The organism is Glycomyces buryatensis (assembly GCF_004912275.1).
Classification (GTDB): Bacteria; Actinomycetota; Actinomycetes; order Mycobacteriales; family Micromonosporaceae; genus Glycomyces; species Glycomyces buryatensis.
Genome location: NZ_STGY01000057.1, coordinates 1 through 56,903 on the forward strand (window position 1 = coordinate 1; position 56,903 = coordinate 56,903).

The following is a 56,903-nucleotide window of genomic DNA, read 5'->3' on the forward strand; positions in this document are numbered from 1 at the left end:
GATAACTTTACGTCACAGACCGATCCACTAACGACAAAGAGGCGTGGGTCACATCCACCTCGTGGAGTGGTTGCGGCACAACACCTCTCGCCACGACCGGCACCACCCCGCACCCCGCGGTCGGGCGTGTCCCCCGCCCCAGTTTCGCGCCCGGCCACGCACGCCGTCCACCCGAACCCCGGGTGCCCCGGAACCTCGGAAGCCTGGCACCGCCAACGGACACCCGCCCCGTCCACGCCTTCGTCGCCGATGCCTTAAGCGCAGCCCGACCATGTACGGAATGGTCCCCGCCAGCGCACCAGTTCCCAATGCAGGCCTCCCCGGGCGCAACAACACCCTCAGACCGACTAGGTCTGACCGACAACGAAGGGGTCAATCATCCTCGTGGATGATGAGCCCCTTCGATCGCGCGCAGGTCGCGGCGTTTCGATCGTGGTGCTGAAGCGGCACAGCCGAAAGAGCGCTTGTAGCAGCGAGCGGCCCGGCGGCAGAATCCGCCGGGCCGCTCGCTTTGACGTCCGCTTCAGCCCGCGGCGTTGAGGACGGCGCTGAAATCCTTGGGGGACAGGTCGAACACGGGTGAGTCTGCTCCGAGCTTCGAATCCCGCAGGTGGAATCCGTCTTCAACGCACAGGGCCACCTCGACGCAGCTGGTGTCGTTGTTCGCACCGCTGCGGGTGCTCTTGCGCCATGCCCGCCGGATCTCGACGCAGTCAGTGTTGTTGTTGGCGCCGCTGCGAGAGCTCTTACGCCATACGGTCACGCCTGTCGTCATCTCGGTAGACCTCGATCCGGATCGCCATTTTCCAAAGCCTCTTGCGAAGCTCATCGTAACGCGCGATTCGGTCGGGATCATCGATGCACCAGCTGGTATCGGCGATCTCGGTGTAGACGAACGGCGGGCAGGCCCGCGGCATGTCCTCGGGCTGGTAGATGCTGAAGCCGCTCATCCGGACGGGCACAGGCTCCCGGAGGATCCGGATGGACACCCCCGGCCGCTTCGCCCACTTCCGGAGGTACGCCATCTGCTTCTGATACAGCTCCTCGGAGAATCGCCGCAGGTGGACGAGTGCGGCTTCGCCGATGAGGAATGACATCATCGGCTGATCCGGGCGGTCCTCCAGAGCAATCCGGCGCGCCTCCTTGAAGACCCAGCCGTCTTTGGACTCGTCGTCGCTGGCCTCCGGGTCTGCCGGACGAACGATAAGATCGTGGTACTCCTTGAGCTGGAGCGGCCCCGGAATGAAGGTGGCGTCGAACTTGAAGAAGCTTCCGAAGAACTCCTCGGCCAGCGACATGAACAGCGCGTTGAAGCGCATGTCGGCCTCGACTGGCTTGCCCTCCCTGCGAGCGATGGCGACCTGCACCATGTAGCCGATGATCTCGTCATTCACTCCGCACGCCTTGGCGTACCTCGCAAGCATCTTGAGCGGGATGGTGGCCCTGCCCAGCTCCCAGGCCCGGATGGTGTCTGGGGAATAGAAGAGCTCGTCTGCGATTGCTTGTTGAGTTGCCCCCGAAGCTATCCGGTGCTTTCGCACCATGGTCTTGAGAAACCATCCGCCCGAGTCTTCGAATGCCATACCTGCCCCCAGATTCGTGGATCGGCGTGCGATGGACCATCCACTATCGCACACTCCCATTGATTGCGAAACCCCAGGTAAATCGGTATGAGAGAAGGGAACCCTGAGAAATACGGTACCGAATTCTCATGGTCCTACAGTCACGGTCCAATATGCCGCATGAAGGAAGTGATAAGGGCTGGAAAGGAATGCGTGATGGCGGAAAGCGCTTCATGCCTGCGTAGTTGCAACAGGTTCCAGATTTGCCGCCACTTGAGTTCCAGTTCTGCCGCTACCTGAGTTCCAGATCTGCCGCAAGGAAGCGCCCGCCGCCCCATGGGGCGGCGGGCGCTTCCTTGCGTCCTTCTACTTGGCCGGGGCCTTGGCGTAGACCTCGATCTCGCTCAGGATGATCCAGCCGGCGATGTCGCCGCTGTCGGCGGTCATTGCGACCCGCACCGCTGAGGTCCTTGCATTCACCGGCACATCGATGACCGGCGGATTGTCGATGTCGGTCCCGACGTCGACGCTTTCACCCGCGTTCACCCACTCGCCGTTCGCATCCAGGTACTGCACCTGGAGGGTGTCCGCGTAGGACGGGCGCCCGCCGTCGGCCCAGAAGTGGGACACCACGCGCGTGACGTCCCGCTCGGTCGGCAGTGTGACCGTGATCGTGTCCTCGGTATTGAACCCGCCCGACTTCCAGTTCGACCAGGCCTTGTCGTCTAGGTCGCCATTGAGCAGCGCCTCGTTCGAGTAGCCGGGCTCGGTGAAGGTCGTCTCCACACTCACCCCGTCACCGGTCGCGACATTGGCCTCGATCGGGTCGGTCACCTCGACGTCGATCTGCGCGTCGAGCTCGGTCCCGTCGATGAGCGTGGCCGTCCCCGCCAGCGTGACGGTGCCAAAGTCGTCGTAGGCGCCCTCGGGGGCCTCCTCCCAGACCACCGGCACCACGGCCTCGGTGCCGTTGTCGCCCAGCGCGATCACCGTGTCCGGCAGGTCGGGCGTGAACCCCGGGTAGGTCTTGGCCGCGGCCGGAGCCGTCGCGGAGAAGGTGTCGACACTGACCTTCGCCTCGGCGGCGAAGGTCTCTCCCAGAGGATCGGTCGCCTCACCTTCCACGATCACCTCTCCCAAAGCGTCCCAAGCGGAATCCTCGGGCATCTCCCACTCCACCGGGATCGCCCCGCGCTCGCCGTCGCGGTAGACGCCGGGCACCGTTTCGGGCATGTCGGGGACGTACCCCGGAACGGTGTACGTCTCCACCGCGGCGGCGTTCAGCACCATCTCGTCCGTGAGGGTCCAGAGCTGGTTGCTCGCTGACGTCGGCGTGTAGGTCTGGACGGGGGAGCCGTCGGCGGTGGCCTCGCCCCAGACGTCCAGGACCCTGCCGGTGCCGACATTGACAGGCACGTAATTGCCATTCCCGGTGGTCGACAGGTACCACTGCGCGGCATCCGGCGACTTCTTGCCATCCGGTTCGAGCACGGCCTGATCCCCGGACACCGCCAGGCGGGTTCCGGTGGCGGCGTTGACGATCTCGTACCGATCGCGGTTCGAGTCACCGTCGGACTTCAGGTCGAGCTTCCACAGCTGCTCGGCGCTGGCGGCGTCGTCCGTCGCCAGCGCGATGCCGGTGCCGTCCTCAGACGGGACGATCGACTTGCCGCTCTGGACGCCGTCGAAGCGGTAGACGTGGTCGTCCTGTATCATGGCGGCGTCGTCGGCGACGCCGGAGACGCCCTCGACCACGAAGGTGGTGACGGACTTGCCCGGCACAGTCAGCGTCGCGGAGTCGCCGGTGACGGCGACCGAGTCACCCTCGACCAGGACGCCGTCGGCGCTGGTGACCACCGGAGTGACCGTGGCGCCGTCGATCGAGGCGAACTTCGACAGGTCGAGCGTGACGTCCAGCGCGCCCTCGCTGTTGTTGGTGTACACCACGTTCGCGCCCTCGCCATCGGCCTCGAGCGCGGCCACGGTGGAGGCGTCGTCGACGCCGAGCATGCGGTCGCCCGGCTCGATGTAATGCGTGAAGTTGCGGATCGTGTCGTACTTGGTGTTGGTCTTGACCGGGCAGGTCTCCAGCGTGTCCTCGGCGTCGCAGTCGAAGGAGACGTGGATCGAACCCCAGTTGTGGCCGAGGTCCGCGTTCTCGATCGGCTGCCACAGCACCCAGGCCGACGGCTCGAGCTCGCGAATGTCGTCGGTGATGCGGGAGGCGATGCCCAGGCCGCTCTCCATCGACTCGTAGTCCTGGCCGGAGGTCCAGCTTCCCTCGACCTCGCTCATCCACAGGGGCTTGTCGCTGCCCTTGGCCAGGTCGCGGGCGCTGGTGCGCTGCCCGGTGCCGTAGGTGTGGACGTTCATCTGGTCGACGGCCGCCCGGACTTCTTCGCTGTAGGCGTTCCAGTCGGCGGTGAACTTGCCCGGGTTGGTCTCGTCCGGCGCGGAGATCACCGCATCGGTGTCGGCGCCTGCCAGCCGCGCGGCCAGGGCCAGGATGACCTCCTGCTGCGACTCGGGCCCGGCGTGCGCGCCCTCCTGCCCGCCGCCGGTCGGCTGGACGCCGTCCTCGCCGAGGGTGGTCTTCCAGTAGTCGGTGTTGGGCTCGTTGAGCGGGTCGACGGTGTCGAACTCGATCCCGTGCGACTCTTCGAGCTGCTCCATGACCTCGGTCAGGTAGAGCGCGAACTCGTCCACCGTCTCGGAGCGGATCTGGTCCGCGTTGGGGTCGAATCCGCCCGAGGTGTAACCGGAGTTCGTCTGGAAGTACGGCGGGGAGTTGGAGAAGGCCTCCCAGTGGCTGACTTCGTCCTTGACCTGGTCGACCCACCAGCGCTGGTTCGCGTCGGCGTCCCAGTTCCAGTGGTCGGGGTTCTCGGGGTCCCACCAGTCCTTGTCCTCGTGGGTGGTGCCCTCGGGAGCGTTCCAGAACCCGGGGACCGCGGAGGCCCCGCCCCGCAGGTACTCATTGTCGATATTGGGGGCGTTGCCGCCGCCGATGTTGTACCGGGCGATATTGAGGTTCAGGCCCTCGTCGCCGAACACCATGTCGGCCAGCTGGTTTCGAATCTCATCGGGATAGCCGCCGGTGGCGTTGGCCATCCACACCAAGCTGGTGCCCCAGCCCTCCCATTCGGCGCCTTGGTAGGACGGGTCGATGCCGACGGTGACGGCGCCCTCGGCAGTGGCCGCGTCATCGGTCTGCGCCTGCGCGGTGATCGTGAGCTGAGTGGCCGCCAAGGCGATTCCGGCGGCTCCCGTGACGGCGAGCAGTCGCTGCCACCTGGGTCTGGGGGAGGACATCGTTGTCTCCTTCGGGGGTGGGAATTTGAATTGAGTTTGATCGATGCTCCCACAAATTCGAACCCTTGTGAACACCCTTCGTATAACGGATTGAGAAAGGGTGTCCAACGGACGCGAACAGGCCCGGCCTGGAGCCGGGCCCATTCCCCTGCGCGCCTTGGATCAGCGCTGGGTGTAGATGACGCCGAGCTTGTCGACCTCGGCGCCAGCCCGGCCGTGGAAGCCCGCGATCTGCCAGCCCGACGGGGCCTCGAAGGCGGTGCAGTCCCCGGTTTCGGTGCCCGTCTCGACGGTGCGGCCGGTGCTGGTGGTGAAGCGGGCGGAGAAGATCCGGGTGCGCCCGTCGCGCTGGCCCTGGCACAGCTCGAGCCCGGTCGGATACTCGCCGGATTCGAGGACGAGGCTCGCGGCGGTCCCGCCGCTGCCGCCGTGCGCCAACGCGGTGCCGTCCGCGAGGGTCAGCCCGATCTGGTCGACCCGTTCATTGCCGCGCAGGAGCAGTTCGCTCGCACCCGCCCCGGCGCTGAGGTCGTCGATATCGTTGAAGAAGTCCCCGTGCGGGCCCCCGAACTGGTCGCTCATGACGAAGTCCTCGCTGGTGGACCAGGCGAAGTCGACGGCGATCGGGTAGTGGTCGGACAGGTTCCCTCCGGCCTCGTCCCGGAACTCCGCGTGCTCATTGCGGTAGGAGCTCGCATCCAACCGGACGTGGTCGCCCGAGCGGTAGAGGACCTTGTCGACCACCTCGCACTGCTCGTCCACGGTCTCGTCCTCGCACACCAGCGCCTCGTCGCCCTTGTTCGGGGCGGTCCCGCCGCGCACCTCCTCGACCCACGCGTCCGTCAGGCCGTTCCCGGCCGCGAACTCGGCGATCGTGTCGCCCTCGCGGGTATAGCGGGTATTGGTGTCGCCGTAGACGATCACGGCATTTCCGGCCGAGTGCGTCGCCATGAAATCGCCGACCTGCTCGAGGTTCTTCGCGCGCGCCCCCAGGTCACCGGATTCGGAGCCCGCGTCGGTGTGGAGGTTGTACACGTCGACCCAGGCGCCCTCGGCGAGGCGGGCGCGCATGAAGGTGAAGCCCTTGGGGGTGAGGCAGTCGCCCGATCCCGACGAGCAGTCGTCCCATTCGACCCGCTCGAAGTCCTCGAACGCGATGTCCGAGAGGGTGTTCAACCCGTCGCCGAACGGCACGCCGCCGCTGGTCGAGGTCCGGTACTCGTGGTCGTCCGCCTCGTACAGCGCCGCGTGGTAGTTGAAGTCCTCCTGGACATTGACCAGGTTGTACGGGCCGAGGCGGGAACCGATGATCGGGGTGTTCGTCTCGGGGTCGCCATCGCCCAGGCCCAGGGGGAGCCCGGCGATGTTGTAGCTGAGGACGGACAGCTCTCCGGCGGCCGTCGTCTCGGTCTGGGCTCCCGCCGGGGCGGCGCTGCCGGCGGCGGTGAGCCCGATTCCGGCCGCGCCGAGAACGGCGGTCGACACGAGGGCGGCCAATCGCGCTGGTGATCGCATGGGATGCTCCATATTCGGATATCCGGGAACGTCGAGCCGGGGGCGGCTGCGACGCGATCATCCAAGATTGCCCGAAATAGGAGAAATGTTCAAGACATGCGGCTTAAAGCCCCATTGCGCTCAGGTGACGAATCGGTCCGGGAGCCGGCGCGCCGGATCGCCAGGAGCGAGACGTCGTCGTCCATGCGGGTGGCGAAGCGCGCCACGTCCTCCCACACGAACTCGACCAGCCGGCGCGGCGAGGGCGGGACGACGAGTCCGCGGAGGCGGTCGGCGAGCGGATAGAAGTGCCCGGCCTTGTCTCGGGCCTCGATCACCCCGTCCGAATAGGCCAGCAGGGTCTCCTCGCGCAGAAACCGCATCGAACTCGAACCGTGCCGCTCCCTCGGCTGCAACCGCAGGCCCAGCACCGGCCCCGGCTTGAGGTCGAGTTCCTCGACCCGGTCGCCGCGCAGCAGCAGCGGCGCGGGGTGCCCGCACGACAGCAGCCGCATCTGCCGCGAGTCGGCGGTGAACTCGACCAGCAGAACCGAGGCGAACAGCTCGGGGATGTATCCCTGTTCGGCGTCGATGAGGATCCGCCGCTCCAGGCGGGCGGCCACCCCCTCCAGATCGGACTCGTCCAGGATCGCCTCGTGGAAGGTGGACAGCAGGACCGCCGCGGTACTCACCGCCGGCAGGCCGTGACCCTGCACGTCGCCGAGGATCATGCGGGCCCCGTACGGGCTGGGGCGCACGTCGAACAGGTCGCCGCCGATGCGCGCGCCGCGCTGCGCCGAATGGTAGAGCCCGGCACAATCCAGGTCGCTGACGCGCTCGGGCAGGTCGGGCAGGACCGCCAGCTGGGCGACCTCCGAGACCGACTGCATGGTCACCAGGCGGGCCTCGAAGCGCTGCCGCAGCCACGCGATGCCGACGCTGGTCACGCACACGACCCCCACGGCGACGATGTCGTCGCCGTCGAACTGCTCGGTCAGCGGGATCGGGGCGGCGACCAACAGGAGCGAGAGCACCGCGATGACGCCCGTCCACACCGGACCCAGGACGAAGGCCGACAGCACCGGCACGATGGCGACCGCGATCCCGGCGTGGACCCGGTCGGGGCTTGAGATCTGGAACAGCTCCGAGCCGATCAGCAGCAGGATCGGCAGCAACCGCACCCAGATCGGCAGCCGCGTGCCCGGGATCAGGCGCGCGTCCTCTGGATCCAGCCGTCGCATGGGCCGAGTGTAGGCCGATCACGGGCGTCTACCAGCGCATTAGCGCAGTCCGGTCGGCCTGGATGGACGGTTCACCGGTTTGCGGGATGCCGCCGGTCGAAATCGTTCTTCGCGGCGGGCTAGATGGCGGGGTGCTTCCGGTCGTAGTCGCTCTGCGCGGTGAGCACGTCGGGCATGAAGGAGTAGAGCTCATCGACCAGTGTCTGGAGCCGGTCGGTGATGGTCGCTCCGAGCTCGGTGAGGTTGTACTCGACGCGCACGGGGAAGCCCTCTTCGGCGTGCCGTTCCACGAAGCCGTCGCGTTCGAGCGCGCGCAGGGACTGGGAGAGGGCCTTCTCGTTGATGCCCTCGATGTGGCGGCGGATCTCGCTGAAGCGCAACGAGTCCTCGCGCAGGGCGAGCAGGACGAGCGTGCCCCAGCGGCCGGTGATGTCCCCCAGGACCGGCCGGGAGACGCAGTCCTTGGCCAGCACCAGGAACTCGAGCGCGGACGGCGACTCGGTCCCTGCGGCTTCGGTGGTCATGATGCGATGTTATCCCAACAACAGTGCTTTCGAAAAGTTTGTACTTTCGATTTGAAAGTGCAATGGTAGTCGCACCAACTGTTGAAGGAGCAAGCCAATGATCGTTGTCACCGGTGCTACCGGCCACCTCGGCCAGCACGTCGTCGCAGGTCTGCTGGAGACCGTCCCCGCCGACCAGCTCGCCGTCGTCGTCCGCGACGCGGCCAAGGCCGCCGACCTCGCCGAGCGCGGCGTCGACGTCCGCGTCGCCGACTACAGCCGGCCCGAGACCCTGAAGGGCGTCTTCGGTTCCGGCGACAAGGTCCTCCTGATCTCCGGCAGCGAGGTCGGCCAGCGCCTTCCCCAGCACACCGCCGTCATCGATGCGGCGAAGGAAGCCGGCGTCGGCCTCCTCGCCTACACCTCCGTCCTCGGCGGCCCGGCCGCCGAGTTCCAGCTGGCCGAGGAGCACATCGCCACCGAGCGGTACCTGATCGACTCCGGACTGCCCTATGCGCTGCTGCGCAACGGCTGGTACCACGAGAACTACACCGAGAATCTCGGCCCCGTCCTCGCCGCGGGAGGCGTCCTCACGAGCGTCGGTGAAGGTCGCGTCGCCTCCGCCTCTCGCCCCGACTTCGCCGCGGCCGCCGTCGCCGTTCTCACCGGCGAGGGACACGAGAACCAGGTCTACGAGCTCTCCGGCGACACCGCGTGGAACTTCGAGGAGTACGCCGCCGAGGTCTCGCGCCAGGCCGGCCGGGAGCTGCCCGTCAACCGGGTTCCCGCCGAGACGTACCTGGAGATCCTGGTCGGCTCCGGCCTGCCCGAGGCGTTCGCCGGGATCCTGGTGGATGTGGACGGTGGGATCGAAAGAGGCCTCCTGGCCACCCGGACCGGCGACCTCGCCCGCCTCATCGGCCGCCCCACCACCCCGATCGCCGACGCCATCGCCGCGGGCCTGAAGGCCGCCTGAGCCTGAGCCGCGCAACGTATTCGGCCCGCGAGACGCTCGTTTCGCGGGCCGTGGGTGTTCCGACGGGGGCCTGGTTGTTCTAGGGCCTGTCCTGTGAATCCGGACGGTCGCTATCCGGCCCATTTGCCCGCTCGCTGCGTTGTCAGGGCCTCTGAATACAACACCGGTATTCAGAGGCCCTTCCGCCTTGCGAGCGAACAAATGGACTCGGATATCGCCTCTCCCGGATTCACAGGACAGGCCCTAGGGATCCGGGGAGCGTCAGCGGAAGTCCGCGGCGTGGGCCTCGGCCCACTGGGCGAAGGCGCGAGCAGGGCGGCCGGTGACCACCTCGACGGCGTCCGAGACGATCCGGAACGCCTCGGGCGGGTCGGACTGCCAGCCCAGGACGTAGTCGACCACCGCATCCTCATGGCCCAGGTCACGCATCCGTTCGCGGGCCTGCGCGTCGGTGAGTGCTTCGAACCGGATCGGCCGCCCGGCCGCCTCGGCAAGGATCGCAACGCGCTCGGCCGGATTCAGTGGCTCTGGCCCGGTAAGCGGGTAGGCCTTGCCCTCATGTCCGTCGCTCGTCAACGCGACCGCCGCGACGGCGGCGATGTCGGCTTCGTGCACCTGGGTTTGCCTGATGTGGGCATTGGCCTCGCGCACGACTCCCGAGTTGCGGACCTCCTCGGCCCAGGTGAGCGCGTTGGACATGAACTCGCCGGGCTGCAGCTCCGTCGGCCGCAGACCGGCCGTCTCGAAAGCCTCCTCGACTGGGCCGCGGTACCCGTTCCACAGGAGCGTCACCCGCCGCACGCCCGCCTGCCGGACCAGTTCGGCCAGCTCGGGACCGTTGGGCAGGGTTTCGTTGGAGGGTCCGTAGGTCGTGATGAGGTGGAGGGCGTCCACTCCCTTCAATGCGGCCTCCAGGCTCGCCAGGTCGGTGAAGTCACCGGCCACAGCTTCGACTCCGTCGGGGAGGTCGGCCGAGTCAGGGTCGCGGGTGAGCGCCCGGACCCGGTGCCCGGAGGAGACGAGTTCGTTCACGAGGTGGCGGCCGACGTTGCCGGTCGCCGCGGTTACCAAGATGTTCATGGCCGCAACGCTACGAGCGCACTCGCCCCGCGGCATCGGGCCCGAGTCCCGGGCCGTCTCAGCCGCAGGTCTTAAGACCGCAGTGGAATGGGTGCTCCGGACTCAGTCGACAGGGTCCGCAGCACCCATTCCACTGCGGCTTACCGGAACGCGGCCGCGTTCCGCTCCGCCCACTCGGCGAAGGTCCGGCCCCGGCGGCCGGTGAGGCGCTCGACCTCGCTGCTCGCGGCCCGCTCGATCTCGTTCGGATTGCCGATCACCTCGAGCGTGGCGTCCGCGACCTCGGCCGTCCAGGCCTTGCTGAGCACGTTGAAGGCCTCGGCGCGGGTCTGCTCGATGAACTCCACCGGCTCGCCCAGCGCCTCGCCGATCAGCTTCGCCTGCTGCCGCGGCGAGATCGGCTCAGGCCCGGCCAGCAGGTATCGCTCGCCGAGGTGCCCGTCCTCGCGGAGCGCCACCGCGGCCACGGCCGCGATGTCGGCCGGTGGGGCGTGTGGGTGCTGATCGCCCTGCGCGACAGGCAGATGCGTTTCTTCGAGCTGCGCGAGTCCATCGAGGGCATCAGCGAGAAGATGCTCTCGCAGACCCTGCGCAACCTTGTCCGCGACGGCCTGGTGTGGCGCGAGGTGGAGCCGACCATCCCGCCGAAGGTCACCTACGGCCTGACTCCGGTCGGCCAGGGCACGAGCGATCGGCTGGCGTCCATGTTCGACTGGATCACCGACAACGCCGGCGACATCCGGTCCACCCAGATGGAGTTCGACACCGCGAACTCCTAAGCCCCGCAACTGCATTGGGCTTCGCTCTCTCAGCTGAACGTCCAGCGCTGGGAGGCCTCCTCGCTGTCGCAATCGGCGGTGGCGATCGCGGTGCCCGCGTTCGAGGAAGCGTCCGAGAGGATGCCCAGGCACAGCCCGGCCGCGCTGTTCTCGATGAGGTACTTGCCGCCGCCGGCCGGCTTCAGCTCGAAGAACTGCGTCTCGGTGAACTCACAGCCATAGCCGGCCACGAGGTAGCCGCTCTGGTCGCCGGGCGCGTCGACGCCCATGCAGGCCTGCCAGTCGTCGTTGGAGAAGTCCATGCTCACCGCGTAGACGCCCTCGTCCCAGGCCGACCACTGCAATGACGACGGGTAGGCCGAGCCGCAGTCGCCCAGGACCACCACGGTCCGGGACTCGTTGCCCGGCTCGGGGCCGGTCGACATGCACAGCCCGCTGGCGTCCTGCACGACCTGGTAGTGGCCGTCGGCTGGCAGGCCCTGCTCCGGTTCTTCCTTGGTCTCTTCGGCTTTGGTCGTGGTCGGTTCCTCGGCGGCCGAGGTCGGTTCGTCCTCAGTGGGCTCGGGAGATTCGGTCTCGCTCGGAGACGCGGAAGGGGACGGGGTGAGGACGGGACTGCGGGGTGCGGAGGGGGAGACGTCCCCGGTCTGCGCCACCGAGGTGGACGGGTCCTGGCCGCCTCCGTCGTCGGCGGCCAGGACCGCCCAGGTGACGGCCACGAGCAGCACCATCGCGGCGGTCGCGGCGGTCCCGGCCAGGATGCGGCTGGTGCCCAGTCGCATTCGGAACGCTTCGATCGACTCGCCCAGGCGGGCAGGCAGATCGCGCTGCTGCCGATGGCGGGGGAGCTGCGGGGGTTGGTCGGTCATGGCGAGACGGGTCCTAGGGGACTAGCAGGCTGAAACGCTGATTCGCGTCCTCGGGGTCGCACGCGGCCGTCGCCAGGGCGGCACCGGCCTCGGCGCTGGCGTCCTCCAACAGGCCCAGGCACAGGCCTGTCGCGGCAACTGCGACGGCGTACACGCCGCTTCCCAAGTCGCTCAGGGTGAACGACTGGAGCTCTGAGCCGTCGCAGTCGTAGCCGGAGGTCAGGTATCCGGCCTCGTCGGCGGGGTTGTCCGCGCCGAGGCACGCCTCCCACTGGTCCTCGGCGAAGTCCAGGCCGACGGTGTACCTCCCCTCGCCTTGACCTGCGAAGGCCAGGCTCACCGGGTAGGTTTCGGCGCAGTCGCCCAGGACCATGACGGTCCGCTCCTCATTGCCCGGCTCGGGCCCGGCGGTCACGCACAGGCCGCCGGCCTCCTGGCGCATGAGGTAGTTGCCGTCGGCGGGCAGGCTCGGCGCGGTCTGGGCGTCGTCGCCCGCGGCGGCCTCCTCGGAAGCGCTCGCCTCGGCGGCGCTGCTCTCATCGGTGGCGACCTGCTCGGTGCCCCCGTCCTCGTCACCGCCGCCGGAGGCGACCACGGCGGCGACGACGGCGATGAGCAGGACTCCGGCCACGACGGCGGCCGTGACGGCCACGGCCCGGTTGGCCCCGAACTTGTCCCGCATGCCCTCCCAAGAGGACTGGATCTTGTCGGGCAGATCGCGCTGTGGGCGCTGATCCTGTTGTGTCACAGTCAAAGGTCCTTGTCAGGGTGAGGGGGCTACCTGGAGTGGTTCTCCCCGTAGTCTTCGCGCTGGTCGTCGAGGGTCGACATGTATTCGTTGTAGCGCGCGGTATTGTGCGGGCCCAGGAACGACCGGTAGTCGCGCAGTGCGTTGTCGGCGGTGTACTGCTCGTCCTTGGGCTTCATGGGGTCGTTGCCGATCAGGACCTCGTCGGCCGGGCGCATGACCCAGTTCCCGTCGGCGTCCTTCTTGGTGAGTTCCGGGGCCAGTTCGCGCAGTTCGGCGACGGTGCGGCCGGAGTTCGGGTCCTGCACCAGCGTTTCGACCACGTTGTGGCCGAACTTGAGTTTCATGTCCTCCAAGCTCACGCCGTCGTCGCCCTTCTTGGGCGCGTCGGGTCCCTGGAAGGCCCAGCCGTCGGTCTCGGCCACGTTCGGTCCGTACTTGCCCATCTCGAGGCTCTGCTTGGCCAGCAGCTCCCAGCCGATCTTGGCGCCCCTGACCGGCGGAATGGAGGTGATGACCTCCTTGGCGATCGCGGATCCGGCCCGCATCCAGGCGGCCTGCGACTTGTTCTCCGCCGCCGAGAGCTTGGCGTCGTCCGTGCCGTCGGCGAGGACGTTGTTGTAGCCGGAGTCGAGGAATCCGAGGAGGCGGCCGGTGCGGTTGGCGTAGGCCTCCGCGCCGTCGCCGTCGGTGACGAGCTTGCCCAGGTCCGCGTGGCCGTCGCCGTCGCTCCACTCGGGCAGGTTCGACCCGTCGAGGTAGACCTTGGCGTAGACCGCCTGGCCGAGGGACTGGGCGCCGGACTTCGAGCCCATGGCCAGTTCGAACATGTTGGCGCGGTCCTGCATGGTGATGTATCCGCCGCGGTCGGCGGGGTCGATGGACCACCTCAGGTCGGTGGGGAACTCGACCTTCTCGCCGCCCACCAGGTGCTCGGCATTGGGGTCGGCGAACCAGTCCAGGTAGGGGACGGTGGCGTCGGCCAGGGATTTGGAGATGACCGGGTTGGCCACGCCGAGCGGGGCGTTCTTGAAGCCGTTGATCTCCCCGAAGCCGTCGGTGAAGAACGTGTACGCCGAGTCCTTCCAGTGGCCGCCGACCTCCTCGTTGGTCATGGTGTCGAGGAGTCCGAAGTAGGCTTCGGCGGCGTCGCGCTGGAGGGCGGGGTCGATGTCCCTCGAGGCGGCGGGGATCCAGTCGATGAGCTTCGAGACGGACTTGCCGTCGTCCTCCCACTGGTGGCCGAACATGCCGCGGAGCAGGTGCTCGGTGCTGTCGTCGCCGTAGTCGGGGTGCTGGATGACGCCGGAGAGCAACTGGGCGTTGAGGTTCCGGTCGCGGGTGACGATATCCATGATGTCGCCGACGACGCTGTCGGGGTTCTTCAAGTCGTTGAGGTGGTTCAGGACCGGGTCGTTCTCATGGTCGAAGGTGTCGGCGATCATCCACATCAGACCGGTGGAGAGTTCCCGGCCGGCCTGGAGCCTTCCGAATATCTGCTTGCCGTCGATGTCTTCGGCGCCGCGAACGGAGCCGAGCATGGGGGCTAGGCCCTCCAGGTACATCGTGTAGTCGTTGTAGTTGAAGCGCTTGTCGTTGTTCCCGAAGGTCAGGTACTCGAGGGGCCTGCGCAGGCTGGCGGGCAGGCGGCCCATGCCGCCGCCGAAGTCGGAGTTCGACAGGGTCATGAGGCCCCCGCCCATGGCGCCCAGGACCAGCGCCTGGTCGGCGTCGGAGAAGTCGAGGTCCTTGAGGTGGTCGGCGACGTTGTAGAGCAGGTAGTTGTCGGGCCCGCCGGTGATGTCGCGGACGTCCATCCCCTTGAAGAACGCCTCCAGGAATCCCAGCTCCCCGGGCGCGAGCTGGGTGTCTTCGAGCCCCTGCATGCTCTGGGCGCGCGCCGCCAGAGCGAGCATGAGGTTCAGCTGCTCGCGCAGCTCCGGGGTCAGCTCGTCGCCGTTCTTGAGCATTGCGGCGATCTTCTCGGCCAGCGCCTTGCCGTCCTGCGCGTCCAGCGGCATGGCGGCGTCGGCGCCGAAGATGTTGTAGAGGGCCCAGCCGGCGGCGCCGCCGTTGCCGAGTTCGCGGAGGTTCGCGGGGGTGGGGCCGCCCTTGAGCCAGCGCCCGGTGTCCTCCGCCGCCTGCTCGTAGGCGGCGCGGACGGGGGCGTAGTCGCCCTCGACCTGGGCGAGCTTTGCCTCGCCCTTGGCCTGGATCTCGTTGTCGAGTATGCGGGACTGGACGTCGGCGGGCATGCCGCCGGTGATGGAGCCCTTGGCCACGAGGCCCTCGAGGGTCACCCCGAAGTCCGATCTGACGGCGGCGTTCCAGTCGTCTTGCAGGTCTTCGACGTCGCGAATGTACGTGGAGACGGCTACGGCCCAGCGGTCGGTCACATCGGCGCCCCAGACAGCGCCGCCCATGGCGTCCATGGAGGCGCGTTCGAACTTGCCGCCCTCCCTGGTGATCGGGTCGGCGACGAGCTCCGAGAACTGGGTCGCGGTGCCGTACATCTTCTCGGACACGTCGCTGCCCTGGCCGATGATGCGGGTGCTGTGGGCGCGCAGGAATCCGACCTGCTCGCCCAGTTTCCCCGGGTCGGCCTCGGTGGGGGTGGGTTTGAAACTGGCTTCGGTGAACGCCATCGGGGTGGGTCCTTCCTGGCGGGTCAGCCGATGCCGGGCGGGGTGACCGGCGGGGCGGTGACGCTCTGGTCGGCGGCGTTGGTGATGTCGGTGCCGGTCCCGTCGGAGACGGTGATCGTGGTGGTGCCGCCGACGCTTTTGCCGTGCGCGGCGGTCTGGTTCACGTCGGTCATCCAGGTCTCGCCGAAGGTGTCGTAGCCGTTCTTCACCTCGGGTTCGCCGGCCACGGCCTTGCAGCTCTCCACTATGGCCTTGAGGCGGTCGGCGAGCGATTCGTAGCTCTCCGCAAGTGTCATCGTCTCGACGCCGCCTTTGCTGGCGGCATTGGGGTTCATGCCCAGGTAATCCATTGGTCCTCCGTGGGGGTGGGGCACTGGGGACTGCGATCAGCGTACCGGCGGTGAGTGAAAAATGGAACAACTCCGGGTGAATCCGCACCGATTTCGAAACGGTTGGTGCGGCGCGGTGTCATTGCGACACAAGTGCTTTGGAATTGCGCATGCGATCGAGGATGGACTTTACTTTCGATTCACCGCCGTGTCACCATGAATCGATACCCTGGCCGCCAGGCCCCTTCTCACCCTTTACTTAGGAGGACCCCATGGCCGGAGCCGAATTCGGGCTCAGCGAAGCACCCGCGCTCGCAGTCAGCGCGGGCAACCACGCCACCACCGTCGATGAGATGTTCGGCGATCTCCGCGCGCTCATCGGGGAGATGGAAGCCGACGCGACCGCCCAGGGCGGCAACGCGCTAACGCAGTTCCGCCTCGCCAAGGCCGACTTCGTCGAGGCCTACAACCAGCTCGCCGACAAGTACGGCGTCAGCGCGATGGCGCAGGACGCCACCAGCACCGACGGCACCACCACCGACGAAAGCAACGAGGGCGAGTACTCCGGCGCGCACGGCGCCCTCACCCCGATCAAGCCGATCAGCATCCAGATCTAGAGGGGACCGTCCACATGGCTACATCTCCGTACGAGCTCTACGGCAATGTCGGCGCCCTCCAGGGTCTGGCCGACGTCCAGCACACCTACCGGGGCCGCTTCGACGGCATCCTCGCCCAGATCCAGGGCCACGTCTCCACGGTCCAGGGCAAGTGGGTCGGCGCCGGTACCGCGGGCTTCGCGAGCTTCAACACTGAGTCCGAGGGCGAGTTCACCGAACTCCAGGCGGCGTTCCAACGGCTCGCCACCGCCACCGAGGACTCCGCGTCGAACTGGAAGGGCGCCATCAGTCGCATCGACGGCCGGTGGGGCGGGTGACCGTACCCGCCGATACGGAGCCGGGCCGCACCGCCGAGCCCGGCTCCGACATCGCGCCGCTGGTCATGCGGCGCACCGGCCAGAGCGAACGCTACGTCCTCCAGGCCGCGGCGCTGCGCAGGCGCCAGCTGCGGGCGGCGATCCTGTACGGCTCGTCGCGCAGCTGGCGGCAGCGCCAGAGCCTGTGGCCGGCCGCGCTCATCGGCGTGATCGCGGTGGCGCTCATCGTCGCCGCCATTGCGGTGACCGGCGCCTTCGAGAAGCAGCAGCAGCAAGACCGCGAGGCCGAGAACGAACGGAACGCCTCCATCACGGCTCCCACCAGCTGAAACCCCGTCCAGAAGGTCTACAGTGCCCGGTCGATACAGCACCGTCACCGTCGTCGGCCCCCAGGCCACCCGCGACCTCGCCCTGCCCGACGACCTGCCGGTCGCCGAGCTCCTGCCCCAGATGCTCCACTCCACCGGAACCACCACCGACGAGCCGGTCAACTGGGCCCTGACCACCGCCGACGGCACCACCTTCGATGCCGCGGACACCCTGGGCGACGTGGCCGTCGAGGACGGGGCCGTCCTCCTCATCCGGGACGCCACCGCCGACGCCCTGCCCCGCACGGTCGAGGACGTCCGCGACAGCGTCGAGGACGCCGTGGACGAGACCGGCACCCGCTGGGAGTCCAGCATCGGGCGCCTGCTGGCCGTCGCCACCGCCGCGATCCTCATCGCCGCGGCCGCGTTCAGCCCCGGCGCCACCGTCGCCGTCGTCTTCACCGGCGCCCTCGTCTGCGTCCTGGCCGTCCTCATGTCCTGGTGGTCGGCCCGCCAGCATCCCGTGCTCACCCACCTCGCCCTCATCGGCGGGATGCTGTGGGCCGGGCGGATCGGCGCCGCCGCGACCGACATGCTCGCCCCCGATGGCCACGCCGCCTCCGCCACCCGCGCGGTCGGGGCCCTGGCCGCGGCGCTGCTCATCTGCGTCCTTGCCCGCGCCGGGGCCCGCCTCGCCGGGGGCTACGTCGTCGCCGTCGGCCTCACTCTCGCGGTGGCGGGCGGCGGCTGGGCGCTGTGGGCCCACGCCGGCCTGACCGCCGCGGCCGCCGCCGTCGTCTGCGCGATCGCCGTGCTGTTCTCCCTGGCGCTGGCCCCGCGCATGTCCATGTTCGCCTCCGGGCTCTTCGGCCTCGACCGGGACGTGCGCGGCGGCGAGAACGTCACCGATGCCGGGCTGCGCGAACGGCTCGCGGTGACCGACGCCCGCCTGACCGGCGCCATCTACGGGCTCGCCGCGGCGGGTGCGGCCGCCAGTGTCCTGCTCGCCGCCGACCCCGACCCGTGGTCCCAGGCGACCGGCGCCGGGGTCGCCCTCGCCCTCCTGACCCGCTCGCGGATCTTCGAACTCGTCCGCCACGTCGCCCCGCTTCGACTGGCGGGCATGGGGTCCGGGGCCTGGGCCGCCTGGGTCTGGATCGGACACTCCGAGCCGCTGCTGGCCTGGTTGCCCGCGCTCGCCGTCCTCGCCGGGCTCGCCTACGTCTCCGTCGCCTCGATCGCCCGTTCCTCGGTGTCGGCCGCATGGTGGCGCCGGGTCATCGCGGTCGTCGAGATCATCCTGGTCGCCGCCGTCTTCGCCGCCGCCGGGCATCTGCTCGGCCTGTACGCCATGGTGTCGGGGGCCTGATGGGCACAGAAGTCGTCCGCAGGCCCGCCCGCCGCCCGATGCCGAAGGTGTCGAGCAAGCCCATCGCGCTCGCCTCGCCGCCCGCGCTCGGCGAGGCCCAGTCGCCCATGATGGGCGCGCCGATGCTCATGATGCCGCTCATGACCGGCTCGGGCGCGATGATCATGGTGCTGTCGAACCTCGAACGCCCGCTGTACGCCATGGCGGGCCTGCTCATGCTCGTCGCCAGCGTCGCGATGGGCATCGTGCTGTTCATCGCCATGCGTTCGGGACCCCGGCGCAAGCTTCGGCAGGAGCGCGAGCGCTACCTCGACTACCTCGAGGACGCCCGGCAGACCATCCGCGAAGCCGTTCGGGCCCAACGCGATTTCGCTGCCACCCGCCATCCGCACCCGCACCTGCTGCTCGATCTGTGCCGCGATCCGGCCCGCCGGTGGGAGCGGCGCGGCACCGACGCCGACCTGCTCACGGTGCGGTGCGGCCTCGCCGAGGTGCCCCTGTCGCGCACCCTCTCGCTCAAACTCGACCAGGACAATCCGCTGGTCGCCTACGACCCGGTGTGCCACTCCGGCGCCGAAGAGCTCGTCGAACGCTATGCGGCCCTGGCCGACCAGCCGCTGACCATCCCGGTCGGCGATACCGGCGACGTCTCACTGGTGGGGGAGTATCCGGAGGTGAGGGCCACGGCCCGGGCCATGCTCGCACAGCTCTGCACCCTCTGCGCGCCAGAGGATCTGCGCGTCGCCGTCGTCGCCGACGGCCGCGTCGCCGATCAATGGAGCGGCCTCTCCTGGCTGCCCCACCTGCTCACCGACGTCGGCACCGAACTGCCCGCTCCGCTCATCTGCCCCACCACGACCGCGCTCGCCGACGCGCTGGCGGGCGATCTCGCCACGCGCGCTGCCGAACTGCGCCGCCGCCGCGGTGCCCCGCCCGGCCCCGGATCCACCCACCTGCTGGTCATTGTGGACGGTGAGCATCAGGTGTCGCTGCCTGGACTGGTCGGGGACGGCGACGCCGCCCTCCTCGGCGTCCACCTGTGGACCCTCGTCGCCGAGCAGCGGCAGGAACCCGAGCACACCGCCGCGCGCGTGAGCGTGGACGGCGCCGAGCTGACCATCACCGACATCGTCCGCGACGACGGCCGCGTCGCCGAGACCAGTCGCACCGGCCGTCCCGACACGCTCGGCGTCGCGGACGCGGCCGCCATCGCCCGCGCGCTCAGCCCTTACCGACTCGCCGCCGACGACTCCTCGCATGCCCTGACCGGCGTCCACGGACTCCCGGAGATCCTCGGCGTCGCCGACCCCGCCAACGTCGATTGGCGATCGACCTGGGCGCCCCGCAGCGAATCCGAGCTGCTGCGCGCCCCCTTCGCGGTCGACGCCGACGGCGCCATTGTGGAACTCGACCTCAAGGAGTCGGCCCTGGGCGGCATGGGCCCCCACGGCCTCATCGTCGGCGCCACCGGCTCGGGCAAGTCCGAGGCGCTGCGGACCCTTGTCGCCGCTCTGGCGGTGCGACACCCACCGGACCGGCTCGCGCTGCTCACTGTGGACTTCAAGGGCGGGGCGACGTTCGCCGACTGCGACGCCCTGCCGCACACCGCCGGCGCCATCACCAACCTCGCCGACGACCTCGGGCTGGTCGACCGCTTCGCCGAGGCCCTGTACGGCGAGATGACCCGCCGCCAGCACCTGCTCAAGGACGCCGGAAACCTCCCCAACGTCCACGCCTACGCCAAGGCCCGCGCCGCCGACCCCACGCTCGAACCGCTCCCGCACCTGTTGGTGATCATCGACGAGTTCTCCGAGCTGCTCACCGCCAAGCCCGACTTCTCGGAGCTGTTCGTCGCCGTCGGCCGCATCGGCCGCTCCATCGGCGTCCACCTGCTCCTGGCGACCCAGCGGCTCGAAGCCGCCCACCTGCGCGGACTCGAATCCCACCTGTCCTACCGGATCGGGCTGCGCACCTTCTCCGAGGCCGAGAGCCGCGAGGCCATCGGCGTCCCCGACGCCTACAAGCTCCCGCCCGAACCCGGCTCCGGATACCTCAAAGTGGACACCACGATCTTCACCAGGTTCAAGGCCGCCTTGGTATCCGGCCCCTACACCCCGCCGCGCGACGTCGAAGACCAGCGGCTTCCCGTCCTGCCCTGGCCCCTCCCGCCGCTCGCCTCCGCCCTCGCGCTCGACTTCGGCGAGGACGGCCGGGCCGAGACCGTCGAGGGAGAGGGCAGCGTGCTGCGGGCACTGGTCGAATGCCTCGCGGCGGCCGACGTCGAAGGCGTCCGCCCGGTGTGGCTCCCACCGCTGCCCGAATCGCTCGCCCTGGCGGACGTGCCCGGCGGCACCGACCCCGCCGCGGAACCCGGCACCGTCACCGCCGTCCTCGGCCTGCGCGACGACCCCCGCCGGCAGCACCAGGGCCCCATCGAATGGGAGCTGTCCGGCGCCGACGCCAACCTCATCGTCGTCGGAGCCCCCAGCTCCGGAAAGTCCACATTGCTGCGAACGCTCGTCTCCAGCCTGGCACTGCGCCACGGCCCGGACGCGGTGGCCTGCTACGTCATCGACTACGGCGGCGGCGCCCTCGCAACCCTCGCCGACCTGCCGCACGTCGCGGTCGCCGCCGGCCGCGCCGACCCCGAACTCGTCGGCCGCACCCTCGCCGAGGTCCGCGCCCTCCTCGACGTCCGCGAAGCCGCCATGCAGCGCGCCGGCATCGACTCCGCCGCCGGCCTGCGAACCGCCAGCGCCGAGGGCACCGTGAACCTCCCCGGCGACATCGTCCTCCTCATCGACGGCTGGGGCGCCCTCTACGAGGCCAACGACGACGCCAACGAGATCCTCAGCGAGATCGCCGGACGCGGACCCGCCCTCGGCGTCCACGTCGTCCTCACCGCCGTCAACTCCACGCAGGTCCGTTCCCGGCTCGCCGCGTCCTTCTCCGGCCGGATCGAACTGCGCCTGGCCGACAACTACGACTCCGGCATCGACCGCAAGCTCATCGAACAGCTCCCCAAGGACGTCCCCGGCCGAGTCATCGTCTCCGACAAGCGCTTCGGGCACATCGCCCTGCCCCGCCTCGACGGCGACGGTACCGACGACCTCGCCTCCGGCTTCGCCGACCTCGCCAAGGCCGTGGGCGCGCGCTGGCCCGGGCGGCGCGTCTCGCGGGTTCGCTCCCTCCCGGCGGCCGTGCAGCTGCGCGAGCTCGTGCCGCCGATCGCCGCACCGGAGGCGGGGGACCGGTACGCGATCAAGCCGGTCGTCGGCGTCGGCGAGTCGGACCTCGGCCCAGCCCGGCTCGACTTCACCGCCGACCCGCACCTGGTCGTCTTCGGTGACACCCAGACCGGCAAGTCGACCCTGCTGCGCACCATCATGGGCCAGATCGTGCGGCGCCCCTCCAACGAGACCGGGATCTTCCTGGTCGACTACCGGCGCACCCACCTCGAGGCGGTGCCCGAGGACCACCTCATCACCTACTGCAACACCGCCCCGCACGCCGCCCAGAACGCGAAGGAACTCGCCGAGGCGCTCCAAAAGCGCCTCCCCGGGCCCGACGTCACGCCCCGGCAACTGCGGGAGCGCAACTGGTGGACCGGCCCGGAGATATTCGTGGTCGTGGACGACTACGACCTCGTGGCCAGCGCCTCAACCGGAAACCCCTTGGGTCCCTTGGCCGATCTCGCACCGCAGGGACTGGACCTGGGCCTGCACTTCATCATCGCCCGCCGCACCGGCGGCGCCGGGCGAGCGGTGTACGAGCCCCTGCTGCGCCAGATCGCGGACATGTCGAGCCCCGCACTGCTGTTCTCCGGCGACCGCCTGGAAGGCCGCCTGATCAACGCCACCGCCAGCCGGCAACTCCCGGTCGGGAGAGCCCTGTGGGCCAGAAGGGGCCAAGCACCCGAACTCGTCCAGGTGGCCACGCCCTGAGCGGACCAGAAGAGGCGAGACACCCGAACCCGTCCAGGTTGCCACCTCCTGAGCCAATCCCCAAACCGACTTCAGCTGCCCTTCAGATAGCCCGCGCTAGGCTTCGAACCGGTCGAACCGAACGAGGAGTCCACATGGCACGCACAGCAGTGATCAGCGGTGGCGGCACCGGCTATGCAGTGGCCGAACGCTTCGCCTCGGCAGGCGACAAGGTCGTCATCGTCGGCCGTCGCGAAGCAGTCCTGGAGACCGCCGCCGCCCTCGCCCACTGGCTCGCCGCGCCCGAGGTCGGACACATCACCGCACAGATAATCCAAACCAATGGCGGCGCGCTGGCCGGCCACTGAACGACCGGCGACAAAATGGAATTCTTCTGGTTCGTAGTCCGATTCCTCGCCGTCACCGTCGGTTTCACCGTGCTCCACGGATACGTGTGGTGGCGGCTGTTCCGCGACACCACCCGGCCCGGCTCACGCTGGCGACCGATCGGGGCCATCGGGTTGGGGGTCCTGGCCGCCTTCGGCCTCGCTGCGCGGTTCTTCGTGCCCTCGTCGGTCCCGATGGGTACGCAGGAATTCCTCGGATGGCCCGGCTGGATCTGGTTCGGGATCTTCATGTATCTGCTCGGGTTCCTCGTGGTGGCCGAGCCCCTGCGCTGGTGGCTGCTGCGCCGCCACCGGAACGCAGAGAACGCGGAGACGACTCTGCGTGCCGAACCGCCAATGGCATCCGCGGTGCCCGCCGAACCACCGAAGGCCGGAACGCAATTCGCCCCCGAGCCGGTCGCCGCACTCGCGGGCACCGGGCCGCAGGAGTCCGGCATCGACCCCGCCGCGGAACCGGCGGCCGCCGAATCGAAACCCCCGCCCAGGAAACCCGACCCCGTCACGACCGTTCCACCCGAATCGAACGCAGGCTCCGGACCCACCCGCCGCAGATTCGTCTCCCGTGCCATCGGGCTCGGCGTCGCCGTCGCAGCGACGGCGACCACCGGATACGGCCTGATCGAGGGCTACCGCACCCCCACCCTGAAAGACGTCGCCGTCCCCATCTCCCGCCTGGACCGGACCTTCGACGGGTACCGGATCGCCGTCGTCGGCGACACCCACCTCTCGGCGATCCGCGGGCGCGGCTACTGCGAACGCGTCGTCGACCAGATCAACCGCACCCAACCCGACCTCATCGCCTTCGTCGGCGACCTCGCCAGCGGCGAGGCCGACCAGCTCCGCGATGCCACCGAACCCCTCGCCCGCCTCGCCTCCCGGGACGGCGCCTACTTCGTGGCCGGCAACGCCGAACACTATGTCGGCGCGGACTCCTGGTACGAACGCGTCGAGGAACTGGGCATGATCCCGCTGCCCAACACCCGCGTCGAACTGCCCGGCTTCGACCTCGCCGGCGTCAACGACCTGATCGTGGAGCAACGCCACCTGACAGATGAGGTCGGCCCCGATCTCGAAGCCGCGCTGGCGGATCGGGACCCCGAACGGGCCTCGGTCCTCATGGCCCACCAGCCCGATTTCGTCGTGCGGGCCGTGGACTGGGGCGTCGATCTCCAGCTGTCGGGCCACACGCACGGCGGCCAGATGTGGCCGATCCACATCCTCACCCGGATGCGCGACCTCCAGGTCAGCGGCATGGGCCAGTACGGGGACACGCGGCTGTACGTCACCAACGGGGCGGGCACGAACGGCCCGCCGATGCGGGTTGCCGCGCCGCCGGACATCACGGTGATGACTCTGAGGTCGACGAAGGCGTGATTCGGGCGGGACCTGGTGTCCCGTCCGGTCATCCTGGAGAGGCAGGGGTCCGCTAACGCGAGCCGCCCGCGCTCGCAATCGGCGTGACCGCTTGTGGGACAAGCGCTCCGGTCAGGCGTCGCGGAGGTGGCAGGTGAGCCGGGCCGTGCAGATGCGGCGGTCCTCCTCGTCCGAGACGATGATCTCGTAGGTGGCGGTCGATCGTCCAAGATGGATCGGGGTGGCCACGCCGGTGACCGTGCCGGAGCGGACGGCTCGGTGATGCGTCACGTTGAGGTCTACGCCGACTGCGATCCTGCCGGGTCCGGCGTGCAGCATCGAACCGACCGAACCGAGCGTCTCGGCGATCACCGCCGACGCCCCGCCGTGAAGCAGCCCGTACGGCTGCCGATTGCCCTCGACCTTCATAGTGGCCACGATTCGCTCGGGTTCGGCGTGCGTGACCTTGATGTCCATGCGTTCGCCCAGCTCACCGGCGGAGAAGAGCGTTTCGAGATCGACACCGGCTCCGGAGAACCGTTCGAGGACTTCAGCGGGGAATACGGACATGAGGCGGCTCCAATCGCTCAGGGCCACAGCCTAGGCCAGAATCGGGCGAACCGCGAACCGACCGTCACACCACCCGGGCACTATTGCGAACTGGGGGTCCGTACGGCGAACACGCCCGACCCCGGGTGACGCAGGCACCAGGCCGCCGCACCTCTCGCCGGTCTCAGGCTCGATCGCCGGCGGCCGCCGCGACGCCGAGGCCGATCATGGAAGTCCCGCCGATGTGGGCGAGGATGCGCTTGGGTCGCGGGGCGCTCAGCATATTGCGGGCGGCCGAAGCGGCCAGCGCCCACAGCGAGTCGCACACGCCCGCGAGGATCGCGAAGATGCCGCCGAGGATCAGCATCTGCATGGTGACCGATCCGGCGCCCGGGTTGACGAACTGCGGCAGCAGCGCCACGAAGAACAGGATCGACTTGGGGTTGAGCAGGCCGACCAGGAAACCCTCGAACATCATCGCCGTCGTGCGTCGACGGCCGACCGGTTCGATCTCGGCCTCGTCGGACTCCTGCTTGCGGCCGCGCAGCGCCTTGACACCAAGGTAGATCAGGTAGGCGGCCCCGGCGTACTTGACGATGCCGAAGGCGAGGGCCGACTGCTGGAGCAGTGCGCCCAGCCCGATCGCGGCGAGCACCGCGGCCGTGAACTCACCGGCGCAATTTCCGATCGCCGACAGGACCGCCTGGCGCCGCCCCGCGGCCAGCGCCCTGCCCACGACGTACATGACGCTGGGTCCGGGGATCACGATGAGGACCAGCGCGGTGGCGGTGAAGGCGAGCAGTTGCCCGGTTGAGAACATCAGAGAAACCTACCTCGCGCTTTGCCGCACGCCCATTGGTCAGGCCCGCTCACCAGCGGCTGCGGCGACGCCGAGGCCGATGAGCGAGGTCCCGCCGACGCCATTGAGGATGCGTCCCGCGCGCGGGGCCCGCAGTTTGTCGCGCGCGGCGGAGGCCACCAATACCCATCCGGTGTCGAGCAGCATCGCGATCGCGCCGAATATCGCGCCGAGCAGCAGCATCTGGAGCGTCGCCGATCCGGCGCCCGGATTGACGAACTGCGGCAGCAGCGCCACGAAGAACAAGACGACCTTGGGATTGAGGACCCCGACCAGGAATCCTTCGAAGATCGACATGGCCGTGCGCCCGGCGCCGCGCTGGTCGGCGTCGGGGATGGTCAGTGCGCCCTTGCGGTCGCGGAGCGCCTTGACACCCAGGAAGATCAGGTAGGCCGCGCCCACGTACTTGACGATCGCGAACGCCAGGGCCGACTGCTGGATGACCGCGCCGAGCCCGACCGCCGCGAGAGCGGAGGTGCAGAAGACGCCGAGCGAGTTGCCGATCACGCCGAGGATCGCTTTGCGGCGCCCGTAGGACAGGGCCCGTCCGATGGCGAACATGACGCTGGGTCCGGGGATGAGGATCATGATGGTCGAAGCGGCGAGGAACGCCAGCAGTTGGCCGGTAGTGGGCATGGCGCGAATTCAACCACCGCCCCGCCGCGTCGACAACCCCATTTCCAAGCATCCGAACCCCAAGCGGGCGGGTTGCCTTCGAACGATCCCGACGTGGTGAACCTGGCCGGAACCGTCCGGGTTCGGGCTACATGCGCACGATCTCGAAGTCGTGGAACTTGCCCGAAGCGGAGTCGTAGTGCAGCCGTGCGCCCTCCATGTAGTCGAACAGGTTGCCCCACTCGTCGTAGTCGGCGTCCGGGAACAGGGCTATGAGCGCACATTCGAGGTGCCCGCCATGGCCGATGATCATCCCCGAGTCGCCCGGACTCAACTTCGCGAGCAGCCCGCTCCATTGCCCCGCAAGGGCATACGAGTAATCGCAGACGGCGCTTCCCCGGCGGTGGACCAGCCTCGCCAACCGCGTGAAGGGGGCGCCGACATCGTAAGCGGCCGACTGGGATTCGGCGAGGAAGGCGTTGACGTTCTGGAGTGTGGGCAGCTCGGTGGTGACGGCGAATCCCATGGCGATGGCGGTCTCGCGGGCCCGCGGGGCGACGCTGCTGGCCACGAACTCGAAGGGTCCCATGAGAGTTCCGGCCCACCGCGCGAGCTCGACCCCCTCTTGGGAGAGGTGGACGGCCTCGTCGCCGCTTCGCTTGCTGTGCCGACGGATTTCGAGCATGGGCATGAGGGACTCTTTTCGTCTGTGGCGCCAGCAGGTGCGCATCGAGCGTACGCGGCTGCCCGGCGCGGGGCGAGCGCGGCTGCGCCCTACATTAGGGCCCGTCGCAGGTCGGACGCCATAGCCCCAGGGATATCGACGTATGTCAAACTGAGGTTAGTTTCATGGTTTGTCATAACCAAGAAAATGGAGGAAAACATGACATCGCACAGCGATACATCCGCCTCTCGCGTACCGGATCGCCCCCCGCGCTCCAAGCGCCGCACCGTGGTCGTCCTGACCTCGGTCCTCGGACTCGCCGCGGGTGCGCTCGCGGCAGTGGCGACGTTCCCGGCACAGGCCGCCACCGAGGACCAGGGCGACCACGGTGCGGCGGCGCAGCTGCCGCCCGGCGTCGACGCGCTGGAGGGCTTCGGCGCCGCCACCACCGGAGGCGAGGGCGGCGAGACCGTCACCGCCACTAGCCAGGCCGACCTGGAGACCTACGCGGCGGCCGAGGAGCCGTACGTGATCGTCGTGGACAGCGCACTCGAGATCAGCCCCAAGGGAACCGAGATCCGCGTCGGCTCGAACAAGACCATCATCGGGGCGGGCACCGGCGGCGAGATCGTCGGCGGCGGCTTCTTCCTGGAGGGGTCGAGCAACGTCATCATCCGCAACCTCACCATCCGCGACACCCAGATGCCCGAGGACGACCCCGACGACAAGGAGTTCGACTTCGACGGCATCCAGATGGACGGCGCGACCGGCGTGTGGATCGACCACAACCGGATCGAGCGGATGAACGACGGCCTCATCGACAGCCGCAAGGACACCACGGACCTGACGGTCTCCTGGAACGTCATCGGGGACGGAAACAAGTCCTTCGGCATCGGCTGGACCGAGAACGTCACCGCGCGGATGACCATCCACCACAACTGGATCCACGACACGAGCCAGCGCAACCCCAGTACCGACAATGTGGAGTACGCCCACCTGTACAACAACTACCTGGAGAACATCTCCAGCTACGGCAACCTCTCCCGCGGCGCGACCAGCATGGTCCTGGAGAACTCCTACTTCGAGAACGTGAAGGACCCGTACTACGTCGAGTCCGACGCGGCGCAGCTGCGCGAGAGCGGCAGCATCTGCGTGGACTGCACCGGTAGGCAGGAGACCAATGGCGAGGCCTTCGACCCCGGCGAGTTCTACGAGTACACCCTGGACGCGGCCGAGGACGTCCCGGCGCTGCTGGGCGAGTACGGCGGCCCGCAGGAATGGATCGGCGCCTGACCGGGCGCGATGAATATCCATCGCCCGGTAGAAGACAGCGCGGCTGGATCGAGCGGTCGATGGAGATAGCCGCCGCATGAACGCGTTGCGGGGCGGCCCGGAGGGGGTCCGCCCCGCAACGTCCTCTCTCGCTCAACGAGCCGAGGCGCCGACCAGCTCTTCCGAACGGTCCCACAGCTTCCGGGCCAATTCCTCGTCCCCGGCCACCGGCGACGGGACGGAGGACCTGGACGCCCTCGTCACCGAGGCGTTCAGCGTCTTGAAGCCGCGCTGACCCCCCGAACTACGCGTGCGAGCGGGGGAGATGGCCGATCGGAGTGGTCGCCGGATCGATCAATTCGATCCCGCCCGGCCGCTCCGTCGACGCCAGCAACGCCAAGCCCGCCGGGTCGTCCGGCAGCCCGCCCTCGCTCGACCGGAAGTAATCCTCCAGGAACCCGCGGACCGGCACCGGCGACACCCGGTCCGCCGTTAGCTGGAACTCCCGGTCCAGATGCAGCACCACCAAAAGCATTCCGTAAGCGCGCTCGGCCTTCTTGCCCAACGCCGGCTGGAAGTACGGCAGGTTCAGCACCCTCGCCCCATGCCGCACATAGAACTCGAAACGCCGCCGCGGATCGCCCCACGCCGGCTTGCCCGGGACTGAAGCCGGATGCTCCACTTCGGCCAGGACCGCGCAAGGTCGCGAGCTCTTCGCCCACCGCTCCACGACCGCATCCAGCAGTCGCCCGCCGACCCCACCCGCCCGGCGCGCGGGATCGACGGCCAGATGCGACAGCAGCCAGACCCGATGCGCGGCATCCCAATGCCCCACGGCGACCCCCTCGCGGTTCCCATCGGCATCGACGGAGGCCAGCGCGCTGGCCGTGCCGTCCTCGACTTCGGTGACGAGGTCCGATTCGGGGCCGAGCTCATGGGGCGGGAAGTTGGGCGTCAACAGGTCACGATGGACCGCCGCCAGCTCGGGCGGCTCTACCTCGACAATGCGCAGTCCGGTCACTCGGCCATTGTCACACCGAACCAGGACTTTCACGTCGCACTTGGCCGGAACCTTCTGCGCCTGCGGCCCGTGCGCACCTTCCGTTCCCGCTCGACGCACCCGGACCGTGCCTCGCGCCTCGATGCAGACTCGCTGCCGCTCTCCGAACCCCGCGTTCCGCCTCCACGGCACAAAGCAGGGGCGCCGTCGCGAACGACGGCGCCCCTGCAGGACTGCGCCCCATCAGGGGCCGATGGTCAGCCGGCCGAGCCGGTGACCGTGCTGCCCGAGCGGGTCAGCGTGTAGGACACGGTCTCGCCGCTCCAGAAGTGGAACGTCAGGTTGACCGTGGAGTTGTCGTTGACCTCGGCGAAGAACGCCTCGGGCAGAACGACCTGCCCGGCCTCTTCGTCGGGCAGGAATGCGACGTCGTACTCCTTGTAGGTCGTCCAGTTCTGGGGACCGGCGGCGGTTCCGTCCTCGTAGGCGGCCTCCATGGTGGCCAGTTGGTCGCCGTTGAACTCGGTCGGGATCGCCAGCTCGGCGGTGGTGCCCGAGGCGTCGGCCACCGTCGGTGTGTCGAAGTTGATCACGTGGAGCTTCCACGGGACCCCGCCGGAGAACCGGGCCTCCAGGACGGCCTGCTCACCGAGCGAGCCGTCGCCGGCCAGCGACGCCAGCAGCTCGGCAGAGAGCGTGAGCTCGTCGCCGGAGATGGTGTAGTCGGTGCCCTCGGCCAGAGCCGTGTCCCCGTTGTATAGGCCCTCGAAGGCCTGGCCGTTCGGGTTCAGCGTCACCGTCTGCGCCGCGGGAGTTTCGCCGGTGCGCAGGAAGACCTGGTCGGTCGAGCCGGTGCCGGAGCGTTCGGTCCAGGCGGTGGCGACGTGCGCGAACAGGTCCGGGTCCTGCCATTCGAACGTCTCGCGGTCGAAGTGCTGGCCGTTGTCCCACCACATGGTGGTGATCTGGGATTCGTTCGCGTAGTAGCCGAGGTATTCGAAGAACTTGAGCTTCTCGCCCTGCTCGATGGTGCCGGTGTTCTTGTCGAAGCCGAGCAGGCCCCACTCGCCGAGGATGACCGGGATGCCGTTGTCCACGAAGGTGGCCCTGGTGCGATCGAAGTAGTCGATGATGTCCTGCTGGACTTCCTCGTTGAACGTCGTGTAGCCGGCGATGTTGACGCTGAAGGGCCAGTAGCCGTAGTAGTGGACGGTCGCTGCGATGTTCGGGTCGTCGAGGCCCTGGATGGTCTCCAGCAGCGGGTCGAGGTGCACCTGCTCGGCGCTGGTGTGCAGGGTCGGCAGGATCAGCACTCGGCTGTCGTTGTTGCCGCCCGAGGCGCGGACGATCTCGTGGAACGAGGTGTTGAGCTCGTGGAGGAGCTCGTGGCTCTCGGCGTCCTCGACATCGTCGAACTGCGGCTCGTTGACGCTCTCGAAGACCAGTTCCGGCGGGGCGTCGGCAAAGGTCTCGGCCAGCTGGGTCCAGGTGGCGTTGTACCGGGCCAGCACCTCGTCGTGCTGGGTCGGCATTGTATTGATCCACTGCCACGAGTCGTGGTGGATGTTGATCATGACGTAGAAGCCGTCTTCGAGCGCCCAGTCGACGACCTCTTGGACGCGGGCGAGGTAGTCGGCGTCGATCGTGTAATCGGGGCCTTCGCCCTGGTGCTGGCTCCAGGTGACGGGGATGCGGATGCTCTTGAAGCCCTCGGCCCGGATGGCCTCGAGCTGCTCCTCGGTGACCATCGGGTTGCCCCAGGAGGTCTCGTCGTCACCGGTCGAGTCGAGGGTGTTGCCGAGGTTCCAGCCGGGCTGCATCTCGGCGACGATCTCTTCCGCGGTGAGTTGCTCCGCGTTGCCGTTGCCGTTCCCGTTGCCGTTACCCCGGTCTTCCGGGTCGGCGAAGGCGGTCTGTGCGGCGAAGGCCGCGACGAGCGCGGTCACCGCGACCATGATGGTGATGAGAAGTTTCGGTTTTCTGCGTCTCAAGGGAGATCGCCCTTTCATCACGCCAGGGAGGTGTGCCGGGTATGGATACTCCGTGGCGCATAGAGTTTGGTTGCCGGTGGTCCCGGCACCGGGAACCGGAGCGGGACATTGCGCCCATGTTTCCAGGCAAATCGGGCCATGTCAATAGTTGCGCGTCTATACAAACTAAGTATTCGCTAGTCACGGACACCTTACGGAGAGAAAATGCGGCAGGTCATCGCCGCAGCCGAGATGAGGAACGACACCGGCGGGCTCGGCCCGAACGCAGTATTCTTGCGGCATGGGCGAGGACGTAGATGAGCCGATGGGGCTGCCGACCGCGCTGGTGCGCACCAGGTTCCTGGTCGATGCCGCCTATGCCGACGCCGTCCGCGACTACGGGATCACCTCCCAACAGGCGCAGCTGATGTGTCTGGTCATCGCCGGCCCGCGCGGCATGTGCGATCTCGCCGGGGTCCTGGGACTGGCGAAGTCGAGCCTGACCGGCCTGGTCGACCGCACCGCCAAGCGCGGACTGGTGCACCGCGTGCCCGACCCCTCGGACGGGCGGGCGCAGTTGGTCGCCCTGACCGAGGAGGGCGCCGACGTGGCCGAGCGGATGCACGCCAGCACCGTCCAGCACGTTGACAACCTCGCCTACGGCCTCAGCGAGTCCGAACGCGAGCTGCTGGCGTCCCTGCTGTCCCGAGTGATCACGGACAACGAGGTGCCGAAGGTCTTCGGCGAGGGCGACCGCGCCCAGGCCTCGGCCTGAGCTTCTTATCCGAACACGCGAACGCCCGCCGCATTCGGAGGTTCCGGACGCGACGGGCGTTGTGAAACCCGATCGAATCAGGCGGTGCCGAACAGCTCGGCGAACCTGCCGCTCAGGAGGTCACCGCCCTTCCAGGCGATGACGTCCTCGACCGACAGCAGGCTCGGCCCCTCGGGCGTCGGGAACTGGCCGACGCCGCCGGTGGGGCCGAGCGGAAGCAGCACCGCCGGGATGGGGGAGGGCTGGTACTCCGCCTTCGGCTCCTCCCCGCCGATCTGGCCGATGATGTTCTCGGCCACGACGGCGGCATGGAGCAGCGCGAAACCGGCCATTTTGGCCTCGGCCACGTCGGTCAGGTCGCCGATGGCGTAGATGTGCCGGTGGCCTTCGACATTGAGCCGCGGAGTCACCGACAACTGCCCCTTGTGGTTCAGGGCCCCGATCTCCCGACCCGTGAGGAATCCCGAATTGGTGCGCACCCCGAACGCGCGGAACCAGATGTCGGCCTCGATCGCGTCGCCGCCCACCGAGACGCTGAAGGTCCCGACCCGGCCCGGCTCGATCTGCGGTAGCTGATCGAAGGGCTTGCCAAGGCGTACTTCGACACCGAGTTCATCGAGCTACAAACCACATGCGGAATCCATCCAGTGACGTGGCTCATGACGGGAACCGGTCTCCCGTGAGATTTAGGTGCGGCGCAACCGGAGTGCCAGGAGCGACGGCTTCTGGTTGAGCTTGTCGAAGGCCGCCGGATCGACTTCGCGCAGTGCCTTTGACGGTTGCGGTTCCACCAGGCGCTCCAGCACGAAGCCGGCGCCCAGGAATTCGCCGAGCAGCGACTCGACGGTCATGCGCTGGTAGTGGATCGACAGCTTGCCGCTCGCACTCGGGAGGTCGATCCAGTCCTGGGAGAAGTACGAGCCGCCCGCCCAGCGCCAGTCGGCGCTCGGGTGGGTCGTGGATAGCAGCAGCCGTCCGCCGGGCCTCAGGACGCGGAGGAATTCGGCGAGGAGCTGCTTCCGGTCGTGGATGTGGTGGTACACCAGGGCGCAGACGATCGCGTCGAACGAAGCGTCGGAGGCGAAGTGCAGGGGTGCTTCGAGATCGTGGCGCAGCAGTTCGACGCCTTCGCCGAGCCGCTTTCGGGCGTGCGCGAGGAGCACCTCGCTGCCGTCGACACCGACGACCTCGGCCCCGCGTTCGATTAGTGCGGCAGCGTAATGACCAGGGCCGCAGCCGATATCGAGAACGCGCTGACCGGTCACATCACCGGCCAGTTCGAGCATCGCCGGGCGATCGATGTAGGCGTTCCAGGAGCTCTGTTCAGAATGGGCGGCGAACTCCTCGCCGAGCGGGCCGTGGTAGGCGGTATCAAAGGTCATTCAGCGAGTATTCCGCCGGAGTACCCACGCGCTCAACCGAGTTAAGACCGTTCCGGAGGCCGGACGCCAACGGTAGTGCGCGTCGGGCACGCCCTCCTCGTTCTGGGATCCGTCCCTGATGGACACCGAAACGAATCCGTGACGCTCGTACAACCTGCGGGCACCGGTATTCGGCTCGAACACGTGCAGGTTCAGTTCGTGTGGGCGGCACCGTTTGACCTGCTCGACCAGCGCGGTACCGGCGCCGCGGCCCTGCGCGGCGGGGTCGACATAGAGATGATGGAGCCAATCCTGCTGCAACGCGGCGAAGCCGACCGCCCGCCCGTCCAGCTCGGCGATCCACAGCTCCGAACGGGGGACCATGACCTCCCTGACCCACCATTGCACCTGGTCGTCGGTGTAGAGCTGCGGAAGATAGCGCATCCCGGCGCGGGCGGCCGCGAAGATCTCGTAGACCCGGTCGGCATCCGCGGGCGTTCCTTGCCGGATCGATACCGGCTCATCGTGCGTGGACATGGGGTCAGGCGCCTAGAGGTTGTCGGGCCACAACCGCTGCATCCACGTCATGCCCTCGCTGTCGAGTCCTTCGAACTCGAACTTGCGGTAGAGCTCCTCGGCGTCGTCGGTGGAGAGCATGATCCTGCGCAATCCCATCGCCTCGACGTCCCGCAGGATGTGTGCGACCAGGCGTTTTCCGAGGCCTTCGCCGCGGACCGCCCGGTCGATGTAGACGTCGCCGAGCCAGGCGAAGACGGTGCGGTCGGTGATCAGTCGCGCGAATCCCACCTGGCGTCCCGAATCGTCGTAGACGCCGTAGCAGATGGAGTTCTCGACGGCTTGGACGATGCGCTCCTTCGGGCGGCCGGGCGCCCAGTAGGTGTCGGTCGAGAGGACCTGGTGAACCCAGTCGAGATTGAGGCGCTCCGGGTCGTCTGAGATCACATAGCCGTCAGTCATAGGTGTATTCGTCTTTCCGATCGCGCCTTCGCCATCTGGCCTTCGCCTCGCCGGGCTCGGCCAGTCCGTTGTCCAGCAACAGTTGCCGCATTCGCGCGGCATGGCTATGCCCGATCCCACTGTACAGTTTCCGGGCTTCCTTCAGCGGGTCTCCGGCCTCCGCGGTCCGGCCGAGAAGCAATAGTGTCTCGCCTTGGCCCGCAAGTGCATCGGCGGTGCCGACCGGGTCCATGATGCGCCGGTGCAGTTCGGTGGCGGCACCGAAGTGCCGCAGTGCGTCCGCGGGGCGGCCCTCGGCGAGCGCGAGGTATCCCATCCCGCGCCGAGTCTCACCCTCGACGAGTTGGTCGTGGGTGAGACGGGCGAGTTCGAGTGCGGATTCGTAGTCCCGCGAAGCGTCGGCGAGGTCTCCCCGCATCCGCGCGATCTCGCCCCGGCCCCAGCATGATTCGGCGACGCCGTGCATGTCGCTGTGGTCCTGGAATAGCCGCCCGGCGAGGCGGTAGAGCGCGAACGACTCCTCAAGGTCCGGATCGTCGCGGAGCATGCCGACCTCGGCCAGTCCGAGCAGGCAGTCGGCCTCGCCCCGGTCGAGTCCCAGTTCTATGTAGCCTTTGCGTGCCCGCTTGAGCTGGTCGGTGGCGACGTCCCAGTTCTCGTCCAGGCGCGCCACATGTCCCAGGCCGCAACGGGTGTTGGCCTGGCCTTCGAGGTCGTCCAGCTCCTCGAACAAGTCGAGCGCCTTCCCCAGCTCGCGTTCGGCCTCGGCGTAGCGGTCCAACATGCGGAAGACCCGGCCGCCGAGCGCGCGCCTCGACTCGGCCTCGGCCGGACGGTCACCCAGCGCCACAGCGATATCGACGGCGCTGGACAGGGCCAGTTCCGCGTCGCGCGTGTAGCCGAGGCGCAGTAGGGGAACCCCGGCGAGCCCGCACAGCTCCATGAGAACCCGTAGGGTCGTCACGTCCTGGGAGTCGCTGTGGAAGCGCAGGGCCTCGCGCAGATTGCGGCGCTCGGTGGTGAGCCAGTGCTGGGCCTCGTCGGCGGTCAGGTGCAATCGGTCCGAGTCCGGGTGGAGGTTGCGGCCCTGGGAATCGTCGAAGCGGTCATGGACGGCCCGCATGTGCGCGAGCTGGTGGACCAGCAGACGCAGGCGGGCACCGCGCAGCTCCGTCTCGCCGACGTACGCACTGAGATCGGCGCTGACGAAGGCGACCGTCCGGTCGTGGAAACCGTACGAATCTTCGGGGCCCGGCTTCAACAGCCCGACCTCGGCCAGCGCGGCGAGACGGGCGGCGGCCTCCCCGGACTCGAGCTGATCGAGGGCGGCGAGGGTTGCGGCGGTGAGGCGGAATCCAGGCTGCCCGGCGAGCAGGCAGAGCGAGCGGTGCAGCTCGGGAGTGAGGCCGTCGATGACGAGGCGGTGGGCGATGTCCACCAGATCGTCGGCGGCGGGGTCGGCGCCGAGGATCTCGGGAGGCAGCCCGCCGAGCAGCTGGTCGGGGTCGGAGCTGAGCGAGCGCAGGAGCGGGAGCAGCAGCGGGGTCTGGGAGATCTCCCGGGCCAGGCGGCTCACCAGCGCGGCGTCCCGTCCGTCGAGGGCGGTGGCGTGGGCGGCGATCGCGTCGATCGAGACCGAGGGGATCGCCAGGCGCCGGGCGAGCAGGCCGGGCGGGTTGGCCCGGCTCGTGACGATGAGGACGCAGTGGCCGTCGCCGGGCAGGAACGGTTCGATCTGGTCGGCGTCGCGGGCGTCGTCGAGCACGATGACCTGCACGTTTCGCAGGCCCACCACGGTCTTCCAACGAGCGCGCATTTCGCTCTCGGAGAGCCGGTCGGCACCGGCGACATCGTAGCGGCGCAGCAGATCGGCGAGGATGCGCTGCGGATCGGTCACCGTGGTGGTGCCGTCGAGTTCCTTTGACGCGCCGCGCAGCCGCACGAAGGGCACGGCAAGGCCGGCGCCGTCGTCGAGCCTGCGGGCGAGCTCGGCAGCGAGGGTCGTCTTGCCGGAGCCGGCGGCGCCGTGAATCCACACGATCGTGGCGCCGGCCGCCATGCGGCAGTGGTCGAGCAGTTCCGCGATGTCGCCTTCGCGACCGAGCACCGGCTCGTCGGAGACGGGGAGACCGAAGACGGTTCCAGAGAAGTCCACTTCGGAATTATGGGCGGCGGCTTCGATGTGGGCCCGGCGCACGTCCTGGACGCGGGTATTGAGGTGCTCCAGGGTGCTGCCGGAGTAGCCCTGACGGCCGATCTCCTCCAGGATCGCCTCATGCAATGCTCGGGCGACCTTGGTGGCGGACGGCTGCGGGGCGATGCGTTCCAGCTCGCCCAGGCGCCGGGCGAGGCTGTCTCGCAGGAGGAGGTTGCCGTAGGGGTCGACGAAGTCGTCCTCACGGAGGCCGGCGAGCGCGACCTTGAGATGGGAGGCGAGGTCGCCGCGTTGCGATCCGGCCGTCGCCGCGACCGTATTGACGGCCCTGCGGACGGCGCGCCGAAGGGCCCTGCGGGCACGCAGCCGCGGGAATTCGTCGCGAAACGACAGTCCCATCAGGTCGGAGAGGAAGCCGATGATCTCAAAGAGAAGGCCCACGTTCGCGAACTCCAAGCATTCGAGGGGTGACGCCGGGCGCCTCCACCACGTTACTTCGCGCCCGCAAACCGATCCTCTCGCCATGGCCGCGTGGGCCGGATCCTGCGGATACGATCGGCGGTGAGGGCGGCCTCGAAGGCGAGGTTCGGGACAAGGAGATCGAAACATGGCGAAGGAACTCGGGCGCGACCCCGACCAGGGAAACCCGAAGGTCCGCGCGCCGAAACACGAGGCGGTCGGGATTCCGGCCGTAGTCAACTCGGTGCGCTTCGTCGGCTCCCAAGCCGGAGTCAAACGCGGCCTCCCACTCCTGCGGACGGTCAACCAGGTCGGCGGATTCGACTGCCCCGGCTGCGCCTGGCCCGAACCCGGCCACCGCCACCCGGCCGAATTCTGCGAGAACGGCGCTAAGGCCATCGCGGAGGAAGGCACCCGCCTCACCGCCGGCCCCGAGTTCTTCGCCGCCCACCCCGTCGCCGACCTGGCCGACAAATCCGGATACTGGCTCGGCCGGCAAGGCAGGCTCACCCACCCGATGTACCTCGCCGAAGGGGCCGAGCGCTACGAGGCCGTCAGCTGGGACCGGGCCTTCGACCTGATCGCCGAAGAGCTTGCCGCACTTGGCGACCCGAACGGTGCCGCCTTCTACACCTCGGGACGCACCAGCAATGAGGCCGCATTTCTCTACCAGCTGTTCGCGCGCAGGTTCGGCACGAACAACCTCCCCGACTGCTCCAACATGTGCCACGAATCCTCCGGCTCCGCGCTGAGCGAGACCATCGGAATCGGCAAGGGCAGCGTCAGCCTCGAAGACCTCTGGGCCGCCGATCTCATCATCGTCGCGGGCCAGAACCCCGGCACCAACCACCCCCGCATGCTCACCGCCCTCGAAAAGGCCAAACGGGCCGGCGCTCGCATCGTCACCGTGAACCCGCTCCCCGAAGCCGGCATGCAGCGCTTCAAGAACCCACAGGCCGCCCGCGGCCTCGCGGGACGCGGCACCGAACTGACCGACCTGTTCCTCCAGATCAAGGTCGGCGGCGACCTCGCCCTGTTCAGCGCCGTCAACCGGATGCTGCTGCGCGCCGGCGAAGGCGCGATCGACCGAGACTTCATCGACGAATACACACACGGTTTCGAAGACCTCGCCGCGCACCACAGTGCCGGTGACGACGACGCGGCGCTGGCCGAAGCCGTCCGCCACTCCGGTTTGACAGCGGTCGAAATCGAACGACTCCTCGCCATGGTGCTGGGCGCCGACAAGATCGTGGTCTGCTGGGCGATGGGCCTGACCCAGCACCGGCACGCCGTCCCCACCATTCGTGAGATCGTCAACTTCCTGCTGCTGCGGGGCAATATCGGCAAGCCCGGCGCGGGCGTGTGCCCGGTGCGCGGTCACTCCAACGTCCAGGGCGACAGGACGATGGGCATCTGGGAGCGAATGCCCGATCGCTTCCTCGACGCGCTCGGCACCGAATTCGAGTTCGAGCCGCCGCGGGAGCACGGACACGACACCGTCGACACCATCCGAGCGATGCGCGACGGCGGCGTCAAGGTCTTCTTCGCCATGGGCGGCAACTTCGTCGCCGCCACCCCCGACACTGCCGCCACCGAGGAGGCCATGCGCCGGTGCCGCCTGACCGTCCACGTCTCGACCAAGCTCAACCGCTCGCACGTCATCACCGGCACCCGGGCCCTGATCCTCCCGGCCCTCGGCCGCACCGACCACGACGTCCAAGTCGGTGGCGAGCAGTTCGTGACGGTAGAGGACTCGATGGGCATCGTCCACTCCTCGACGGGCCAGGTCCCGCCGCTGAGCGACCGGATGCGCTCCGAGATCGGCATCATCACCGGCCTGGCACGCAAGGTCTTCGGCGAGAACGACGACGTCCCTTGGGAAGCGCTCGCCGCCGACTACGACCGGATCCGAACCCGGATCGAACGCGTCGTCCCCGGATTCGAGGACTACAACGTCCGGGCCCGCGAACCCGGCGGCTTCGCGCTACCCCACGCCCCCAGGGACGAACGTGTCTTCCCCACGGCCACAGGCAAAGCCAACTTCACCGTCAATGAAGTCACCTCGCCTGAGGTCGGCGAAGGCCGGCTCCTGCTCCAGACGCTCCGCAGCCACGACCAGTTCAACACCACCATCTACGGACTCAACGACCGCTACCGAGGCATCCACCACGGCAGGAGGGTCGTCCTGGTCAACCCCGACGACGCCGTCGAACTCGGCCTCCCAGACGGTGCCCACTGCGACCTCGTCAGCGAATGGTCCGACGGCGACAGACGCGCCCCGCACTTCAAGATCGTCCACTACCCGACCGCCCGCGGCTCCGCGGCCGCGTACTACCCCGAAACGAACGTGCTCGTCCCGCTCGATTCGGTAGCCGACATCAGCAACACCCCCACTTCCAAATCCATTGTGATCCGCTTCGAGCCCGACAGCGGCGCCGCCACCGGCCCCTCCGAGCCGGCCCACAACCAGAAGAGCACCCCGGACCTGAAGGAGAGCTGAAGCAGACCGATGGGACGAGTCACCGCCCGCCGCAAGATCACCCGCATCACCGCCGGCGCCCGCACCGAACGAGTCGACACGCTGGCGGTCGAGGAACCGCTCGAACTTCGCGTGGGCGGCGAATCCCTCATGGTCACCATGCGCACGCCAGGAGACGACTTCGATCTGGCAGCGGGATTCCTGGTCTCCGAAGGCGTGGTGACCGCCGAAGCCGATCTCACCACGATGCGCTTCTGCGCGGGGAAAGACGAGACCGGAGAGAACAGCTACAACCTCCTGGACATCACCCTCGCCCCAGGCGTATCCGCCCCGACGCCATCCGCGAAACGGAACTTCACCACGACCTCCGCCTGCGGCATCTGCGGCAAGGACTCCCTGGACGACGTCCGCACCAAATCCACCTGGGACCTCACCGACGACCTGTCGACCTTCAAAGCCGAAGTCCTGGCAGCCCTTCCGGACCGGCTCCGAGCCGCCCAGAAGGTCTTCGACAAGACCGGGGGCCTCCACGCCGCCGGCCTCTTCAGCGCCGAAGGCGACCTCCTGGCAATCCGCGAAGACGTGGGCCGCCACAACGCGGTGGACAAGGTCGTCGGCTGGGCCCTTCGAACCGGCAGACTCCCACTGCGGCAGACCATCCTGATGGTCTCGGGGAGAGCCTCGTTCGAACTCGCCCAGAAGGCCGTCATGGCGGGAATCCCGGCCCTCGCAGCGGTCTCGGCCCCGTCCTCCCTCGCCGCCGACCTCGCCGAGGAATCGGGCCTCGCCCTCGCCGGCTTCGTCAGAGCCGACACCATGAACCTCTACGCCAACGCGAACCGCGTCATCTAGCGCAGAAGATTCACCCTGGCGTGTCTCCGACGCTTACTACCGGTCGGTAACTAAGCTCTGCGGCAACGGAACTACGAATGGGGGCAATATGGGCAACCAATCGAAGCAGGGCACCTGCCGACCGAAACCCGATACGCGGGTATGGCTGGACGACAACGAGCACGATCGCTGCTCCATGCGGACACCGGCCGACACGAACCGCCCGCAGCGCAGCGACCAGCGCGACCGACTCTCCCGATATCCCGACGGAGAACGCAAGTACCCCAACGCAACACCGCCCCGGCCGCGCCATCCCCGATCCGCCACGTGGGTCACCCAACCGATCCTCCGAACCCGTGGCTGGACCGACACCGCCATCCGCAAATTCCTCCCTACACCCGAATCCCACCGCAGAAACCCGTACCGAAGAGGCCGCAACCGCCCCATGCCACTCTGGAGCCCCGAAACGGTCGCCAGAATCGAAGCCACCGCCGAGTGGCAAGACTGGCTCGAAAAGTCCCTGCACCGCCGCAAAACCACGCTGCGCAAGCTCAAACCAAACCCAGGCCTCGTCCGCCACACCCGAGCAGCCCAATCCGCAATAGACCACTTCCGCCGAATCCGGCGCTGAAAAGAAGTCCCGAGGGTTCCGCCGGGCCGCTCGTCGCCCGCCCGAACCCTCGGGACGTCCTTGAGTCAGCGCCGTCCTACCTGTGAAGGCGCCGCGAGGTGGTCATGGATCTTGCCGAGGTTGACCTCGATCGACTCGACGGCATCGACAGTCAGCCGGTCGACGGTCAGGGGTGGGAACTCGGCGCGCATGCGCTCCACGTGCTCCCAGTCGATCTCATGCCAGTTGGGAATGTTCCGCTTCCGTCCCTCGACCCGCGTCCGGTGCAGCTCAACGTCGCTGCACACGCACTCGATGACGCGCAGCTCGGCGTCATGCTCGGCCGCGAGCCGCCCCCAGCGCTCGGCCGTCCCGTCGTCGATGACGCTGTCGGTGATCGCCGACTGGTCCAGCAGCAGCTGCCGGGCCACCAGTGACTCGACCAAGCCGTTGTAGAGCGCGACGTAGGTCGGCTGATCCATGCCGTCGAACACGCGGTACGGCTTGAGCGCCCCCATCAGCCAGTCGCCGGCGAAAACCGGTGCCCGCGAGACACGCGCGAGCGCTTCTGCCAGGGTCGACTTCCCGGTGCCGGGCAGACCGGCGAACGCGATGATCTGAGGTCGGTCGGCGCTGTCGATGTGCATCAGGAACCTCCAGTGATGTTCTCCGCAATCTCCCACGTGCCTTCGCGTTGGCTGAATCGGCCTCTGGAGATCGCCGAGGTCACCTCTGGCGCAGTATCGTTCTCGGATGGTTTCCGGTTTGTTGTACTGCGCCGATATGTTGCGGCCTCGTCGGGCCGATGAGCATTTTGCGGCCGAGGCGCAGGTTGCGCGTGATCTTGGCGGGGTGGTCGCCCTGATCGACCATGATGCGTTGATACGCGGCGAGACCGATCGGGCGGTCGCCCGGGTTCCGCGCGACCTGGGCGAGGTGTGGTATCGAGGATGGATGATCGGTGCCGAACGGTATGCGGATCTGTTCCGCAGCCTCGACGATCGCGGGGTTCGGTTGATGACCGAGCCGGCCGAGTACCGGGCCGCGCATGAGCTTCCGGGATGGTTCGACAACTTTGCGGACCTCACGCCGAAGAGCGTGTGGATGCCGATGTCGGGAAGCCAGGTTCCCTCCGATGAGGAGCTGGCCGGTTTGGCTGCGGCGCTTCCGGAGGGAGCGGCGATCATCAAGGACTATGTCAAGTCTCGCAAGCATGAGCCCGACGCCTTCTTCATCGAGGACTTGGCCGATCTGGCGGGATTCCAAGCCGTGGTGCGGCGCTTCATCGAGCGGCAGGGATCGGATCTGGCGGGTGGGATCGTGCTGCGGTCGTTCGAGGACTTCGGAGGGGTGGATGGGCCGGCGGCCGAGGCGCGGATCTGGTGGGTCCGTGGGGCTCCGGTGGTGATCGGTCCGCATCCGGACCATGCCGGTGCGGTGGTCGATCCGAAGCTGGACGAGGTCGCCGAGGCGATGGGGGAGTTCAAATCCCCGTTCGTGACCACTGACCTGGTCCAGCGGGCCGACGGCCGGTGGCGGCTGGTCGAGGTCGGCGCCGGGGAGGTCAGCGATTTCCCTCGCGGCACGGAAGTTGAGCCTTTGCTGCGCGCACTGCTTAAGCGCTGATCAGGGAAATCTCGAAGGGGCGCGGGTGATTACGCGGCTCGATCATCGTTGCGATGTGCTCTGATTCGTTATTGTTCGGCGCCTTCGTGAGAGCTCAGCGTGATCGCGGCGTGACGTCGTGGCTCCATGCTGAGAGTTCGGAAATCGATCCGTTTTGGATCCCGACACCCCTTGCGAGGCATATCATGCGACTCCTCAGTATCCCCGCGGCGTTCTTGGCCGCACTCGTCCTCATGGCCGGCTGTTCCGAAAGCGGAGGCGAGGACGGGGGTGTTGCAGCTCAGGGCTTGGGTCAGATGGAGGCAGAAGATAATGCCGCCCCCGAGGAGGAACAGCAACCGCTGGACGTCGCCGAGCAGCGGGACCTGATCTATACCGCGTCCGTCGAGACGGTCGATCCCGATCCGATCAGGGTCGCCGAGGGGGTCTGGGCGGCGGCGGAGTCGTACGACGGCTTCGTGACCTCCGATGCGCGGGAGGGGGCAGACGACTGGACCCGGGTGGAGCTGGTGGTTCGCATCCCGTCCGCGCAGTTCCAGGAGGCCATGGACGAGCTCGTGGCGTTGGCACACGAGGAGGTCACTCGGACAGTCAATACCGAGGACGTCACCGGACAGGCGGTCGACCTTGAGGCCGCCATTGCCACGAAGAGTGCCAGCCTCGAACGGGTTCGAGCGCTGTTGGACGACGCGGAGTCTATTCAGTCCATCTTGGATCTTGAGTCGGAATTGGCCGAGCGCGAGGCCGAGGTCGCCTCGTTGGAGGCGCAGCTGGAGGGGCTCCAGGACAGCGTCGACTACTCCACGATCACGTTCATCGCCAGCACTCCCGAACCCGAGGAGGAAGAGGCGGGCTATGGCGGCCCGGGGAACTTCCTGGAGGGACTGGGCTCCGGTCTGAGCGGATTGCTGACCTTCCTTGTGGCACTGTCCATCGCGCTCGGCGTGGTGTTGCCGTTCGCGCTCTTGGCCGGGGTGGTGCTCGTGGTGATCTGGCGCGTCCGTCGCGCTCGCCGCGCCCGCCGCCCGCAGGAGGCCGAGAGCGTCCAAGCACCCGAATAGGCGTCAGTCGGCGGGACCGGTGAGCCACCCTGCGGTGTCGAGCCGGAACGGGTTCTCCGGGGTGAGCTTGCGGAGATCCGTTTGGAGGGCGTGCATGCGGCCCGGCCCCAGTTCCGCCGACCAGCGATCGCGGAGCTCGTCGAAGTGGCGCGCCGATTGGAGGCAGAGGCACGAGTTCGGGTTGGGGTTGGAGCAGGCCGGGCGGGACGGCGGCGCTCGGCCGCCGTCCCTTCCTGGTTAGTCGAGGTTCGCTTCGGCGTAGGCGTCCATCGCTTCTCGCAGATACCTCGCGAGGCCCATGGCCACCTCGTCGAAGGTCGTGGCGAACGCCGGGTCCTCCGTGTAGAGCGCGCCGAGTCCCTTGTAGGCCTCGGCGGTCGGCTCGGTGCCCCAGAGGCGTTCGATGAAGCGGTAGTGCTCGCCGACGATCGCCTGGACGCCCGCGTTGTCCGCGCCGGCGCCTCCCTCTCGGAGTTCGGCGAGTCGACGGTGGAGGTCCGCGAAGATCGCGGGGATCCGCGTGCGCTCCTCGGGCGTCATGGCTCGAATCGCCTCCTCTCCGGCGTCCACGACCGCGTCGCCCCACCTGCTGCGGGCCTCGGCTTCGTATTGGGCCTGCTTTCCGGCGTCAAGGCCGTCGAACCAGGTTTCGGGTGCCATTTCCTGGCCTCCTTCGAGTTGTCGGATGGTCGCATCGACGGTGGCGGACAGCAGATCAAGGCGCCGTCGCTCCACGTGCAGCTGATCGGCATGGCGCTTGAGCGCCTCGACTTCGGCGAGGCCGCCGTCAAGGATCTCGGCGACGACGTCCAACCCCAGTCCGAGGCGCTTCAGCAATAGGATCTGCTGCAAGCGCAGCAACTCCGGCTCGCCGTAATGGCGGATGCCGCCGTGCCCGGTCGCCGCGGGCTCCAGGAGCCCGATCGCGTCGTAGTGACGCAGGGTTCGCGCGGTCACGCCCGTCATGCGGGCGACCTCGGCGGTTGACCAGGTGCGCATCGCTCTCCTCAACTCATCGGTGCGTTCCGTTCAGGACTCCATCGACGGTATTGGCTGACGCTACGTCAGCCGCAAGTCCGATTTCCTGAGACGGCGGACACATATTCACCCGGTGGGAGTTTTCCAGGGCGGACACCCGTCGGGCGGGAGCGCCTTCGGCTGACCTTCCTGGGGCAATCTGCCGGCGGACGTGTGCCGGGCCGGACCGTCTTGGCGTCCCGGCCCCGGCCAGCGTCATTTCCGAGCCTGCTCGATACCTACGGCAATGCCATGGGCGCCCTGCGATAACGGTTCGGTAAACCGGGGTTGACTTCGCCCGTCTGGATAGCCGATGATCTATCCATCGATCTGATAAATCGATTTAGCAGACGGTTCGACAGCGAGAGCAGGTTCGGTGTGCGCCCGAAGATCAAGGACGTGGCCCGTCTCGCCGGGGTCTCTCCCGGCGTGGTCTCCCTGGTGCTCAACAACTCTGAGGGCGCCCGCGTCTCCGAGCCGACCCGGCTCCGCGTCATCGAGGCCGCCGCCGAGCTGGGGTACACCCCCAATCGGCTGGCCCGCAGCCTGCGCACGCAGCGGACCCACACCCTCGGAATGATCTCCGACCAGATCGTCACCACGCCCTATGCCGGACGCATGATCCAGGGCGTCCAGGACGCGGCCTGGGAGGCCGGATACCTGGTGGAGCTCATCGACACCGCCGGCTCGTCGGCGATGGAGGCTGCGGCCATCGAGGTGATGCTGTCGCGCCAGGTCGACGGGATCCTCTACGCCACCATGTACCACCGCGTAGTCGAGGTGCCGGAGGCATTGCGGGACAGGCCGGTCGTGGTGCTCGACTCCGAAACCGGGACCGACGGGACGGCCGCCGTCGTCCCCGACGAGGTCGAGGGCGGCCGGACCGCCGCCAGGCGGCTGCTCGAAGCCGGTCACCGGTGCATCGGGCACATCACCGAGGCCGAGGACGTCCCCGCCGCGCGGCTCCGCCTGGAGGGCTTCCGGCGCACCTTGACCGAGGCAGATGCGTTCGACGAGAGTCTGATCTGGACGGACCACGCCGACAGTGCCGGCGGCGAGCGCGGCGCGCGCGAACTGCTGTCGCGGCCCGACCGACCCACCGCGCTGTTCTGCTACAACGACCGCATGGCCATGGGCGCCTACCGGGCCGCCCGCAAGCTCGGGCTCGCGATCCCCGGCGACGTGTCCGTGATCGGCTACGACGACCAGGAGCTCGTCGCCGCCGAACTCGAACCCGGCCTGACCACGGTGGCCCTGCCCCACTACGCGATGGGCCGCCGCGCCGCCGCCCTGCTCATCGCCGACATCGAACGCGGCAAGCCGAACCGAGACGACGAGAATCAGGAGGAGACTGCCGCGGGCACCACTTTGGAACCATGCCCGCTGGTGGAACGAGGGTCGGTCGGTCCGCCCGAAGGCGCAGCCACGCCGAAGGGCGGTCCGACCGACATCTGACCGTGTGAGCGGTCGAGACACACCCCGCTGCAACGGGGTGGGAATCAGGAGCAACGATGCTACGTACAAGCCCCTTGCCCGCAATCCTATCGGGCGGGCCCCGAAGGCGATGGCGCCGAGCCGCGATCGCCCTGGTCGCGGCCACTTCTGCCCTCGCCGCGACCCTGACCGTGGCGATTGCCCACGCCGCCGAACCCCAGGTCCCCAACGGCGGCTTCGAGACCGGTGACCTCACCGGCTGGCAGGTCATCGAGGGCGACGCCTTCTCCAGCGCCGGCGTCAGCAACGCCGCCGACTGGGGGTGGGGCTGCTGCTTCGAGCGCGAAGGCCAGTACCACTACTGGGGCTACGCCTCGGGCGGCGACGCCGCCACCGGGCGGATGCGCTCGGAGAGCTTCACCCTCGGCGGGTCCGGCCACCTCTCCTTCAAACTCGGCGGCGGCAACGATCCCGAGAACCTCTACCTCGCCCTCATGCGCGCGAGCGACGACGCAGAGCTGATGCGCACCACCAACACCGGCTTCGCGGACACTGAGCGGCTCGGCGACTTCGCCTGGGACGCCTCGGAATACCTCGGCGAGGACCTCTACCTCATGGCCGTCGACACCGCGACCGGCGGCTTCGGGCACCTCAATCTGGATGTGGTTCAGACCTATCACGAATCCCCGATCATCGACCCGCCGACGGATCCGCCCGCCGAGACCATCGATGCCCACTGGGCGTTCGACGAGGGCTCCGGCACCGATGCGGCCGACAGTGGGGCCAGCGTGACCGACCACGTCGAATACGTCTTCAACGACGCCGCCGACAAACCCGACTCCGATCCGCTGTGGCGAGGCGGTGTCCACGGTGGCGCGCTCCTGTTCGACGGCTACTCGACCACGGTGACCCGCCCCGCCTCGGAAGCGCACGTGCCCGGCTCGACGCTCGCGATCGAGGCCTGGGTGGCCCCGCGCTCCTACGAATGGGGCGACGGCGGCAAGCCCTCGGTCATCGTCAATCAGCAGGACCGGAACGCCAACCGGGGCTACGAACTCGGCATGGGCCGCTTCGGAACCCTCACCTTCGGCATCGGCGACGGCACCGCCTGGCACAGCCTGACGAGCCCGGACGGCGCCGAACTTCCCAAGGACGCCTGGACCCATATCGTCGGCGTCTACGACGGCGACGCCGGAAGCCTCGCGCTCTACCGCAATGGCGAACAGATCGCCGCGACCGAGGTCCCGGCGGGCGGCTTCATCGCCGCCGCGGACGCGGACCTCATCGTCGGAAGGCACAATGACGCCGCTCCGGTCGGGCCCTTCAGTGCCAATATGTTCAACGGCCTGATCGACGAGCTTGACATCACGCGCACCGTCCCGACCGGCGAGGAGATCGCCGCGTCCTACGCCTCCGGCCTCGACGGCGAGGGAAACCCGCCGGAGGCCGAGACCGGCTACGACCGCTCCCGCTACGACGGCGACCGCTACCGGCCGCAATACCACTTCCTGCCGCCCGAACACTGGATGAACGAACCGCACGCGCCGTTCTACTACAACGGCCAGTACCACCTGTTCTACCAGTTCAATCCCCAAGGGCCCTTCTGGCACCAGATCCACTGGGGACATATGGTCTCCGACGACCTGGTCAATTGGGAGGACGCCCCGGTCGCCCTGAGTCCCACCAAGGACTCGGTCTCGCCCGACGGCGTCTGGTCCGGCTCGGCCACCTACGACGAGAACGGCGACCCCGTCCTGTTCTTCACCGCCGGGAACGACTCGGCCGAACTGTTCCAGCAGACCGGCCTGGCCACCCCGACCACCCTCGAAGGGAACCTCCCCGACTGGGAGATGTACCCCGAGATCGTCACCACCCAGACCCCGGATCAACCGGTCGGCGACGGCCTCGAAGTCCAATACGGACACTTCCGCGACCCGTTCGTGTGGCAGGAGGGCGACACCTGGTACCAGCTGGTCGGCTCCGGGGTCCGGCAGGAGGGCGGCGGCGAGGCCGTCGGCGGCACCGCCCTGCTGTACACCTCCACCAACCTCACCGACTGGACCTATGAGGGCCCGCTGTTCGAAGGCGACCTCGCGAACCACCCGCAGGGCAGCGAGATCTGGGAACTGCCGGTGCTGCTGCCGGTCGGACAGGACGCCGAGGGCAACCAGAAGCACATCTTCGCCATCAACGCCCACTGGCCCGACCGCTACGACGAGCGCAACTCCAAGTCCGTCCCCTACTGGGTCGGCACCTGGGACGCCGAGGCCAAGCGGTTCATCCCCGACTCCGAGGAGCCGCAGCTGCTCGACTACGGCGACCACTTCACCGGACCCTCAGGCATGGTGACGCCCGACGGCCGCAGCGTCATGTTCACCATCACCCAGGACGGACGCACCGATCAGGACCACTACGACGCCGGCTGGGCCCACACCATGGGCATGCCGGTCGAACTCGCCCTCAAGGACGACGGTACCGTCGGCGTCTCCCCGCTGGACGAGTTCTCCTCGCTGCGCGGCGGCGCCATCGTGGACGAGCAGGGGCTCGGGCTCGAAGCGGCCAATGCCGTTCTCGAAGCCGCCCAAGGGGACATGACCGACACGCTCGAAGTCGAGATCGAACTGGACGCGGCGTCGGCCTCCTCCCTCGGAGTCGAACTGCGCCGCAGCGGCGACGGCACTGAGGGCACGAGCTTCACGATCGATCGCGATGCCTCGACCTACGCCGTCGACCGGGACCGCTCCAGCCTCGACCCCGACACGGCCAAGGGCGTTCACTCCGGCGAGTTCACCGTCGCGGACGACGGCACGGTCACCTTCCACGCCTTCGTGGACCGCTCGATGCTGGAGGTCTTCGCCGACGACCGGCTCATGACGACCCGGGTCTACCCGACCCTGGCCGACTCGACCAGCCTGCGGATCTTCGCCGACGGCGACGTCACCGTGGGCTCCATGAAGGTGTGGAACCTGTCCTCGATCTACGGCGAGACCGTCCCGTCGCACTTCGAGGACCCCGCACCCGAGACCGACACCGCCGACCTCGCGAACCACGACTTCGAGTCGTGCAGCCTGGAGGGCTGGACCGCCTCGGGCGACGCGTTCACCGACGGGCACGTCACCGACGCGACCAACTGGGGCTGGGGCGGGCCCTTCCGACAGGCCAACGCCTGGGATTCGACCGACCGGTGCCACCTGTGGGGCTTCAACCCCGACTCCGGCGGCGACGGTGCCACCGGCAGCCTGCGGTCGGCGGAATTCACCCTTGGCGGCGACGGGCGCATCGACTTCCTGCTCTCCGGCGGGAAAGACGCCGACAACCTGCGCATCGATCTGGTCGACGCCGCCACCGGTGAGCGCGTCCGGACCCGGACCGGCGCCGACGGCGAGCAGTACCTCCGATACGAGTGGGACGCCGCCGACCTCGTCGGCGGCCGCTACCACATCGAGGTGGTGGACGACGACACCGGCGACTGGGGACACATCAATGTGGATGACGTGAACGTCCCGGTCGCTTCAGGCGGCTGATGGCGGAGTAAGGGGCGCGAACCTCCCGGCCGTGCCCTGACCGATGCCATCTGATTCTTCAATATCCCCGGCGGGACCCGCGAGCTGCTCCGCGGGTCCCGCCGCATTCGGGCGAACGCGTCCGCTACCGCCAGGCGTCGACCAGGTCCTCCGCGGAGTACACGGTCGTCCAAGGGCCGGCCTCACTTCGCACCCTGGAGACGCCGATCAGCGGGGTCTCCTCGGTCGCCCCTGGAACGCGGGCCACGACGGCGGCGAGCGCCGTGAAGTCCTTCCGGGCCAGCCGCACGGACTCGTGCCACTTGACCGACCCGAGGTAGCCGATGCGCTTCGCGATCGGCCTCCGATCGGTGCCGACCAGGTCGATCTCGACATCATTCGAGCGGGTCCAGTAACCCCCGACCTCGACGGTCGCATCCGCGTCGGCCCAATCCTCGCCCGCATCCGGCACCAAGCGCGCCAATGACTCCCGGACCAGTGGCTCCACCGCCCTCCCGCGCCAGGCGGGCCAGCCCGCCAGGATGCGGCGGGCGGCCCGGTCGCCCCGGCCGCGCTGCACCATGCCGAGCGCCGGCTGCAACAAGTACAGCCAGAACCGCAGGTACGAGTCGGTGATGCGGTACCGGGTCTCGCGCGACGGCTTAGTCGACAATGGAGTCTCGGCCGCGACGATGCCCTTCTCGGTCAGCCGCGTGAGGGCCCGGGAGAGGGTCATGCGACTCAGGTCGAGATCGCCCAAAGTGGAGGTGAATGTGCGCTCACCGGATGAGATCGCCGAGAGCACCTGTGGCGCATGGGTATCCGGAGGGAACTCGCCGCTGATGGCGAGTTCTCCAGACGTGATGAACGGGTCGGCCGGGTCGGCCAGCGCGAGTTCCAGGAACCGCTCCAGGCTCGCGCCGCGAGGCCATTGCACGCACAGCCGGGGCATCCCGCCGGTGACGATCCGGGCGTCGATGGCCTGCGCCGGAGGCAGACCGGTCATGTCCTGCACGTCGGCGGCGGTCAGCGGTTCGATGAGCACCGGGTTGCCGCGCTGGTAGAACGGCCGCTCATGCGTGTTGAGCGCCTGCATGATCGACAGATCCGAACCGACGAGCAGGAGGAGCACCGGTTTGCGGGACATGATCCGGTCCCAGACGGTCTGGAGGCTCCCCTCGAATCCGTCGACGTGTTCAGTGAGATAGGGGAGCTCGTCGAGCACGACCACGCTCGGGCGGTCGGAGGGAAGGATCTGCGCGAGCATTCGCAGTGCGTTGTCCCAGGAGGTGGGGGCCTCACCGAAGGATTCGGCATCGGGCAGGTCGGAGGCCAGCACTGCCTGGGTGAGGTTGTGCAGTTCCTGCGAGGCCGAGAGATTGGAGGCGGTGAAGAACACCGAGGGCGCGTCGAGCCGGCGGACGAACTCCTCGATGAGCCGCGACTTGCCCACCCGGCGACGGCCCCGGATGATGAGGCACTGGCCTGGTTGGGCGTCGCGCCCCACGGCGCCGTACCAGCGATTCAGCTGGGCGAGCTCGCGCTGGCGGCCATAGAACTCCATGGTGACGTCGCCTCCAATCAGGGATAGTATGGATTTCGGTACTCTCAATGAGGGTACTCTCTGCAAGAAGAATACCAAAATTTATACTCATTCTTTCATCGCCGTCCCCATCCCGCCCGCGCCCCACGTTCGGGTGACAAGGTCCCTGGGGGTCCCGGTTCTTGTCGTACCTCCGCGGGAGGATCGAGGCTACGGTTCCCCCGGGTCGGTGGGGTATGGGACGGCCGCTGCGCTTACGCACAGTTTGCTTGTCGCACATGGACATAAGGTGCCTATAATGGCGCGGTCCTTCCGGCGGGGACTCTCACCGCCCGCCGGTCTGCTCGATGATCGGAGACTCAGTGTCCTCAAAGGATGTCAAGAAGCGCCGCGTAGTGCGTGGAATCGTCGTCGCGGCCACCGCCGCGCTCGCGACCACCGGTGCGTTCATGGTGGCCTCGTTCGGCTCCTCGGCTTCGGCGGACGTCACCCTGCTCCAGTACACCGCGCTCGGCGACTCTTACGCCTCCGGCGTGGGCGCCGGCGACTACATCGGCGACGACGGCTGCTACCGCTCCGCGAACGCCTACCCCAAGCAGGCCGCGGCCGAGATCGGCGAGAAGCTGAAGTTCAATGCCTGTTCGGGCGCGGTCGTGGCGGACGTGGTGGAGAACCAGCTCATCCACCTCACCGACGAAACCGTCCATGTCACGATCGGCGTGGGCGGCAACGACGCCGGGTTCTCCTCGGTCCTCGGCGCCTGCGCCGGCACCGACACCGCCGCCTGCACGGCCGCGGTCGAGGGCGCTCGGGCCATCATCACCGACACCCTGCCCACCCGCCTGGACGACCTGTACACCCAGGTCGAGACCGAGGCCGACAAGGCGTCGATCGTGGTCGTGGGCAACCCGCGCCTGTTCAACGAGACCTCCTGCGACGACACGCTGGCGATCACCCCCGAGGAGCAGGCGCTGCTGAACGACGCGGCCGACCTGCTGGCCGAGACCACCGCGGCCGTGACCGCCGACCACGGCTTCGAGTTCGCCGACGTGCGCGAGGCCTTCACCGGCCACGAGGTCTGCTCGGCCGACCCGTGGCTGCTGGGCTACACCGGCAACTTCGAGTCCTTCCACCCGAACGCGGCCGGCCAGGACGGCTACACCGACGTCGTGGTGCCCTACCTGAACGACTAAGGCGCGCAATGTGAACCGGCCCGGGGGATGTTCTCCCGGGCCGGTCGCCGTATCGGAGGCCGACAGTTCGAGGTACGACCCGGATTGCCGGGTGTCTATACAATTGCCGGGATCATTCGGTGCGCCCGCCCCGGCCACCGTCGCACTCTTCGATCGGAGATTTCTGTGTTCCAAAGGTCCGTGTTCCCAAGGGACGCAAAGCCGCGCTGGGCGTTGCGGGCCCTCGCCGCCGCGGGCGTCGTCGCGCTCGCCGGTGCCGCCGCGTTCGGGGTGGCCTCGTTCAGCCACCAGGCCACGGCGGACATCACGGCAGAGGAGTACGTCGCCCTCGGCGACTCCTATGTGGCCGGCGCCGGCGCGGGTGACTACATCGACGATGACGCCTGCCGTCGCTCCGAGAACGCCTACCCGAAGCTGGCGGCCGTCGAGCTCGGCGAGGAACTGCGGTTCGACGCCTGCTCGGGCGCTGAGACCATTGATGTGGTCGAGAACCAGCTCACCCACCTCGACGACTCGACGGCGCACGTCTCGATCGGCGTGGGCGGCAATGACATCGGGTTCTCCGCGATCATGAGCGCCTGCTCGGGAACCGACGACGACGCCTGCGCGAGCGCGATCGAGAGCGCCGAAGCCGCGACCACCGACGTGCTGCCCGCCAGCCTGGACGACCTGTACACCCAGGTCGCGGCCGAGGCGGGCAACGCCATGATCGTGGTGGTGGGCTATCCGCATCTGTTCGACGGGACCACCTGCGACGCCACCGTGGGCATCACGCCCGAGGAGCAGGCGGCGCTGAACGACTTGGCGGATCTGCTGAACGCGACCACCGCCGAGGTGGCCGAGGCGCACGGGTTCCCCTTCGCCGACCCGCGCGAGGCCTTTGCCGACCATGCGATCTGCTCCGAGGATCCGTGGCTGCTGGGCCATGTCACCGACGAGGCGTCCTTCCATCCGAACGCCGCCGGTCAGGCCGGCTACGCCGAGGTCGTGCTGGACTACCCGTACGAATAGGCCGTAAGAAGCGGACCGGCCCGGGGCATCGCCCCGGGCCGGTGCTTTTCGGGCGTCATCCAACGCCCGATCGACGTCCCTGCATAACCTGGGCGTGTTCGAAGTGGCCCGCCGAGACACACGGGGAAAGGGAACCGACATGAAGATCCACCTCACGAGCGTGCTCGTAGACGACCAGGAGAAGGCGCTGCGGTTCTACACCGACACGCTGGGGTTCGTGGAGAAGCACGACATCCCGCTGGGCGACGACCGCTGGCTGACCGTGGTGTCCCCGCAGGACCCGGGCGGCACCGAACTGCTGCTCGAACCCAGCGGCCACCCGGCGGCGAAGCCGTTCAAGGACGCCCTGGTCGCCGACGGCATCCCGTTCACCTCGTTCGCCGTGGACGACGTCCACGCCGAGTACCAGCGGCTGCAGGGCCTCGGCGTGCACTTCACCCAGGAACCCACCGAGATGGGACCGGTGACAACCGCGGTGCTCGACGACACCTGCGGCAACCTCATCCAGATCGCCACCCAGCCGAGCTGACCTGCGGATCGGCGTCGGCACAACACGTTGCGGTGCTACTCGGTCGCGTCGGGGGCGTCGGCCTCCAGATCGGCGTACTCGGGGTGCCGCTTGATCCATTTGGAGTAGAACGGGCACACCGGCCGCACTCGCTCGCCGCGCTCCCGCGCCTCGTCCAGCGAGGCCCGCGCCAGCGCCGAGCCCACGCCGGTGCCTTCCGCCTCGCGGAAGACCTCGGTGTGGATGAAGGTGATGACGTCGCCCTGCCGCGTGTACTCGGCGAAGCCCGCGAGCTTGCCGTCAATGTGCGCCTCGTAGCGGTTCCGCTCCGGCGCATCGGTCACTATCACGCTCATCCGGGTCCCCTCCGGGTTCGATTCCAGGCCGCGCGTCGAAGACCGAGTACCGGCCTCGACCCCTTCGCACGTCGTCCAGCATGGTCCCGCCCCGACGGGATGTCCGCGGAACCATCGAACCATCACCCGTCGCAGCAGGTCACGGCCGTCTTGATTTGTCGACACTTGTTAATTAATGGACGTTCGCCTATGGTCTCGAGATGGATTCGCCCCCGCAGTTCCCTCCGCGCGCCAAGGACCGCCGGGTGCGCCGTTCCCGCGCCGCCCTGATGAACGCCGCATACGCGCTGGTCACCGAGCGGGACACCGCAGCCGTCCCCGTCTCGGACATCGCCGAGGCCGCAGGGGTGAGCCGCCAGCTGCTCTACCAGCACTACGGCGACCGCGAGAGCCTCCTGTTGGAGGCCGCGCTGGACCTGGCACGGAGGGAACTGAGCGAGCGATTCGAGGACGACGCCTCCGTGCCGATCGGACGTGACCGGGCGCTGGTCGCCGCCCGCCATTTCGCGGAGCACCGCCGCTTCTATCGGGCGGTGCTGAACAGCGCCAACGGGTTCGCCTTGAATCAGGGGCTGTCGGCGCTGCTGGTTCCGGTGAGTCGGGAGCGGATCGAGCGGTCCTTCGGCGATTCGCTGGACGCGGAGCGGATCGATGAGCTGGCGTTGTTCCTGACGGGCGGGGCGGCCGCGGTCGTCAACCGCTGGCTCACCACCGGCGACGACCCGCTGGACGCGGAGGCCTTCGCCGACCGGCTCCTGGAGCTCGGCGCGATGTTCATCGCCTCGACACGGACCTCCTGACCCGCGCAGTCCCGCCCTGTGACGGCGGTTGGTCCGCGATCTAGCGAAACACCCCCTAACATGCGGCCATGAGCATCTGCGTGTACGGCGCCGGAAGCATCGGCTGCTACATCGGAGGACGCCTGGCCGCGGCCGGTGCGGAGGTCGTCTTCATCGGACGCGAGCGCCTGGCCCGGCAGATCACCGGGCCGGGCCTCACCCTCACCGACTACCGCGGCGCCGAACTGCGCGTCCCCGAGCCCCGCTATGAGACCACCCCGGAGGCGGCCGCCGAGGCGGACCTGGTCCTGGTCGCCGTCAAGTCCGCGGCGACCGCGCAGGCGGGGGAGGAACTGGCCGCCCACCTGCGGCCGGGAACGGTCGTGATCAGCTTTCAGAACGGGCTGAACAATGCCGAGGTGCTGCGCCAGCGGCTTCCCGGCGCGATCGTCCTGGCCGGGATGGCGCCGTTCAACGTGGTCGCCCGGGGAGAGGGCCGCTTCCACTGCGCCAGCTCCGGCGATCTCGAGGTCGAAGCCCACACCTCACTCGATCCGTTCGAGGCGGCCTTCGACCGGGCCGGACTGCCGCTCATCCACCGCGACGACATGCGCCCCGTCCTCGCCGCCAAGCTCCTTCTCAACCTGAACAATGCCGTCAATGCCCTGTCGGGTCTGCCGCTGCGCACCGAACTGTCGCAGCGGCCCTTCCGTCGCTGCCTCGCGCTGGCGCAGCGCGAGGGCCTGGCCGCCTTCGACGCCGTCGGCCTGGTCCCGGCCAGGCTCACGCCGATCCCGCCGCGCTGGACTCCGGTCCTGCTCGGCCTGCCCGATGCGCTCTTCACCCGAGTCGCCGCCCGCACGCTCGAGATCGATCCGCACGCCCGCTCCTCGATGCAGGACGACCTGGAGGCGGGACGGGCCACCGAGGTCGACTACCTCAATGGCGCGATCGTCGCCCTCGCCGCCGAACACGGCCGGACCACGCCCGTCAATGCCCGCCTGACCGAGCTGGTCCACACCGCCGAGGCCGGGGGCCGCCGCGACTGGACCGGCCCCGAACTGCTCGCAGCCCTGCGTCCCTGACCTCCGGGAACGGTGACCGAGCCCACCGCACTGACCGCCCCCGGATCGGAATAGCCCGTTGCCCTGCCTCGTTGAAGAAGATGCAAACGCATGAACTTAGGCCCGCGGAGGCGGGGGAACGAGGCCCACGATGCAATTCGGAATCTTCTCGGTCAGCGACATCACGCGCGACCCCGTGTCGGGCGAGACGCCGAGCGAGGCGGAGCGGATCAAGGCGATCGTCCAGATCGCGAAGAAGACCGAAGAGGTCGGCCTGGACGTGTTCGCCATCGGCGAGCACCACAACCCGCCGTTCTTCTCCTCCTCGCCCACCACGCTGCTGGCCAATATCGCCGCCCTCACAAGTCGGCTGCTGCTGACCACCTCGACCACCCTGATCACCACCAACGACCCCGTCCGCATCGCCGAGGAGTACGCGATGCTCCAGCACCTCGCGGGCGGGCGCATGGACCTCATGCTCGGGCGCGGCAACACCGCGCCGGTCTACCCGTGGTTCGGCCAGGACATCCGCAAGGGCCTGCCGCTGGCGCTGGAGAACTACAACCTCCTGCATCGGCTGTGGCGCGAGGACGTAGTGGACTGGGAGGGCGAGTTCCGCACCGCGCTCCAGGGCTTCACCTCGACGCCGCGCCCGCTGGACGACGTCCCGCCGTTCGTGTGGCACGGCTCCATCCGGACCCCGGAGATCGCCGAGCAGGCCGCCTTCTACGGCAACGGCTTCTTCGCCAACCACATCTTCTGGCCCACCTCGCACTCGCTGCGCCTCATCGAGTTCTACCGCCAGCGCTTCGAGCACTACGGCCACGGCACTCAGAAGCAGGCCGTCGTCGGGCTCGGCGGGCAGACCTACATCGCCAAGAACTCGCAGGACGCGTTCAAGGAGTACCGGCCCTACTTCGACGAGGCCCCCGTGTACGGGCACGGTCCGTCGCTTGAGGACTTCAGCTCCCAGACGCCGCTGTCCGTCGGCAGCCCGCAGGAGGTCATCGAGAAGACCCTGACGTTCCACGACGCCTTCGGCGACTACCAGCGCCAGATGTTCCTCATCGACCATGCCGGACTGCCGCTCAAGGCCGTGCTGAACCAGCTGGACCTGCTCGGCGAGGAGGTCGTTCCGGTGCTGCGCAAGGAACTCGCCTCGCGCCGCGACCCGGAGTCGGCCGACGCGCCCACGCACCAGGGTCTGGTGCGCGCCAAGTACGGCGACGAGCCGGCCCGCCAGCCGCGCCCGAACGCCAACCGCGGCGACAATGTCACGGGCGCCTCGCCCTACCAGGACAGCGACGCCTCGGCCGAGTACCCGAAGCTGGTCTGAGGGGGAGTGACGGCCATGGCCCGCAGTGAAAGCCGACTCGCGAACGACGCGTGGGAAGCGCTG

51 protein-coding genes and 1 pseudogene (1 of these 52 running past the window's edge) are annotated in these 56,903 nt (G+C 68.4%); 25 read left to right on the top strand and 27 right to left on the bottom strand.

Annotated elements, in window-relative coordinates:
* Positions 1-523: 523 nt before the first annotated feature.
* The 6 genes from FAB82_RS15620 to FAB82_RS15645 form a co-directional block, all read right to left on the bottom strand.
* Positions 524-763 carry a DUF397 domain-containing protein gene (locus FAB82_RS15620; RefSeq protein WP_246039669.1) on the bottom strand — a complete coding sequence of 80 codons (240 nt, stop codon included), beginning with the start codon at positions 761-763 and terminating at the stop codon, positions 524-526.
* On the bottom strand, positions 747-1,583 hold the full coding sequence (locus tag FAB82_RS15625) for a Scr1 family TA system antitoxin-like transcriptional regulator (RefSeq protein WP_168801623.1): 837 nt from the start codon (positions 1,581-1,583) through the stop codon (positions 747-749). The genes FAB82_RS15620 and FAB82_RS15625 overlap by 17 nt, the downstream gene beginning before the upstream one ends.
* A 345-nt stretch (positions 1,584-1,928) precedes the next feature.
* Positions 1,929-4,874 (bottom strand): RICIN domain-containing protein, encoded by a 2,946-nt coding sequence (locus FAB82_RS15630; RefSeq protein ID WP_136535473.1) that lies wholly within the window; start codon positions 4,872-4,874, stop codon positions 1,929-1,931.
* Positions 4,875-5,036: 162 nt separating this feature from the next.
* Positions 5,037-6,389: a jacalin-like lectin gene (locus FAB82_RS15635; RefSeq protein WP_136535474.1), complete on the bottom strand. Its 1,353-nt coding sequence runs from the start codon at positions 6,387-6,389 to the stop codon at positions 5,037-5,039.
* An 89-nt stretch (positions 6,390-6,478) separates the two neighbouring features.
* Entirely contained in the window at positions 6,479-7,609 is a 1,131-nt protein-coding gene (locus tag FAB82_RS15640; RefSeq protein WP_136535475.1) for a PP2C family protein-serine/threonine phosphatase, read from the bottom strand.
* 119 nt (positions 7,610-7,728) lie between these two features.
* A complete protein-coding gene (locus FAB82_RS15645) occupies positions 7,729-8,133 on the bottom strand; it encodes a winged helix-turn-helix transcriptional regulator (RefSeq protein WP_136535476.1) in 405 nt (134 codons plus the stop codon).
* Between the two features lie 97 nt (positions 8,134-8,230).
* Here FAB82_RS15645 and FAB82_RS15650 point away from each other — a divergent pair, with 97 nt between their 5' ends.
* Positions 8,231-9,088 (top strand): SDR family oxidoreductase, encoded by an 858-nt coding sequence (locus FAB82_RS15650; protein ID WP_136535477.1) that lies wholly within the window; start codon positions 8,231-8,233, stop codon positions 9,086-9,088.
* A 261-nt stretch (positions 9,089-9,349) separates the two neighbouring features.
* On the opposite strand, the gene FAB82_RS15655 is transcribed toward FAB82_RS15650, so the two are convergent.
* A complete protein-coding gene (locus FAB82_RS15655; protein ID WP_136535478.1) occupies positions 9,350-10,168 on the bottom strand; it encodes an NAD(P)H-binding protein in 819 nt (272 codons plus the stop codon).
* 140 nt (positions 10,169-10,308) lie between these two features.
* Positions 10,309-10,635, bottom strand: coding sequence for a Rossmann-fold NAD(P)-binding domain-containing protein (locus tag FAB82_RS15660; protein ID WP_136535479.1), 327 nt, complete (start codon positions 10,633-10,635; stop codon positions 10,309-10,311).
* On the opposite strand from FAB82_RS15660, the gene FAB82_RS15665 reads away from it, so the two are divergent.
* Positions 10,603-10,947, top strand: coding sequence for a winged helix-turn-helix transcriptional regulator (locus tag FAB82_RS15665; RefSeq protein WP_246039670.1), 345 nt, complete (start codon positions 10,603-10,605; stop codon positions 10,945-10,947). The genes FAB82_RS15660 and FAB82_RS15665 overlap by 33 nt on opposite strands.
* Positions 10,948-10,976: 29 nt before the next feature.
* Here FAB82_RS15665 and FAB82_RS15670 read toward each other — a convergent pair whose 3' ends face one another.
* Genes FAB82_RS15670 through FAB82_RS15685 form a run of 4 tightly spaced genes read right to left on the bottom strand, consistent with a single transcriptional unit; the run spans position 10,977 to position 15,559 of the window.
* Positions 10,977-11,816 (bottom strand): RICIN domain-containing protein, encoded by an 840-nt coding sequence (locus FAB82_RS15670; protein WP_136535480.1) that lies wholly within the window; start codon positions 11,814-11,816, stop codon positions 10,977-10,979.
* 13 nt (positions 11,817-11,829) lie between these two features.
* A complete protein-coding gene (locus tag FAB82_RS15675; protein WP_136535481.1) occupies positions 11,830-12,564 on the bottom strand; it encodes an RICIN domain-containing protein in 735 nt (244 codons plus the stop codon).
* A gap of 29 nt (positions 12,565-12,593) precedes the next feature.
* Positions 12,594-15,209, bottom strand: coding sequence for a TPR repeat domain-containing protein (locus tag FAB82_RS15680; protein ID WP_136535482.1), 2,616 nt, complete (start codon positions 15,207-15,209; stop codon positions 12,594-12,596).
* Between the two features lie 23 nt (positions 15,210-15,232).
* Complete coding sequence (locus FAB82_RS15685; protein WP_136535483.1) at positions 15,233-15,559, bottom strand: hypothetical protein; 327 nt, start codon at positions 15,557-15,559, stop codon at positions 15,233-15,235.
* A 251-nt stretch (positions 15,560-15,810) separates the two neighbouring features.
* Between FAB82_RS15685 and FAB82_RS15690 the strand changes: the two genes are divergently transcribed.
* From FAB82_RS15690 to FAB82_RS15720, 7 genes are all read left to right on the top strand, one after another.
* Positions 15,811-16,155 carry a hypothetical protein gene (locus FAB82_RS15690; protein WP_136535484.1) on the top strand — a complete coding sequence of 115 codons (345 nt, stop codon included), beginning with the start codon at positions 15,811-15,813 and terminating at the stop codon, positions 16,153-16,155.
* A gap of 14 nt (positions 16,156-16,169) precedes the next feature.
* On the top strand, positions 16,170-16,472 hold the full coding sequence (locus tag FAB82_RS15695) for a WXG100 family type VII secretion target (RefSeq protein ID WP_136535485.1): 303 nt from the start codon (positions 16,170-16,172) through the stop codon (positions 16,470-16,472).
* Positions 16,469-16,801 (top strand): hypothetical protein, encoded by a 333-nt coding sequence (locus FAB82_RS15700; protein ID WP_136535486.1) that lies wholly within the window; start codon positions 16,469-16,471, stop codon positions 16,799-16,801. Before FAB82_RS15695 ends, FAB82_RS15700 begins: the two co-directional genes overlap by 4 nt.
* Positions 16,802-16,823: 22 nt before the next feature.
* Positions 16,824-18,149, top strand: coding sequence for a type VII secretion integral membrane protein EccD (gene eccD, locus FAB82_RS15705; RefSeq protein ID WP_136535487.1), 1,326 nt, complete (start codon positions 16,824-16,826; stop codon positions 18,147-18,149).
* Positions 18,149-22,093, top strand: coding sequence for a type VII secretion protein EccCa (gene eccCa / locus FAB82_RS15710; protein ID WP_136535488.1), 3,945 nt, complete (start codon positions 18,149-18,151; stop codon positions 22,091-22,093). The genes eccD and eccCa overlap by 1 nt, the downstream gene beginning before the upstream one ends.
* A gap of 134 nt (positions 22,094-22,227) precedes the next feature.
* Positions 22,228-22,440 carry a hypothetical protein gene (locus tag FAB82_RS27555; protein ID WP_211116626.1) on the top strand — a complete coding sequence of 71 codons (213 nt, stop codon included), beginning with the start codon at positions 22,228-22,230 and terminating at the stop codon, positions 22,438-22,440.
* A 15-nt stretch (positions 22,441-22,455) separates the two neighbouring features.
* On the top strand, positions 22,456-23,853 hold the full coding sequence (locus FAB82_RS15720; RefSeq protein WP_136535489.1) for a metallophosphoesterase: 1,398 nt from the start codon (positions 22,456-22,458) through the stop codon (positions 23,851-23,853).
* 111 nt (positions 23,854-23,964) lie between these two features.
* Here FAB82_RS15720 and FAB82_RS15725 read toward each other — a convergent pair whose 3' ends face one another.
* The 4 genes from FAB82_RS15725 to FAB82_RS15740 form a co-directional block, all read right to left on the bottom strand.
* Positions 23,965-24,402, bottom strand: coding sequence for a PaaI family thioesterase (locus FAB82_RS15725; protein WP_136535490.1), 438 nt, complete (start codon positions 24,400-24,402; stop codon positions 23,965-23,967).
* 163 nt (positions 24,403-24,565) lie between these two features.
* Complete coding sequence (locus FAB82_RS15730) at positions 24,566-25,201, bottom strand: LysE family translocator (protein ID WP_136535491.1); 636 nt, start codon at positions 25,199-25,201, stop codon at positions 24,566-24,568.
* Positions 25,202-25,240: 39 nt separating this feature from the next.
* The gene (locus FAB82_RS15735) at positions 25,241-25,876 is read right to left on the bottom strand and encodes a LysE family translocator (RefSeq protein WP_136535492.1); all 636 of its coding nucleotides are present in this window, start codon (positions 25,874-25,876) and stop codon (positions 25,241-25,243) included.
* 127 nt (positions 25,877-26,003) lie between these two features.
* The gene (locus FAB82_RS15740; RefSeq protein WP_136535493.1) at positions 26,004-26,546 is read right to left on the bottom strand and encodes a histidine phosphatase family protein; all 543 of its coding nucleotides are present in this window, start codon (positions 26,544-26,546) and stop codon (positions 26,004-26,006) included.
* A gap of 192 nt (positions 26,547-26,738) precedes the next feature.
* On the opposite strand from FAB82_RS15740, the gene FAB82_RS15745 reads away from it, so the two are divergent.
* Positions 26,739-27,812 carry a pectate lyase family protein gene (locus tag FAB82_RS15745; protein ID WP_136535494.1) on the top strand — a complete coding sequence of 358 codons (1,074 nt, stop codon included), beginning with the start codon at positions 26,739-26,741 and terminating at the stop codon, positions 27,810-27,812.
* Between the two features lie 76 nt (positions 27,813-27,888).
* Complete coding sequence (locus tag FAB82_RS15750) at positions 27,889-28,086, top strand: hypothetical protein (protein ID WP_136535495.1); 198 nt, start codon at positions 27,889-27,891, stop codon at positions 28,084-28,086.
* A 9-nt stretch (positions 28,087-28,095) separates the two neighbouring features.
* Here the strand turns inward: FAB82_RS15750 and FAB82_RS15755 are convergent, their stop codons facing one another.
* Both FAB82_RS15755 and FAB82_RS15760 read right to left on the bottom strand, forming a co-directional pair.
* On the bottom strand, positions 28,096-28,812 hold the full coding sequence (locus tag FAB82_RS15755; RefSeq protein ID WP_136535496.1) for a GNAT family N-acetyltransferase: 717 nt from the start codon (positions 28,810-28,812) through the stop codon (positions 28,096-28,098).
* Between the two features lie 236 nt (positions 28,813-29,048).
* Positions 29,049-30,800: a cellulase family glycosylhydrolase gene (locus FAB82_RS15760; RefSeq protein WP_136535497.1), complete on the bottom strand. Its 1,752-nt coding sequence runs from the start codon at positions 30,798-30,800 to the stop codon at positions 29,049-29,051.
* Between the two features lie 262 nt (positions 30,801-31,062).
* Here FAB82_RS15760 and FAB82_RS15765 point away from each other — a divergent pair, with 262 nt between their 5' ends.
* Positions 31,063-31,536 (top strand): MarR family winged helix-turn-helix transcriptional regulator, encoded by a 474-nt coding sequence (locus tag FAB82_RS15765; protein WP_211116628.1) that lies wholly within the window; start codon positions 31,063-31,065, stop codon positions 31,534-31,536.
* Between the two features lie 77 nt (positions 31,537-31,613).
* Here the strand turns inward: FAB82_RS15765 and FAB82_RS15770 are convergent.
* The 5 genes and pseudogenes from FAB82_RS15770 to FAB82_RS15790 all read right to left on the bottom strand — a co-directional run.
* A pseudogene (locus FAB82_RS15770) lies at positions 31,614-32,138 on the bottom strand (FAD-dependent oxidoreductase); the annotation flags it as partial.
* An 84-nt stretch (positions 32,139-32,222) separates the two neighbouring features.
* Positions 32,223-32,918 (bottom strand): class I SAM-dependent methyltransferase, encoded by a 696-nt coding sequence (locus FAB82_RS15775; protein ID WP_136535499.1) that lies wholly within the window; start codon positions 32,916-32,918, stop codon positions 32,223-32,225.
* Complete coding sequence (locus tag FAB82_RS15780) at positions 32,919-33,434, bottom strand: GNAT family N-acetyltransferase (protein ID WP_136535500.1); 516 nt, start codon at positions 33,432-33,434, stop codon at positions 32,919-32,921.
* 12 nt (positions 33,435-33,446) lie between these two features.
* Entirely contained in the window at positions 33,447-33,875 is a 429-nt protein-coding gene (locus FAB82_RS15785) for a GNAT family N-acetyltransferase (RefSeq protein WP_136535501.1), read from the bottom strand.
* The gene (locus FAB82_RS15790) at positions 33,868-36,471 is read right to left on the bottom strand and encodes a tetratricopeptide repeat protein (RefSeq protein ID WP_168801624.1); all 2,604 of its coding nucleotides are present in this window, start codon (positions 36,469-36,471) and stop codon (positions 33,868-33,870) included. Before FAB82_RS15790 ends, FAB82_RS15785 begins: the two co-directional genes overlap by 8 nt.
* Before the next feature lie 166 nt (positions 36,472-36,637).
* Here FAB82_RS15790 and FAB82_RS15795 point away from each other — a divergent pair, with 166 nt between their 5' ends.
* Together FAB82_RS15795 and fdhD are read left to right on the top strand one after the other, a co-directional pair.
* Positions 36,638-38,989: an FdhF/YdeP family oxidoreductase gene (locus tag FAB82_RS15795; protein WP_136535503.1), complete on the top strand. Its 2,352-nt coding sequence runs from the start codon at positions 36,638-36,640 to the stop codon at positions 38,987-38,989.
* A 9-nt stretch (positions 38,990-38,998) separates the two neighbouring features.
* A complete protein-coding gene (fdhD, locus tag FAB82_RS15800) occupies positions 38,999-39,820 on the top strand; it encodes a formate dehydrogenase accessory sulfurtransferase FdhD (protein WP_136535504.1) in 822 nt (273 codons plus the stop codon).
* Positions 39,821-40,495: 675 nt separating this feature from the next.
* Here the strand turns inward: fdhD and FAB82_RS15805 are convergent.
* Positions 40,496-41,056, bottom strand: coding sequence for a P-loop nucleotide/nucleoside kinase family protein (locus FAB82_RS15805; RefSeq protein ID WP_136535505.1), 561 nt, complete (start codon positions 41,054-41,056; stop codon positions 40,496-40,498).
* Positions 41,057-41,162: 106 nt separating this feature from the next.
* Between FAB82_RS15805 and FAB82_RS15810 the strand changes: the two genes are divergently transcribed.
* The gene (locus FAB82_RS15810; protein WP_136535506.1) at positions 41,163-42,035 is read left to right on the top strand and encodes an ATP-grasp domain-containing protein; all 873 of its coding nucleotides are present in this window, start codon (positions 41,163-41,165) and stop codon (positions 42,033-42,035) included.
* Between the two features lie 185 nt (positions 42,036-42,220).
* The gene (locus tag FAB82_RS15815; RefSeq protein ID WP_168801625.1) at positions 42,221-43,096 is read left to right on the top strand and encodes a DUF4349 domain-containing protein; all 876 of its coding nucleotides are present in this window, start codon (positions 42,221-42,223) and stop codon (positions 43,094-43,096) included.
* A gap of 237 nt (positions 43,097-43,333) precedes the next feature.
* On the opposite strand, the gene FAB82_RS15820 is transcribed toward FAB82_RS15815, so the two are convergent.
* Positions 43,334-44,095 (bottom strand): MerR family transcriptional regulator, encoded by a 762-nt coding sequence (locus FAB82_RS15820; RefSeq protein ID WP_136535508.1) that lies wholly within the window; start codon positions 44,093-44,095, stop codon positions 43,334-43,336.
* 396 nt (positions 44,096-44,491) lie between these two features.
* Between FAB82_RS15820 and FAB82_RS15825 the strand changes: the two genes are divergently transcribed.
* Positions 44,492-45,568 (top strand): LacI family DNA-binding transcriptional regulator, encoded by a 1,077-nt coding sequence (locus FAB82_RS15825; RefSeq protein ID WP_136535509.1) that lies wholly within the window; start codon positions 44,492-44,494, stop codon positions 45,566-45,568.
* A 74-nt stretch (positions 45,569-45,642) separates the two neighbouring features.
* Positions 45,643-49,071: a GH32 C-terminal domain-containing protein gene (locus FAB82_RS15830; protein WP_136535510.1), complete on the top strand. Its 3,429-nt coding sequence runs from the start codon at positions 45,643-45,645 to the stop codon at positions 49,069-49,071.
* 124 nt (positions 49,072-49,195) lie between these two features.
* Here FAB82_RS15830 and FAB82_RS15835 read toward each other — a convergent pair whose 3' ends face one another.
* On the bottom strand, positions 49,196-50,614 hold the full coding sequence (locus FAB82_RS15835; protein WP_136535511.1) for an ATP-binding protein: 1,419 nt from the start codon (positions 50,612-50,614) through the stop codon (positions 49,196-49,198).
* Positions 50,615-50,955: 341 nt separating this feature from the next.
* Here FAB82_RS15835 and FAB82_RS15840 point away from each other — a divergent pair, with 341 nt between their 5' ends.
* The 3 genes from FAB82_RS15840 (at position 50,956) to FAB82_RS15850 (ending at position 53,326) form a co-directional block, all read left to right on the top strand.
* A complete protein-coding gene (locus FAB82_RS15840; protein ID WP_168801626.1) occupies positions 50,956-51,786 on the top strand; it encodes an SGNH/GDSL hydrolase family protein in 831 nt (276 codons plus the stop codon).
* Positions 51,787-51,951: 165 nt separating this feature from the next.
* A complete protein-coding gene (locus tag FAB82_RS15845) occupies positions 51,952-52,797 on the top strand; it encodes an SGNH/GDSL hydrolase family protein (RefSeq protein WP_168801627.1) in 846 nt (281 codons plus the stop codon).
* Positions 52,798-52,936: 139 nt separating this feature from the next.
* Positions 52,937-53,326 (top strand): VOC family protein, encoded by a 390-nt coding sequence (locus FAB82_RS15850; RefSeq protein ID WP_136535514.1) that lies wholly within the window; start codon positions 52,937-52,939, stop codon positions 53,324-53,326.
* 35 nt (positions 53,327-53,361) lie between these two features.
* Here the strand turns inward: FAB82_RS15850 and FAB82_RS15855 are convergent, their stop codons facing one another.
* Positions 53,362-53,661 (bottom strand): GNAT family N-acetyltransferase, encoded by a 300-nt coding sequence (locus FAB82_RS15855; RefSeq protein ID WP_136535515.1) that lies wholly within the window; start codon positions 53,659-53,661, stop codon positions 53,362-53,364.
* Positions 53,662-53,861: 200 nt separating this feature from the next.
* Between FAB82_RS15855 and FAB82_RS15860 the strand changes: the two genes are divergently transcribed.
* The 4 genes from FAB82_RS15860 to FAB82_RS15875 form a co-directional block, all read left to right on the top strand.
* Positions 53,862-54,461, top strand: a complete 600-nt coding sequence (locus FAB82_RS15860; protein WP_136535516.1) for a TetR/AcrR family transcriptional regulator — start codon at positions 53,862-53,864, stop codon at positions 54,459-54,461.
* Between the two features lie 68 nt (positions 54,462-54,529).
* Positions 54,530-55,525 carry a 2-dehydropantoate 2-reductase gene (locus tag FAB82_RS15865; RefSeq protein WP_136535517.1) on the top strand — a complete coding sequence of 332 codons (996 nt, stop codon included), beginning with the start codon at positions 54,530-54,532 and terminating at the stop codon, positions 55,523-55,525.
* A gap of 130 nt (positions 55,526-55,655) precedes the next feature.
* Positions 55,656-56,840 carry an LLM class flavin-dependent oxidoreductase gene (locus FAB82_RS15870; protein ID WP_136535518.1) on the top strand — a complete coding sequence of 395 codons (1,185 nt, stop codon included), beginning with the start codon at positions 55,656-55,658 and terminating at the stop codon, positions 56,838-56,840.
* 15 nt (positions 56,841-56,855) lie between these two features.
* Positions 56,856-56,903: the start of a MarR family winged helix-turn-helix transcriptional regulator gene (locus FAB82_RS15875; RefSeq protein ID WP_136535519.1), read on the top strand. Its footprint extends 438 nt past the window's final position; 48 of the gene's 486 nt are visible here — the first part of the coding sequence; its start codon is at positions 56,856-56,858; its stop codon lies off the right edge, out of view.

What these genes read in the sequence shown, in the direction of transcription:
- FAB82_RS15745 (WP_136535494.1), top strand. Translation starts at nt 26,739, where the DNA reads ATGACATCGCACAGCGATACATCCGCCTCTCGCGTACCGGATCGCCCC.
- FAB82_RS15870 (WP_136535518.1), top strand. Translation starts at nt 55,656, where the DNA reads ATGCAATTCGGAATCTTCTCGGTCAGCGACATCACGCGCGACCCCGTG.
- FAB82_RS15635 (WP_136535474.1), bottom strand. Translation starts at nt 6,389, where the DNA reads ATGCGATCACCAGCGCGATTGGCCGCCCTCGTGTCGACCGCCGTTCTC.
- FAB82_RS15750 (WP_136535495.1), top strand. Translation starts at nt 27,889, where the DNA reads ATGAACGCGTTGCGGGGCGGCCCGGAGGGGGTCCGCCCCGCAACGTCC.
- FAB82_RS15810 (WP_136535506.1), top strand. Translation starts at nt 41,163, where the DNA reads ATGGTTTCCGGTTTGTTGTACTGCGCCGATATGTTGCGGCCTCGTCGG.
- FAB82_RS15865 (WP_136535517.1), top strand. Translation starts at nt 54,530, where the DNA reads ATGAGCATCTGCGTGTACGGCGCCGGAAGCATCGGCTGCTACATCGGA.
- FAB82_RS15805 (WP_136535505.1), bottom strand. Translation starts at nt 41,056, where the DNA reads ATGCACATCGACAGCGCCGACCGACCTCAGATCATCGCGTTCGCCGGT.
- FAB82_RS15760 (WP_136535497.1), bottom strand. Translation starts at nt 30,800, where the DNA reads ATGAAAGGGCGATCTCCCTTGAGACGCAGAAAACCGAAACTTCTCATC.
- FAB82_RS15795 (WP_136535503.1), top strand. Translation starts at nt 36,638, where the DNA reads ATGGCGAAGGAACTCGGGCGCGACCCCGACCAGGGAAACCCGAAGGTC.
- FAB82_RS15655 (WP_136535478.1), bottom strand. Translation starts at nt 10,168, where the DNA reads ATGAACATCTTGGTAACCGCGGCGACCGGCAACGTCGGCCGCCACCTC.
- FAB82_RS15690 (WP_136535484.1), top strand. Translation starts at nt 15,811, where the DNA reads ATGGCCGGAGCCGAATTCGGGCTCAGCGAAGCACCCGCGCTCGCAGTC.
- FAB82_RS15855 (WP_136535515.1), bottom strand. Translation starts at nt 53,661, where the DNA reads ATGAGCGTGATAGTGACCGATGCGCCGGAGCGGAACCGCTACGAGGCG.
- FAB82_RS15835 (WP_136535511.1), bottom strand. Translation starts at nt 50,614, where the DNA reads ATGGAGTTCTATGGCCGCCAGCGCGAGCTCGCCCAGCTGAATCGCTGG.
- FAB82_RS15680 (WP_136535482.1), bottom strand. Translation starts at nt 15,209, where the DNA reads ATGGCGTTCACCGAAGCCAGTTTCAAACCCACCCCCACCGAGGCCGAC.
- FAB82_RS15820 (WP_136535508.1), bottom strand. Translation starts at nt 44,095, where the DNA reads ATGCGCACCTGGTCAACCGCCGAGGTCGCCCGCATGACGGGCGTGACC.
- FAB82_RS15645 (WP_136535476.1), bottom strand. Translation starts at nt 8,133, where the DNA reads ATGACCACCGAAGCCGCAGGGACCGAGTCGCCGTCCGCGCTCGAGTTC.
- FAB82_RS15775 (WP_136535499.1), bottom strand. Translation starts at nt 32,918, where the DNA reads ATGACCTTTGATACCGCCTACCACGGCCCGCTCGGCGAGGAGTTCGCC.
- FAB82_RS15640 (WP_136535475.1), bottom strand. Translation starts at nt 7,609, where the DNA reads ATGCGACGGCTGGATCCAGAGGACGCGCGCCTGATCCCGGGCACGCGG.
- FAB82_RS15785 (WP_136535501.1), bottom strand. Translation starts at nt 33,875, where the DNA reads ATGACTGACGGCTATGTGATCTCAGACGACCCGGAGCGCCTCAATCTC.
- FAB82_RS27555 (WP_211116626.1), top strand. Translation starts at nt 22,228, where the DNA reads ATGGCACGCACAGCAGTGATCAGCGGTGGCGGCACCGGCTATGCAGTG.
- fdhD (WP_136535504.1), top strand. Translation starts at nt 38,999, where the DNA reads ATGGGACGAGTCACCGCCCGCCGCAAGATCACCCGCATCACCGCCGGC.
- FAB82_RS15725 (WP_136535490.1), bottom strand. Translation starts at nt 24,402, where the DNA reads ATGTCCGTATTCCCCGCTGAAGTCCTCGAACGGTTCTCCGGAGCCGGT.
- FAB82_RS15780 (WP_136535500.1), bottom strand. Translation starts at nt 33,434, where the DNA reads ATGTCCACGCACGATGAGCCGGTATCGATCCGGCAAGGAACGCCCGCG.
- FAB82_RS15850 (WP_136535514.1), top strand. Translation starts at nt 52,937, where the DNA reads ATGAAGATCCACCTCACGAGCGTGCTCGTAGACGACCAGGAGAAGGCG.
- FAB82_RS15860 (WP_136535516.1), top strand. Translation starts at nt 53,862, where the DNA reads ATGGATTCGCCCCCGCAGTTCCCTCCGCGCGCCAAGGACCGCCGGGTG.
- FAB82_RS15720 (WP_136535489.1), top strand. Translation starts at nt 22,456, where the DNA reads ATGGAATTCTTCTGGTTCGTAGTCCGATTCCTCGCCGTCACCGTCGGT.
- FAB82_RS15765 (WP_211116628.1), top strand. Translation starts at nt 31,063, where the DNA reads ATGGGCGAGGACGTAGATGAGCCGATGGGGCTGCCGACCGCGCTGGTG.
- FAB82_RS15685 (WP_136535483.1), bottom strand. Translation starts at nt 15,559, where the DNA reads ATGGATTACCTGGGCATGAACCCCAATGCCGCCAGCAAAGGCGGCGTC.
- eccCa (WP_136535488.1), top strand. Translation starts at nt 18,149, where the DNA reads ATGGGCACAGAAGTCGTCCGCAGGCCCGCCCGCCGCCCGATGCCGAAG.
- FAB82_RS15625 (WP_168801623.1), bottom strand. Translation starts at nt 1,583, where the DNA reads ATGGCATTCGAAGACTCGGGCGGATGGTTTCTCAAGACCATGGTGCGA.
- FAB82_RS15670 (WP_136535480.1), bottom strand. Translation starts at nt 11,816, where the DNA reads ATGACCGACCAACCCCCGCAGCTCCCCCGCCATCGGCAGCAGCGCGAT.
- FAB82_RS15695 (WP_136535485.1), top strand. Translation starts at nt 16,170, where the DNA reads ATGGCTACATCTCCGTACGAGCTCTACGGCAATGTCGGCGCCCTCCAG.
- FAB82_RS15735 (WP_136535492.1), bottom strand. Translation starts at nt 25,876, where the DNA reads ATGCCCACTACCGGCCAACTGCTGGCGTTCCTCGCCGCTTCGACCATC.
- FAB82_RS15730 (WP_136535491.1), bottom strand. Translation starts at nt 25,201, where the DNA reads ATGTTCTCAACCGGGCAACTGCTCGCCTTCACCGCCACCGCGCTGGTC.
- FAB82_RS15630 (WP_136535473.1), bottom strand. Translation starts at nt 4,874, where the DNA reads ATGTCCTCCCCCAGACCCAGGTGGCAGCGACTGCTCGCCGTCACGGGA.
- FAB82_RS15815 (WP_168801625.1), top strand. Translation starts at nt 42,221, where the DNA reads ATGCGACTCCTCAGTATCCCCGCGGCGTTCTTGGCCGCACTCGTCCTC.
- FAB82_RS15650 (WP_136535477.1), top strand. Translation starts at nt 8,231, where the DNA reads ATGATCGTTGTCACCGGTGCTACCGGCCACCTCGGCCAGCACGTCGTC.
- FAB82_RS15740 (WP_136535493.1), bottom strand. Translation starts at nt 26,546, where the DNA reads ATGCCCATGCTCGAAATCCGTCGGCACAGCAAGCGAAGCGGCGACGAG.